This is a genomic window from Arthrobacter sp. 131MFCol6.1 (genome assembly GCF_000374925.1).
Taxonomy (GTDB): domain Bacteria; phylum Actinomycetota; class Actinomycetes; order Actinomycetales; family Micrococcaceae; genus Arthrobacter.
In genome coordinates, this window is sequence record NZ_KB895549.1 from 57,672 (window position 1) to 115,342 (window position 57,671).

Genomic DNA, 57,671 nt, shown 5'->3' on the forward strand with positions numbered 1-57,671 from the left:
GAGCGCGACTACCAGTCGGAGAAGACCGTCATTATGCGCGAGTTCTCCCGCGCCGCGGAGAAGGGCGACGAGCCCTACTACCCGATCAACACGCCCACGGACCGCGATCGGCTCCTCAAGTACCGCGACCTGGCCGCGGCCGAGCAGGATGTCCTCTTCGGCGGCCGCCTCGGTACCTACAAGTACCTGGACATGCACATGGCGATCGGCTCGGCCCTGACCATGTTCGACAACAAGATCCGCCCGCACTTCGAGGGCGGCGCCAAGATTGAAAGCGGGGGAGTGGACGCATGAGCGCCGCAACCGACACCCAGGTAGAGTCCGCCCAGCAGTGGGACACCCTCCAGCGGGTCATCCTGCCCAACGCCAGCCAGATGGACACGGTCCCCCTGTACATGGACATGGGCACCGCGACCGGCATCCAGCTTCCCACGGTTGGCAGCGGCGACGGCAAGAAGGCCAGGGCACAGTCCTTCAGCAGCTCCACCAAGGAAGCCCACGTTGAGGACTTCCTGTCCCGCAGCTCCACCAAGGTCCGTTCGGGGGAGCGGGTCTCGTTCGGCAGCTACTTCAACGCCTTCCCGGCGAGCTACTGGCGGCGCTGGACGACCGTGGACAAAATCCGGCTTCAGGTCCGCACCCAGGGCGCCGGATCGGTCATCGTCTACAAGTCCAACGCCCGCGGGTCCCTGCAGCGTGTCGACACACGGCGCGTCGAGGGCTCGGCCGAGAACACCTTCGAGCTGTCCCTTGCGCCTTTCGGTGACGGCGGCTGGTACTGGTTCGACCTCGTGGCAGGCTCCGAACCGCTTGTGATGGTCGACGCCGAATGGCAGGGCCCCGCTGTTGAGAGCACGCCCGGTTCTGTCACCCTGCAGATCACGACGCTGAACAAGACCGACTTCTGCCTCAACAACCTTCGGCTGCTGGCCGAGAACCCCGATGCCCTCAAGCATGTCCAGGAAATCCTGCTGGTTGACCAGGGCACGCAGAAGGTCGAGGACGCGGACGGTTTCGCCGAAGTCCATGAGTCGCTTGGCGGCAAGCTGCGGATCATCAACCAGTCGAACCTCGGCGGCTCCGGCGGCTTTGCCCGGGGCATGTTCGAGGCCGTCGAAAACGGCAGCGACTACGTCCTGCTCATGGACGACGACATCGTGGTGGAGCCTGAAAGCATCATCCGCCTGCTCACGTTCGCGGACCGCTGCAAGACCCCGACGATCGTCGGCGGCCACATGTTCGACCTGTACAACCGGACGGTTCTCCACACGTTCGGCGAGGTGGTCAACCCCTACCGCTTCCAGCCGTCATTGCCGAGCGAGGACATGGTCCTTGGGCATGATTTCCTGTCCTCGAACCTGCGCCAGACCTCCTGGTTGCACCGCCGCTGCGATGTGGACTACAACGGCTGGTGGATGTGCCTGATCCCGACCTCGGTCATCCGGGAAATCGGCCTCTCGCTGCCGCTCTTCATCAAGTGGGACGACTCGGAATACGGGCTGCGCGCCAAGGCGCACGGCTTCCCGACAGTCTCGCTGCCGGGTTCGGCCGTATGGCATGTGTCCTGGATCGACAAGGACGACCTCGTCGGCTGGCAGGCCTACTTCCATGCCCGCAACCGGATCGTGGCGGCATTGCTCCACAGCCCTTACGAGCACGGCGGCCGCGTGGTGCGCGAATCGCAGTATGCCGACATCAAGCACCTCGTGTCGATGCAGTACGCGACCGCGCACGGCCGCGGCTGGGCGCTCGAGGATGTTCTCAAGGGCCCGGCCGATCTGCCGGACCTGCTGCCCTCGAAGCTGCCCGAGATCCGTAAGATGATGGCGGGCTACTCGGACTCGATTTTCCGGGCCGACGCGGACGAGTTCCCGACGCCCAAGATGGACAAGCCGCCGCGCCGCGGGCACGGCGTGTCGCAGCCGTCCAGGGTCACCCTCCTTCCCTGGGCTGCCAAGACGGTCGCACGCCAGTTGTTCCGCCCGGTCACCAAGACGAGTGCGGAACGTCCGCAGACCAACATTGCGCACCAGGACAACCGCTGGTGGCGGATCGCGCAGTTCGACAGCGCCATCGTCTCCAACGCCGAGGGAACCGGCGCTTCCTGGTACAAGCGCGACCCTAAGCGTGTGAGGGAGATGCTCACCGAGAGCAGCCGCCTGCACGCTGCCCTGCTCAAGGACTGGCAGTCGCTGAGCAAGCAGTACAAGGCGGCGATGCCGGAGCTCACGTCCCTGGATTCCTGGAAGAAAATCTTCGAAGAACACACCCAGAGTGAAGTGAAATAGCGTGACAACCACGATTTCCGGGGAATTGACCCGCCCGGGTCTCGGTGGTGGATTTCGGGATCTTCGCCAGTCCAGTTTTCTGCTGAAACTGCTGGTCCGGAAGGAACTGAAAGTCCGCTACCGCGGCTCCGTTCTGGGTCTCCTCTGGTCCTATGTGAAGCCCGCCGTGCAGTTCATCGTGTTCTATGTGGCCTTGGGCGTCTTCCTGGGCCTGGAACGCAGTGCACGCAACCCGGACGGCCTCTCGAACTATGCCGTGTATCTCTTCTCCGGAATCGTGCTGATCAACTTCTTCTCCGAAGCCCTCGGGAACTCCGCGCGATCGATCGTGAACAACGGCAACCTGATCAAGAAGATCTATCTTCCCCGGGAGCTGTTTCCGGTGGCGTCGGTCTGGGTGTCGGCCGTGCATTTCTTCCCCCAGCTCGTTGTCCTGGTGATCGGATGCGTCGTTGCCGGGTGGCATCCGGACGCGTTCCAGCTCTTGGCTGCGGTAGGCGGTTTCGCCATTGTGGGCTTCCTGGCCACTGGGCTCGGGCTGTTGTTCGGGGCCGCCAACGTATATTTCCGTGATTCGGAAAACCTCGTTGACATGCTCCTGATGGTGGCGACCTGGGCATCGCCCGTCATGTACTCCTGGACGATGGTGGAATCAAAGCTGGGCCCGGGGTTCTTCGCCCTCTACCAGGCAAACCCCATCACGGTGGGCGTCGAGCTGTTCCACTATGCCTTCTGGTACCCCACAACTGACGGTTCGGCCGCGATGCCGCCGAACCTGTTCAGTCTGTGGCTGCCGGTCGGCATGGTCATTTCGCTGGTGGTCCTGGCTCTGGGACAGCTAACTTTTCGGCGGCTTGAAGGCCGCTTTGCCCAGGAGCTCTAAATGGCAAACGCGATTGAAGTTTCCAATGTCAGCAAGGAGTTCGTGCTCCGCCACACCCGTTCCATCAAAGAGGCGGTTGTCTGGCTCGTGAAGGGCCGCAAGGGTGATCTTTCCAAGAAGTTCCACGCCCTGAAGGACGTCTCCCTGATGGTGGAAACGGGGGAGACCGTGGCGCTGCTCGGCCTCAACGGCTCCGGCAAGTCCACCCTGCTCAAGCACATCTCCGGCGTGATGCTCCCGGATTCCGGCAGCGTGTATACGCGTGGCCGCGTGGCCGGGCTGATCGAGGTGGGGGCGGGTTTCCATCCTGACCTGTCCGGCCGCGACAACGTGTACCTCAATGGAGCGATCCTGGGGATGACGGAGAAGCAGATCAACGAACGCTTCGACGCGATCGTCGAATTCTCCGAGATCGGCGAATTCATCGACACGGAAGTCAAGTTCTATTCGTCCGGCATGTACCTGCGCCTGGCGTTTTCCGTGGCCGTCCACACCGACCCCGAGGTCTTCCTGATCGACGAGATCCTCGCCGTCGGAGATGAACCGTTCCAGCGCAAGTGCATAGCCAAGATTCAGGAGCTGGCCGGGCACGGCAAGACACTGGTGGTTGTCAGCCACGACCTTGACCTGGTGTCGCGCATCTGCGCCCGGGGTGTCTATCTCGAGCATGGCAACGTATTATTCGACGGACCTATTGATGAGGCCGTTGCCCGGCTGCGGGCCTAGGCGGTACCGCAGCCGGTGACGGCAGCGCAGCTGAAGGGACCATGTCCACTGGACATGGTCCCTTCAGGTTCCCGGCAAGCGCACATAGCGCAAAATAACGATGACGTTGTTTGAACACAGAAAGAGAACCGTGACCTCTTTGCCGTCGGCGGCTGTCCTGCCCCAGCCCCAGGGTTCCCCCGAGCGTACCGGCCCCGCCGGCCCTGCGGGCGCTTCCAGCGCGGGAAGGAACGGCCGGCGACTGGACATCCAGGGGCTGCGCACCCTGGCGGTGGGCATGGTGATCATATATCACGTCTGGCCCGGTATTCTCCCCGGCGGCTTTGTCGGCGTCGACGTCTTTTTCGTCATCTCCGGCTTCCTGATCGTGGGATCGCTCGTCCAGGAACTGGCGCGTACCGGACGCATCCGGCTCTCCATCTTCTACGCGAAACGGATCAGGCGCCTGCTGCCCGCTGCCACCACGGTTCTGCTGGCGACCATGCTGGGCGCCGTGGTCCTGCTCCCGCAGAACCGTTGGCAGTCCATTTCCCTGGACGTCATCATGTCCGCCCTGCAAGTGCAGAACTGGAACCAGGCCTTCAGCGTGGACAGCTACGCCGCGGCGACCGCCCTGGTGTCCCCGGTGCAGCACTTCTGGTCCCTGGCGGTGGAGGAACAGTTCTACCTGATCATTCCTGTCATCCTGCTGGCGGGAGTGGCCGTCACGGTGAAACGTCGCCTCCGGATCGAAACCGTCTCCTTATGGATCCTGGTGGTGGTGTCGGTGGCGTCCTTCGTCCACAGCGTCGTCTTCTCGTCCGCCCAGCACGACATGGCGTACTTTGCGACCACTACGCGGATCTGGGAGCTGGGCGCCGGGGGCATCGGCGCCCTGCTGATTCCCAAATTGCGCCTGGGCCCGGTGCGGGCGTGGCTTTCGGGCTGGATCGGTTTGGGCGTGATCGTCTTTTCCGCGATGGCCCTCTCCGTTGCGATGGACTTCCCGGGCAGCATCGCCCTCCTGCCCGTCGCGGGGACATTCCTGCTGCTCACAGCCGGTTCGCCGGCGGCCGGACCGGCCACTCCGGGCAGCCCGGTCGGCTACTCGGCAAGCCGGGTCCTCAGCCTGCGGCCAGTGACCTACATCGGTGATCTTTCGTACTCCTTGTACCTGTGGCATTGGCCCGTCGTCGTGTTCTACGTCTTCCACCTCGGCCGGGCCCCGGGCGTCTTCCAGGGCACCGCGATGGTGGCCATCAGCCTGGCGCTGGCGGCCGCCTCGTACCACCTCGTCGAGCAGAAGTTCCGGCACGCGCCGGCCGTCCAGGGGCCGTCGCCGCGGCCTGGACGGTCGGGATTGCTGCGCCGGAACGCCTTCGTCCTGGCGGCAGGACTGCTCGTGGCGTCGACGGTGGCGGCTGCGGTGCCGTGGGGCGTCGTCGAAGCCAAGTCGCAGCAGCTGAGCGGGGCCTTGGATTTGCGCGACTATCCTGGCGCGACGGCGTTTGATCCCGTCCGGCCCGCCGCCGTCCCCGACGGCGTGCCCGTCCGGCCCGATCCCGCCGTCGCCATGAAGGATGTGCCCCTGACCTGGACGGAGACGTGCGGGAAATTCAATCCGGCCGTCACCGGGGCCGACCAATGCGTCTTCGGCGCGCCGGACGCCACCCAAACGGTGGTCGTCGTCGGGGACTCACACGCCGCGCAGTACGTGGATCCGCTCGTGATTGCCGGCGCAGCCGGGGGCTGGAAGGTGCAGGCCATGGTCCGGAACGGTTGCCCCTTCACGGCAGCGCCGGCGATGAATGGCACCACGGTGTACCGCAGTTGCTCCGAACAGAACAAGGCCACGTTGCTGCGCATCCTGCAGGTGCGGCCGCGGTTGGTGGTGGTATCGGGAATGGCGCCGGCCGGCTACCGCGAAGCCCTCAACTGGACGTGGGGCAGCCCGGAACAACTCGTCAAAGGCTACGTCCAGCTCTTGAAGCCGCTCCGGGAAGCCGGGATCCGCGTGGCTGTGGTGCCTGACACGCCGTATCCGGATTTTTCGGCGCCGGACTGCGTTCAGGTCAACGGACGGGATGCGCCCGAGTGCCAGTTCACGGCATCCGACGCCGCCGCAGACCCCCTGCAGCTGGCCGGAGCACTCGTGCCCGGCGTCGAGGTTCTTGATATGTCCGCCTACTTTTGCCGGCAGGGAATCTGCCCGGCCGTCATCGGCAACGTGCTCGTGTACCGGGACAACCATATGACCAACACCTTTGCCAAGACGCTGGCACCGGCGCTGGCCCGGCAGCTCAGCTTCTAGCCCACGGCCGCGGGGCGGGCGCCGGGGCAGGCTGCGGAACCTGCCCCGCGGCGGCAGGGCAGGCTGCTGGGTTCAGTTCCCGCAGGCGGTGACTTTGTAGAGCTTCGCCTCGCCCTGGCTGTCGATGAGCTGCACGCCGGGGTTCGCTGCGAGATTGCGCAGGCCGGCCGGAGTGTGGTCTCCGCCGTGGACTTCGACCGGGCCGAAGTCCAGGATGTAGTAGGCATTCGCCGCCCGGACCGCCTGGCACACGCTGGCGTCCGTCGTCACATTGCCGATCGAATCGTAGATCCGCTGAACATCCGGGGAGACGTAGCTCATGACATGGAGCTGGGCGGACTTGCGCTCGCCCAGCGCGTAGGACAGCGCCGCACCGGTGTACGGGTTGTCGATCAGCAGCGCATTTTCGGGAACAGTCTGGGGCAGGCGCTTCATGAGCTGGAGTTCGTCGGTGGAGACCAGCGGCGAATCGGCGGCGAGCCTGTAGTTTCTTGAGCCCTGCTCGACCTCCAGCTCCAGGCCGCCCTGCTGTCCCAGTGCGATGGCGGCCAGCACGATGGCGGCGATGCCCACGGACCGGTAGGCTGCCGTTCCGGCGCGCCCCCAGCGCGGAGAGCCGTCCAGGGCCAGCTCGATGGCCTTCGACCGGCCGCGCATCGCCAGGATGCGGCGCCCTGCCCAGTCAACGCCGACGGCGACCAGCAGGACCGCAACCAGCGGCAGCAGGGCGGCAATCCGGTAGCTGTCGTTGTACCAGACGCCGGTGAGGAAGTCCCGGGTTTCCGACTTGGTAAAGCCGGAGACCACAACGAACAAGTAGGTGAACAATGCGAAGACGCCTGCGATCCACACCCGCTGCCAGCGGTCCTGGAAGCAGGCCCAGAGGCCGAGGAATACGAGCGGTGCCACAAGCCAGGCCAGTGCGAGGCCGTCGGGGGAGATGGTGACGGCTTCGCCAATGGCCTTCGGAATGCTCTGGTACGGGCCCCAGAACGACGCCTCGGGCGGTGGGCGCAGATTGGTCCACAGCAGGTCGAAAGCGACGGCGTACCCGGCGACCGGCAGCGCCAGCCTCAAAACGTACGAGCGGGCGCGGGCCTGCTTCCGCCGAAGGGCAGCCGCAGAGCGCCACACCAGCGTCACCACCATGGGCAGCGTCCACGTCAGCCAGGCCATGAACGTCGTGGGATGGGCGACAATCAGGCCGGTGAGCGCCAGCAGCAGGGCCAGTATCGAGGCGAGATCGCGGCGGACAAGTCCGGGCGTCAACCCGGCACACGCCGCTGCCAGGGCGACGCTCGAGGGCAGGACGCTAATGGCCAGCAGGTTGGGATACAGGACCCCGAAGTCCATCATGAGCAGCGGGAAGGCACCCAGCGACGCCGCCGCAATGCCTGCGGCGACCAGGGCGGCCGGGCGTCCCCCCACCACGGACCGCGCCAGCAGGAGGCACCCCAACGGCCAGAAGACGGCAGCGAGGACGATGCTGGTGATATTGACGGCGAGCGGGACGCTCGCGCCCGTCGCCATGGCGACGAGGGTGGCTACAGCGTTCCAGCCGGCCGGGTAGGCGCCGCCGCCGGTCATGGCACCCAGGGTCAACGACGACGCCTGGCCGGTGTCCAGGGCAAACCTGACCGAATTCAGGTGGAACACGGCGTCATACGTCTGGGAAATGGCCTGCGGGCTGCCGATGAGGTGGACGCTGTGGACGGCGAGGAGCCCTCCGGCGATGACGGCTCCGGCCAGCGCCGCGAGGTCGCCGCGGACGTCCGGCACCCTCAGCGGGTTCAGGCCGGTTGCGGCCGGGCCGGAGGGACGGAACCGCGCCGCCCACAAACCGAGCAGGGACAGAGCCACCGCCACCGCGGCCACGGGGAGCAGCCCGAACCTCACCTTCAGGAACGGGGCCAACGTGGAGGTGATGACCACAACACCGACAGTCAACGCGGGGGCAAGCGCCAGGGCGCTGAATCCCCTGAACCGCAGGGCAACGGAGATGATCAGCCCGGGCAGGATCAAGACAGCGCAGGCGATCAGGACCTGCGGTAAGACGGACATCCACATGGAGGGTTACGGCTCCAGGAGTTCGAGCAGGTACGCGCCGTACCCGCTCTTGATGAGCGGCTCGGCGCGCTGGCGGAGTTCGTCATCGTTCAGGAAGCCTTGGCGCCAGGCGATTTCCTCCGGGGCACCGATCTTCAGGCCCTGCCGGTTCTCGACCGTGCGGATGAAGTTCGACGCGTCGTTGAGGTCATCGAAGGTTCCGGTGTCCAGCCAGGCGGTGCCGCGGGGCAGGATTTCGACGCGGAGCTTGCCCCTTTCGAGGTAGGTCCGGTTGACGTCGGTGATTTCCAGCTCGCCGCGGGGCGAGGGCTTGAGATCCTTGGCGATCCCGACGACGTCGTTGTCGTAGAAGTACAGGCCGGGGACGGCGTAGTGGGACTTGGGCCGCTCCGGCTTTTCCTCCAGCGAGACGGCCTGGCCGGCGTCGTCGAACTCCACGACACCGTAGGCTTTGGGGTTCTTGACCCAGTAGCCGAAGACGGCGCCGCCGTCGATGTTTTCATGCTTGCGCAGCTGGGTTCCCATCCCCTGGCCGTAGAAGATGTTGTCACCCAGCACCAGGGCGACAGTCTCGTTGCCGATGTGCTCCTCGCCGAGGATGAAGGCTTGGGCCAGTCCGTCGGGGGACGCCTGCTGGACATAGCTCAGGCTGATGCCGAACTGCGAACCGTCGCCGAGGAGGCGCTTGAACTGCTCGGCGTCATGCGGGGTGGTGATGATCAGGATGTCCCGGATGCCGGCCAGGATCAGCGTCGACAGCGGGTAGTAGATCATCGGCTTGTCGTAAACCGGGACGAGCTGCTTGCTGATGCCGTGGGTGATGGGATGGAGACGAGAACCGGTCCCGCCGGCAAGAATAATTCCGCGCATGGTATACATCCTCTCCTACCGGTCTGCACTCGGCCAAACCCGTGGAAGGCCCGGCGGCCCGGCCTCCTGGGCGGTGTCAGGCCGTATGCCGGCGCCCGGTCCGGCCGCGGAGGCCGTCGGCGGTACCGCGGAGCGCCGAGCCGAGCCGGGCGGAGCGGCCGGGCGCCAGCAGGGTCACGATCAGCAGATGCCGCAGATCGCCCCACATACCGCCGGCCACCCAGGCGGGATACCGGACCGCGTACCGGCGGCCCGTGACGAGGCGGTTCCTGAAGATGTAGTAGTAGCGCCAGGTCGCGGCGGTGCGCACCTGCAGCGGGCGGCCGCCCGCCGCGACGGGCCGGCCGAACACCTTGGCCTCCACCATCGTCCCGAGGGAGTGGTCGAACTCTGCCGCCGCGAGGATGGTGGGCAGGCCCGCAGCGAGTGCGCGGTAGTAGTACTCGGTGTCGACCAGGTCGATGAAGAGCTCTTCCCAGAACCCGCCAAGGACGTCCAGCGTGCCGGCCGGGATCAGGAGGCCCGACTGGATCGGCTCCCGGCCCAGGGCGACGCCGTTCCGGGTCCCGGCGCGCAGCACCGGGTTTCCGTGGATCCTGGACGGGGAGATGAGGCCGGGCTCGACGCCGGCCGCCCGCGCGTCCGCGGCGGCGCGGCGCAGGGCCTGCACGTAGCCCGCGGGCAGAAGCGAGTCCTGGTCCACGGTCAGGATGTAGTCCGGGTTGCCGTGTCGGCGGGCCGTGCGGATGCCGGCGTTCAAGGCGGCGCCGATGCCAGCGTTCTGCGGGAGGCGCACCACTTCTGCGCCGGCCGCGGCCAGCGCGGCGAAGATCGGCTCGTAGCCGGGGCCGCCGCCGTCGTCAACCACCACGACGGCGTCCACCTGCTCCCGCAGCGATTCGACGTTGCCGATCAGCGCCGCCGTCGGCCGGAATGCGGTGACGACGCCGGTGACGCCGGTGGCGCCCGTGGCAGGGACGGGGGACTCGCCAGTCACGTGGGGATCGCTCACTTTCCGAAGGAGTGCCGCAGGAGGATGCCGAGCGTCCCGGAGGCACTTTGCCGGAGCGTGCCGGCGAGGATCAGGAGTGCGTGGGCACGGGACGTGAGCCGCAGCCGGGCGGCGCGGGCCGCCTTGCGCCAGCCCTTTGCCGTGCACAGCGCCGCGGCCAAGTCGAAGAAGTCGCGCTCACCGATGAACCGGGACCCGTCGACGAGTTTCGCGGACGACGCGCTGCTGGTGTGCCGGCGGTATTCGAAGCAGATATCGGGGACGATCAACAGTTCGGCCCCGCCAAGCACCATGTCCATGACGAGGGCGAGGTCCTGGATGACGGGGAAGCCATCACGGAAGTCATAGTCCCGGATCCGGTCGCGGCGGAAGGCCAGGGAGGGCCAGTAGAGCCAGTCGCCGTGCAGGAGGCTTACCGCCAGCCGCTCGCCGCCCACAAGCCGCGACCCGGTGCCGCGCGGCTTGACCAGCCGCTGTTTGACGATGTCCACCAGGGGGACGGAGGGTTTGCCGTCCTCGTCGATGATCTGGACGCCGGGCTGGATAATCCAGGCGTCGGGGAATTCGGCGTGGGCGCGCAGCACGACGTCCACGAAGTTCGGCAGCAGAAGGTCGTCGCATCCCATGACCACCAGGACGTCCTGGCTGGCCAGCGAGACGCAGGTCCTGAAGTTCTCGGTGATGCCCTCGTTCTTTTCCTTGCGGATATAGGTGATCCGGGGGTCGTCCGCGGCTTCGACGTAGCGTCTAACGTCGTCGCCCGGGTAGGCGTCGTCAACCACCGTCAGGCGCCAGTCCGGGCTGGTCTGGGCCAGGACGCTGTCGACGGCCTGTTTCATGTAGTTAACGTCGCCCCAGTAGGGGATAAAGATGTCCAGTGCCACCGGGGCCTCCTACTTCGTCGTCGGCGTCGCCGGAGCGTCGCCGTCCTGGGCGGACATGCCCTCGACCATGGTCCGGAGGATGGCCACTTCCTCCGCGAGGGTGCGCGTCTCGTCCTCCACCACGGACAGTTCCCAGGACAAGTGCAGGCAGACACCGAGCAGCAGCAGGATGCTGATGATGAACAGCAGATTGGAGGGCAGCTGGACGCCGACGCGTTCGGCCACGATCGTCAGCAGGCTCGGAAATGCGGCCAGAACCAGCGTGCCGATTCCGACGAAGAGCCAGAGTGCTGCGTATTTCTCGCGAAGCTTCTTCCGGCGGAGCATCTCGAAGACGACGCCGACGATCGCCAGGGCAAGGAAAAAGGCGGGCCAGTTGCCCATTAGACGGCTCCTTTGGCGGCCAGCGCGGGGTCGGAAATGGTGGACCGCTTTCGGGTCAGGGCGAACATGAGGGCGAAGACGGACCGGCCGAGGTAGACGGCGGACTTGACGGGGTTGTGGCTGGGAGTACCGCCTTGGCGCGGGCGCATTTCCACCGGGACCTGGGTCACCCGGCAGCCGGAGCGGATCGCCACCACCAGGGAGTCGATGGTGTCGCCCAGATACTCCGCGGGGTAGTGGTCCAGGTACTGGTTGATGGCGCGGCCGTTCGCGGCCCGGAAGCCGCTGGTCACGTCCGTGAGCCGGGTCTTGGCCAGTGCTGAGATGACCTTGGCGAGGAGCTGCATGGCCCACTTGCGCGGGCCGCTGACCGAATAGTCGCCGCGGTCGGCAAAGCGGGCGCCGATGGAGATGTCGGCGTGCTCCAGGCCTGCCAGGACCTCGTGGATATTGCGGGGATCGTGCTGTCCGTCGGCGTCCACCTGGATCACGCGCTGGTAACCGAGGCGCTGGGCGTACTTGAAGCCGGCCCTCATGGCGCCGCCGACCCCCAGGTTGAACGGCAGCGTCAGGACGGTGGCGCCGGCGTCTTTCGCGACCGCCGCGGTGGCATCCGTGGAGCCATCATTGACCACCAGGACATCGTAGGGCCGGCCGACACTAAGCACTTCCCGGACGGTGTTCCCCACGGACTCGGCTTCGTTCCACGCCGGCATTATGACCAGCACACGGGTCGAGTCAAGAATTTTCATAGTTCTCCAATATATCAACGGCCCGGAGGCGGCTGACGGAGTGGGCGGCGTCCGGTTCGGGATTGGTGATCACCCGGCGGAATGCGGCGTTGACGGCGGCGACCGGGCGCGGGCATCTGTCGATCACGCTGCTGATCCTACCTTCCGGCCCCGGCCGCGGGCGCCCGCGGGCAGGATCCGGAGGGAGGGACGCAGCAGGCCAAGGAACAGGAGGGCTTCGCTCACGGCCATGCCCAGGGCGACGCCGGGAACGTTGGCCGCCAGTCCGGCCGCCACCATGAGCAGCACGCCGACGACGGCGGAAACCGCGGTCCACAACAGCACCGACTTCTGGCGCTGGGCGGGGATCAGCACGTTCCGGATCAGGGGCGTTGATGAGGAGATGAAGAAAAAGGACACCCCGTAGAACAGGCACGTCAGGGTGTCCGCGCGGACGGCTTCGCCGAACATCACCCCGGAGACCCACGGGCCGAACAGCGTCAGGAAGATCCCGCCGGCAAGCCCCAGGACCGCGTGGGCAGCCATGGCCACGAAGTGGCGGCGGCGCGGGTCGGCGGCGTCGTGTTCCAGGGTCCAGCCCTGGAACGTGTTGCCGAGCGCCACGATCGTGAAGAGCCCCAGGCGGTAGATAGAGTCCGCCGAGGCGAAACCGGCCGTGGCTGCGGCCGACGGCACCGTCGCGGTGGCGATCGGAACCGGGGACGAGCCGTAGGCGCTTCCCGTGAAGTTGATGCCGGCCGTGCCCGCGGTGGGCACGATCTCCCGCACGACCTTCCGCGGGCTCCGGGGCAGCCAGGTCCGGGGTTCGCCGAACCGGCGGTGGAACGCGACCAATGCCACCAGCGTCGTAATGACCGAGACCAGCCCGTACGTCCAGACCTGTCCGGTGAGCAGGATGACCGGGGCGCTGAGGATGGCCGCGAAGAAACGGGGGAGCGTGTCGTAGACGGCGAGGATCCGGGGCTGGCCGGTGCCGATGCCGTACCAGGCGGGCGAGAATCCGGTCAGCGCCGTGGCCCAGGCCATGGTGATGGCGTCGAGGCGGAAACCTTCACGGGCCACGAGCGCGACGATCACGCTCATGACGGGCAGGACGATCACCGCGAGCAGGATCCGCGAACGGACGCTCCTGGAATACAGGGCCGCCCGCAGCGGGAAGGCGCCGGCGCGGGCAATCTCGACCGGGCCGGAGATGTTCCAGCTCCAGAGAATGATGGTGGACGCAAAGATGCCAATGGCCTGGCCGGAGGTGATGCTGGACCAGCCGGCGGCCCCCACGACGCGCGAAACGACCGGCAGGAGCAGGAACGGCAGGACCAGCGCCAGCAGCGGCAACAGGGTGAAGCCTGCAAGCCTGAACAGAACGGGTCTCATGCGGTGCGGTCCTCGTGCTGGGGGGCTTGACCTAACGATGATACGCGATTGCCCTGCACCGGCCCCTGGCGCGGGAGTCGCCTAGAGTGGTTCGCATGAACGACGAGAATGGCCCCGGCGTGCCGAAGATCAGGGCCAGCGTGTGCATGGCCACCTACAAGGGTGCGGCCTTTGTTCGGGAGCAGATAGCGTCCATCCTCGCCGAGTTGGGTCCCGACGACGAGCTCGTCGTGGTCGATGATGCGTCCCCCGATGAGACTGCCGCGATCGTGGAGGGCATCGATGATCCGCGGATCCGCCTGGTCCGCTCGCCTGTCAACCGGGGGTACGTGCGCAGCTTCGAGGAGGCGATCCGGCTGAGCCGGGGGGAGTACGTGTTCCTGTCCGACCAGGACGATGTCTGGATTCCGGGACGGCTGGAGCTGATGCTCGCTGCCTTGTCCGGTTCCTTGGTGGTCGCGAGCAATTTCGACATGTTGGGCGGCGGGAGCCGGCCCTGGATTCCGCGGCTGAAGTCCGCGGACTCGCGGCGGCACCTGGCAAACTTGTTCGCCATCCTGATCGGGTACCGGGCCTACTACGGCTGCGGCATGGCCTTCCGCCGGGAGGCTGCCCGCTACTTCACCCCGATTCCCGCTTACGTCCGGGAATCACACGATCTCTGGCTGGCCATCTGCGGCAATGTCGCCGGATCGATAACCCACCTTGACGAGTCGACCATTTACCGCCGGATCCACGAATCGAACCAGACGCCTGCCGGCCTGCGGTCGCTGCCGAAGATCGTCGCGGCCCGCGTGATGCTGGTCCGGCTCATGGTCGAAGCCCTCCGGAGGACCCGCCGGCGGGTCTGAGCCGGCAACGGCCTTTCGGTAAGCTGGCCTCATGCAGAAACTCCTCGTCACCGGCGGCGCCGGATTCATCGGCTCCAATTTCGTCCACTACGTACTGGAGAACACCGACCACCACGTCACGGTCCTCGACAAGCTCACCTACGCGGGCAATGTGGAGTCGCTGGCGGGCCTGCCGGCGGACCGCTTCACGCTGGTGCAGGGCGACATCTGCGACGCCGCTGTGGTGGAGCGCCTGGTTGCCGGGTCCGACGTCGTGGTGCATTATGCCGCGGAATCCCACAACGACAACTCGCTGCATGATCCGCGCCCGTTCCTGGACACCAACATCATCGGGACCTACACCCTGATCGAGGCCGCACGGAAGCACAACAAGCGCTTCCACCACATCTCCACCGACGAGGTCTATGGCGACCTTGAGCTCGATGACCCGGAGCGGTTCACCGAGAGCACGCCCTACAACCCCTCCAGCCCGTATTCCTCCACCAAGGCGGGCTCGGATCTGCTGGTCCGAGCCTGGGTGCGGTCGTTCGGCCTGCAGGCCACCATCAGCAACTGCTCCAACAACTACGGCCCGTACCAGCATGTGGAGAAGTTCATCCCGCGCCAGATCACCAACGTGATCGACGGCATCCGTCCCAAGCTGTACGGCAAAGGCGAGAACGTCCGCGACTGGATCCACGCCAACGACCACTCGTCCGCTGTCCTGGCGATCATCGCCAAGGGCCGGATCGGGGAGACCTACCTGATCGGCGCCGACGGCGAGAAGAACAACAAGGACGTCGTCGAACTGATCCTCAAGCACATGGGCCAGGCGCCGGATGCCTACGACCACGTGGTGGACCGGCCCGGCCACGACATGCGGTACGCCATCGACTCCTCCAAGCTGCGCGAGGAACTCGGCTGGGAGCCGCAGTTCTCCAACTTCGAGGCCGGCATCGAAGACACCATCGCCTGGTACCGGAACAACGAGGACTGGTGGCGGCCCCAGAAGGCCGCCACGGAAGCGAAGTACAAGGAACAAGGCCAGTAGATTATGTCGATCGAGTTCTCGAAGAAGCTCACAGCGCACGAAACCCCGATCCCCGGCGTCGTCCTCTACGACCTTCCCGTCCACGGTGACAACCGGGGCTGGTTCAAGGAGAACTGGCAGCGGGAAAAGATGGTGGCGCTTGGCCTGCCCGACTTCCGTCCCGTGCAGAACAACATCTCGTTCAACGAATCCGCCGGCACCACCCGCGGCATCCATGCCGAGCCGTGGGACAAGTTCATCTCCGTGGCGACCGGCAGGATCTTCGGCGCCTGGGTGGACCTGCGCGAAGGCCCGACCTTCGGCGCCGTGTTCACCGCCGAGATGGACCCCAGCCAGGCCATCTTCATTCCCCGCGGGGTGGGGAACGCCTTCCAGACGCTGGAGGACAACACCGCCTACACCTACCTCGTCAACGACCACTGGTCCGCCGACGCCCAGGGCCAGTACACGTTCCTGAACCTCGCCGACGAAACCGCGGCCATCAGCTGGCCGGTGCCGCTGGACCAGGCCGAGCTCTCGGACAAGGACAAGGCACACCCGCGCCTGGCGGACGTCACGCCGATGCCGCCGAAGAAGGTCCTCGTGGTCGGCGCCAACGGCCAGCTCGGCAAGGCGCTGCGCCGGCAGTACGACGGCGACCCGTCCGTTGAGTTTGCCGGCCGGGACGAGTTTGACCTCGGCAGCGAGGACGCCTTTGCCGGACGGAACTGGAAGAACTACTCCACGATCATCAACGCCGCGGCCTACACCGCGGTGGATGCCGCCGAGTCGGCCGAGGGCCGCGCGGCCGCCTGGGCGGTCAACGTCACGGCCGTGGCGCGGCTGGCCCGCACCGCCGTCGAACACGACCTCACCCTGGTGCACGTGTCCTCGGACTATGTCTTCGACGGCACGCGCGCCACGCACGACGAATCGGAGCCGGTGGCGCCGCTGGGCGTCTACGGCCAGACCAAAGCCGCGGGCGACGCCGTCGTCAGTGTGGTGCCCCGGCACTACATTGTGCGCACCAGCTGGGTGATCGGTGAGGGCAACAACTTTGTCCGCACCATGGCCTCGCTGGCCGAGCGCGGCATCGAACCGTCAGTGGTTGACGACCAGATCGGGCGGCTGAGCTTCACCGAAGACATCGCCGCCGGCATCCGGCACCTGCTGGAATCAGGCGCCGAGTACGGCGTCTACAACCTCAGCAACGACGGCGAGCAGCAGTCCTGGGCGGACATCGCCGCGGACGTCTACGAACTCTCCGGCAAACCGCGGGAGGCCGTGACCGGTGTGAGCACCGAGGAGTACTTCAAGGGCAAGGCCGTCTCGCCGCGGCCGCTGAACAGCGCCCTCACGCTGGACAAGATCAAGGCCACCGGGTTCACCGTGCCCTCCGCGGCTGAGCGGCTGAGCGACTACCTCGGTTCCTGATTTATTGGCCTTTTAACGGTCAGCCCCGGGCACCACAACGCAGACCGGCCCCCGCATGTGCGGGGGCCGGTCTGCGTTGTGCGTGGTGCGCCGCCAGCCAGGGCGGCTAATTCCAGGGCGGCTAATAGGTGAGCGTTTGGCACCCCAGCAGGGAGTTGTTCAGGCTCAGCATCGAGACCGCGACACCGTAGGCGCACACCCGGTACGGGCCGCGCTGGGTGATGGGGACCGATGACGTGAAGCCGTGGTTTCCGACCGTGTCGAGGGCCCGGTTGACGTCCGGGCGCTTCTGGTCGGCCATGAAGGCGTATCCCTTCCGGACGCCGTCAGGCGAGGTCACGTAGACGTGGTCCGGGATCGATGAGGCCGGGAAGGACGGATCCAGGGTCCAGCCCGAGGCCCTGATGGAGGCTTTGCCGCTGGCGACCTGGATTGAGGCCGCATCCAGGTAACCCATGGTGGCCGGGGTTGGGCTTGCGCTGATGGACTTGCAGCCCAGCAGCGTATTGCCGGCCGTGACCGGGGCGATGCCGATGGCGTAGGCGCACACGGTGTACTTCCCGGCACGGGTCAGCGGGACGGAGACCTGGAAACCGTGGTCACCGACCGTGTGCAGCGCGGCATTGACGTCCGGGCGCTGGCGGTTTGCGGTGAAGGCGTAGCCGGGATTGGTTCCGTTGGGCGACTGGACGTAGACGTGCACGGGCACGCTCTTCCCTGGCTGCACCGGATCGAGTGCCCATCCGCTCACCTGGAAGTTCGCCGCGTTGGGCGCCAGGGTGAGGGACACTGAATCGTAGGAGCCGAACGGTGCCGGGTTGGCCTGGACATTTGTGGTCCTGCAGGACAGCAGCACGTTGGCGTTTCGCCCGATCCCGTAGACGCACGCACGGTACGATCCCGGAACGGTGGCTTTGACCTGGTAGTCGAAGCCGTGGGCCAGCCCCAGGCCGGTCGCGTCCGCCACATCCTTCCGGGCGACGTTGGCCGTCATCCGGTATCCGGTGGTTTTCCCGGCCGGGTCGGTGACGTAGGCGTCGGCGTAGCTGGAGACCGAGGGGTTGGCGAGGTCGGCCGCCCAGCCCTTGAGCTGCAGCGTGACCTTGTCGGCCGTGCGGACCTGGCCGAAGCTGTCGAAGGACCCCGTCGGTGCCTCCACCCCGGTGGCCCGGAGTGACTTGCAGTCCAGGAGTGTGTTGCCGAAGGATCCGATGGCGTAGGCGCAGACCTTGTAGGTGCCCGAAGCCGTGATCCGGACCGTGCCGTCGAAGCCGTGCAACGGACCGTAACCGAGTGCCTGGTCAACGTCCGGCCGGGGCTTGTTGGCCTGCCAGGCGTAGCCCTTGGTGGTTCCGGACGGATCAGTGACGTAAATGTGGGTCTGGATCGAGGACGATGTCCTGGCCAGGTCTGCCGACCAGCCCCGGGCCCGCAGGGAGACCGCGGCGCCGTCGCGGGTCACGGAGACATCGTCGAAGGAGCCGGTGGGCAGCGGCGTCCCGGCGAAGCGCTGGAGTGAGGCGTAGTCGCCGTTCCAGATATTGGAGTCGCCCACGAACGGCCCGGTGCTGCTGTATTGCCACATGCTGAAAACGCTCCAGCTGGAGGGGACGGGCCCGGCGTTGTCTGTGGCGGAGAGCGGGTATGACGCGACCCACAGCGGGTAGTCGCCGAAGCCCGGCGCGTTGGCCGTGCACTGGTTCCACCACGACGTGTTGGTGTAGATGACGGGAAGGCGGCCCGTGAGGGCCCGCATGGTGTTCCCGAAGTCGCGCACCCAGGACGTCAGTTGCGAGGGGGACATGCCGTAGCAGGTGTTGCCGAAGTAGAAGCCGTTGATGGTGCGGCCGGCGTAGGGGTTGAATTCGAAGTCGAGGACCGGGGGCATGGTCCGCCCGTCGGCACTCCAGCCGCCGCCGTTCTGGACGAAGAAGCGTGCCTGGTCTGCTCCCGAGGACCAGTTCGGGATCGCGAAGTGGTAAGCGCCCCGGATCATGCCGACGCTGCGGGCGCCGTCGTACTGGGCGGCGAAGGAATCGTTGGTGAAGTAGTTGCCTTCGCTGGCTTTGACGTAGGCGAAGCGGGCGCCCATGTTCCACTGGCTCTGCCAGTTGACGCTGGTCTGGTGGCCGCTGACGTCCAGGCCTTTGACGCCGTACGACGGCGACCACGTGCCCTGCGTGGTGAGCGATTCAATGGCGGCTGACTGGGTGGTCGCCTTCAGAAGTGGCGAGGGAGCGCTGACCCGGGCGGAGCGCTGGCCCATCTCGGCACCACCGGGGCCGACCGCCGCGGCCATGGCCGCCCGGTCCTTGATGGCGTCCGGCGCCGCCGCGGCCTGTGCCGCTGCCTGCGTTGCCGTCGGTGAGGGGGCCGGTGAGGGGGCCGGTGCCGGGGCGGTCGTGGCGGCCGGGCGGGCCGTTGCGGATGGCGCCGGAACGGTGCTCGTGACCTTCGGCGTCGGGGTGGCAGCCGGCGTGGCGGACGCGGTGGCAGACGCCGAGGGCGTGGCCGGCGGCTCGACGGCGGTTGCCGGCGCCGGAACACCGGTGATGGCCAGCAGGGTGGCGGCGAGGAGGATGGCCCCGGCCCGGCGGCATCGGTGGCTGGTGGGGGGATGTGGGGTGCGCTTCATGTTCCGCTCCGGGGCAATGGCACGCTGTGGGAGCCGCGCCACACGGTCTCGCGCCCGAGGGGCTACGAGGAGAGCTGGCCGGGCTGAGAGAATGTCTGACTTAACGCGCTCACCCTAACACCGGCCGACATCCGAGACCAGTGATTCAAGTGTTGCCAAAGTGAAAGTTGTCATGTTGAAACCTGCCGGTTATCCACATGGGCGCCCGGCACCCCTTGTCGGGCCGGTGGCCCGCCCCTAGTTTTAACCCCATCGCCCCGAGACACGGGCGGCAGTCATATGGGGGTCCGCGTGGAGGCTGTACGCATTGTTGAGGACGAGGTCCGTGAACTGATCCGCCGGCGGGGCCTTGACCCCCTGCGGGAGTCCGGCGAAGTCCGGCGCCTGGTCGAGGCGGCGGTCAGCGACTACGACGAACGGGCCCTTCTGGCGCCGCTGCCCCCGCTGGGCCCGTTGGAGTCGGCCCGGAGATTTGTCTTCGACGCTGTGGCGGGCTTTGGTGCACTCCAGCCACTCCTGGACGACCCGGGCATCGAGGAAATCTGGCTCAACGCGCCGAATGAAATCTATGTGGCGCGCAATGGCGAATCGGAGCTGACCTCCGTTTCGCTGACGGACCAGCAGGTCCGGGACCTTGTGGAACGGATGTTGAAGAGCTCGGGCCGGCGCCTGGACATGTCCTCCCCGTTCGTGGATGCGGCGCTCCCGGACGGCTCCAGGCTGCACGTCGTGATCCCGGACGTCACCCGGCGTCACTGGGCCATCAATATCCGCAAGTTCGTGGTCAAAGCCAGCCGGCTCGAGCACCTGGTGGAGCTGGGCACGCTGACCCCGCAGGCGGCCAGGTTCCTCGGTGCGGCCGTCGCCAGCGGCCTCAACATCCTGGTCTCGGGCGCCACACAGGCGGGCAAAACCACCATGCTCAATTGCCTCGCCGCCAGCATCGGCACCCGCGAACGGGTCATAACGGTGGAGGAAATCTTCGAGCTGCAGTTGCCGCTCCGCGACGTCGTCGGTCTTCAGTGCCGTCAGCCGAACCTGGAGGGGCAAGGCGAGATTCCACTGCGCCGCCTGGTCAAGGAGGCCCTGCGCATGCGGCCGGACCGGCTGGTGGTCGGGGAGGTCCGGGAGGCCGAGAGCCTGGACATGCTCATCGCTTTGAATTCCGGCCTCCCCGGGATGTGCACCGTACATGCGAACTCCGCCCACGACGCCGTGACAAAAATCTGTACCCTGCCATTGCTCGCCGGCGACAACATCTCGAGTGCGTTCGTTGTTCCCACTGTCGCGTCCTGCATCGACCTGGTGGTCCATTGCAGCAGGCACGCCAGCGGGCGCCGGCAGGTCACCGAGATCCTGTCCCTGGGCCGGCGGGTGGAAAACGGGATCATCGAGTCTTCCATGGTGTTCACGATGTCGGACGGGCAGCTTCTGCCCAAGGCCAACTCCATGCCCGCCGCGGAAAAGTTTGCCCGCTCGGGGTACGACGTCGCAGCGCTGCTGGAGCAGCGGTGATGGCGCCGCTGGTGGGGATGCTGGGCGGCGCCGGTCTCCTGCTGATCTGGTGGTCCGCGTGGGAGAAGCCTGAGAGCGTGCCGCGCAAGCCCCGGACCAGCCGGCTTGAGGACCTCCTGCGGTCGGCGGGCATCGAAAAGGTCAGCGCGGCAGGGCTGCTCGCCTCGTGCCTTGGGCTCGGGGCATTCACAACGCTCGCGTTCTTCGCAGTCACCGGGTCCTGGCCGATCTCGGGATGCTTTGGCCTGTTTGGCGGCTGGCTGCCGATGGCGATGGTCCGGTGGCGTGCCAGAAAGCGCACGGCTGTCCTCCGCCAGCTCTGGCCCGACGTCGTTGATCATTTGCGCTCAGCCATCAGGGCCGGCCTGTCACTGCCGGAGGCCCTTATCCAGCTGGGCGACAAGGGCCCCGTGGAGCTTCGCCACGTGTTTGTGGACTTTGGCTCCGACTACCGGTCGGGAGGCCAATTCGATCCCTCACTCACCCGGCTCAAGGACCGTCTGGCCGATCCCGTGGCGGACCGGATTGTCGAGGCCCTCCGGCTCACCCGGGAGGTGGGCGGCTCGGACCTCGGGAGGCTGCTGGGCACCCTCGCGGAGTTCTTGCGGGAGAGTGCCAGGACCCGGAGTGAACTGGAGGCAAGGCAGTCCTGGACCGTCAACGCCGCACGCCTCGCGGTCGCTGCGCCCTGGATTGTCCTGGTGTTGCTGGCCAGCCGTCCTGAGGCCGTGATGGCGTACAACACCCCGGTCGGCGCTGCCGTCCTTTTGGGCGGCCTGGCCGTCTCCCTGCTGTCCTACGCCCTCATGCTGCGCATCGGGGCGCTGCCGGAAGAACAGCGGGTCCTCCGATGACCGGGCTGATGGCTGGCGCCACGGTGTGCGGGGCTGTGCTCGGGGCCGGACTGTGGCTGTTCCTCGTCCGGCTGCCTTTCATGCGCCCAACGACGTTCGTGGAACGTATCGAACCGCAACTGCGAACCCACAACCTGGAATCCCGGCTTCTGCGCACCGCCCCGCGGAATGTCACGCCGTTTGGGCCGCTGGAACGAATCCTCCGCCCGGCGATCCGGGACGGTGCCAGGTCCCTGGGCCGGATCAACCTTGGATCAACAGCCTTGAACCGCAGGCTTGCCCGCGCCGGCAGCACCAAAACAGCCGTAGACTTCCGGGCTGAACAGCTCCTGTGGGCGGCGGGCGGCTTCGTCCTGGCGATAGGAGTTGTGGCGCTCGCCGGCTCGGTCGGCCGCTTCAGCCCGTTCGTCGCCGTCGTGGCCGTCGTGGGAAGCGCCGTCGGCGGATTCCTGCTCCGGGACTACCTGTTGGGCGCGCACATCAAGAAACGGGAGACGCGGATGATGGCGGAGTTTCCGAGCATCGCCGAACTCATGGCCCTGGCCGTCAGCGCCGGCGAAAGTGCCACCGGTGCCCTGGACAGGGTCTGCCGCAGCGCGCGGGGTGAACTGTCGCAGGAATTCGGCCGTGTCCTCGCCGAGACCCGGTCCGGGAAGCCCCTCGTGGAAGCCCTCCACGAGTTCTCGTCCAGGACCGATCAAGGGCCGCTGCTCCGTTTCGTGGACGGGATGATCGTGGCCGTCGAACGTGGAACACCCCTCGCCGACGTCCTCCGGGCGCAGGCACAGGATGTCCGGGACACAGCCAAGAGGGAGCTCATGGAATCCGCCGGCAAGAAGGAAATCGGCATGATGGTGCCACTTGTCTTTGGCGTTCTTCCGCTTACGGTCATCTTCGCCGTCTTCCCCGGTCTGGCCGCCATCAGTCTCGGACTCTAGGCGCCGCGCACGACGACGACCAACAGCCGGGGGCGGCCCACCCGGCCGGCACGGGCAGGACCCAAGAAAAGTCATACGAGGAGGGAACAGGATACGAAGAACGCCCTGCAGCTCGCCGGCCAGCCTGGCGTGCAGCACGATCCGCCGGCGACACATCGCGAACCATCAGATCCAAAAACAGGACTCCAGGAAAACAGAAAATCCAAAAAACCAAAACCAGGAAAGAGGACACGGTGAAGAACTTCGGAACCCGGGCGGCATTGGCGGCCTGCGCGCTCAGCATGTTGACCTGGTGGTCTGCTCCGTCGCGACCGCGGGCGGGGGACCACTCTGACGCGGGAGTCGCCCATTCCCAGCGCGGCGACGTCCCCGGCTGGGTCATGATCACCCTCATGTCGGCTGTCCTCGTGGCCGCCCTGCTCGCCCTGGCCGGTCCTGCCCTCGAGGGACTCTTCAACCAGGCCATGGACAAGGTCGGACAGTAGGCAATGGCAGCCCTGGGCGGGGGGACCGGGCGCCACGGCAATAGCCGGCAGCACCGCAAGGATGTTCAGCGCGGCGCCGCCGTGGTGGACTTCGTGCTGATCGGTGCCATGCTCACCTTGCTCTTCCTCGCGATCGTCCAGCTCACCCTGGTACTTCACGTCCGGAATACGCTCATCGACGCCGCCGCCTCGGGCGCCAGATACGGCACGCTGGCCGACCGCAACGGCGGGGACGCCAGGGACCGGACTGTCCAGCTGATCACCGCGGCGCTCAACCCGGATTTCGCCCGGGACGTGGCCACGAGCGAATCGACGTTCCAGGGCATCCGCACACTGGAGGTGACCGTCCGGGCACCCCTGCCGGTCATCGGCTTCATCGGTCCGCGGGCGCTCTTGGAGGTGAAGGGCCATGCGGCTATCCAGCGTTGAATGGCCGGAGCCCGGCACCTCGGCGGAAGAGGGGAGCGCCGTGGTCGAGTTCGTCTTCCTGTCCGCGCTGCTGATGGTGCCGCTGGTGTACTTCATCATCACCGTCGCTCAGATCCAGGGCGGGTCGTTCGCGGTCGTCGGCGCCGCTGACCAGGCCGCCAAGGTCTACGTTGCCCAGCCGGACGCCGCGAGCGGACGGGCCGCCGCCGAGCAAGCCGTGCTGCTGGCGCTCGCCGACTACGGCCAACCGGGGGAAAACGCCAGCGTCGACACCCGCTGCGAGCCTGCCGACTGCCTGGCTCCCGGCTCGGCGGTGACGGTCACCGTCCACCTCTCAGTGCCCCTGCCGTATGTGCCGTTCAGCGACGCACTGCATCTGAACGCGAGCCAGCTCAGCGCGTCGGCAACCCAACTGGTGGGCAGGTTCCGGTGAGAGCCCGGCCCCGGGGCCGCCGGCAGGAGGGGCAGGTGCTGGTGCTGAGCATCGGCTTCATGCTGATTGCCCTGCTGGTCGCCACCGTCGTGATGGCGGCCTCCAGCGTCTACCTCGAACACAAGAAACTGCTCTCCGTCGCGGACGGCGCCTCGGTGGCCGCTGCGGACAGTTTCACGCTCGGCCAGCTGGGCAACGCCGGCGGTACACCGTCCGCCGTCCTCAGCGGGGCGAGGGTACGCAGCGCCGCCGTCGACTATCTGGGCCGCAATGGAGCGTTCGACCGCTTCAGCGCCCTAAGCGTGGCGCCCTCCACCGGCAGCCCGGACGGTGCCACCGCCGTCGTGGTGCTGAGCGCAGTCGTCCATCCGCCGGTGGTGAACTTCCTGGTGCCGGACGGCATCCGGATCGAGGCGACGTCGACGGCGCGCTCCCGCCTCAGCCGCTGAGCTGCGCCTCAGCCGCTGAGCTGCTGGCCCACCACCCCGGTTGCCCTATCACTAGATGCTGCCAAGCAGGCCTTCAGGCAACCCAAAGTGATAGGGCAACCGGCTGTAGGGCAAGCGGGCGGGTCAGGGGGCTAGGACACATAGCGTAGGCTTAAAAAACCATGGCAAACATTGATTTTCCCGCTGAAATCCGCGCGCTGCGGGCCACCTATGCGTCCATCGAGAACGTCTCGAACGTCGAGGCGCTCAAGGAAGACATCGCCGAGCTCAGCGAGCGGGCCGGTGAACCCAATCTGTGGGACGACCCCGCCGCCGCCCAGGTCATCACCTCGAAGCTCTCGCACAAGCAGACCGAGCTCGAACGGCTCAACAAGCTCGTGGCCAGGATCGACGACCTCGAGGTCCTCGTGGAACTCGGCCAGGACGAGGACGACGCCGACTCCATGGGCGAGGCCGCCGCGGAACTCGAATCGGTCCGCAAGGCGCTGGCCGACCTCGAAGTCGTCACCCTGCTCTCCGGCGAATTCGACGAACGCGAAGCCGTGGTGACCATCCGCGCCGGCGCCGGTGGCGTGGACGCGGCGGACTTCGCCGAAATGCTGCTGCGCATGTACCTGCGCTGGGCCGAACGCCACGGCTACCCGACCACCATCATGGACACCTCCTACGCCGAAGAAGCCGGGCTGAAGTCCGCCACGTTCGAGGTCAAGGCGCCGTATGCCTTCGGCACGCTGAGCGTCGAGGCCGGCACCCACCGCCTGGTCCGGATCAGCCCCTTCGACAACCAGGGCCGCCGCCAGACCTCCTTCGCGGCCGTGGAAGTGATCCCGCTGATCGAGCAGACGGACTCCATCGACATTCCGGACAACGAGATCCGCGTGGACGTCTTCCGCTCCTCCGGCCCCGGCGGCCAGTCGGTCAACACCACCGACTCCGCGGTGCGCCTGACCCACATCCCCACCGGCACCGTGGTGTCCATGCAGAACGAGAAATCGCAGCTGCAGAACCGCGCCGCCGCCCTGCGGGTGCTGCAGTCCCGCCTGCTGCTGCTAAAGAAGGAACAGGAGGACGCCGAGAAGAAGGCGTTCGCCGGCGACGTCAAGGCCTCCTGGGGCGACCAGATGCGCTCCTACGTCCTGAACCCGTACCAGATGGTCAAGGACCTCCGCACCGAGCACGAGGTCGGCAACACCTCGGCCGTGTTCGACGGCGAAATCGACGACTTCATCGACGCCGGGATCCGCTGGCGGACGGACAACCGTAACGCCGAGAAGTAGGCCCGGAGCCCGGCTGGGAGCCTCCACTGGGAGGTCCCTGACAATCGCGCGACACACCCCGCCGTTCCGGCCGATCCGCCGTTACCCGTGCGTATAGTCGAGGGGCCGGAGCTCTACTTCCCCCAAACGAAAGCCCTTGCGCCGGCAGCAGAACCGGGCCCCCGCGGCCTCGTCCTGCAGGGTACTAAGGGCCATGATCCGTTTCGAAAATGTCACCAAGGTCTATGACCAGAAGGCGCGGCCGGCGCTGGATTCGATCAACCTTGAGATCGACCGTGGCGAATTCGCCTTCCTCGTCGGAGCTTCCGGCTCCGGCAAATCGACCTTCCTACGCCTGGTCCTCAAAGAGGACCGCGCCTCCTCCGGCGCCGTCTACGTCGCCGGCCAGAACGTCGCCAACATCTCCAGCTGGCGGGTACCGCGCCTGCGCCGGGGAATCGGCGTCGTCTTCCAGGACTTCCGCCTGCTGCCGCAGAAGACCGTCTTCGCCAACGTCGCCTTCGCCATGCAGGTCATCGGCAAGAGCCGCAGCGTCATCCGCGACACCGTCCCCGAGGTCCTGAAGACCGTCGGTCTGGAAGGCAAGGAAAACCGTCTCCCGCACGAGCTCTCCGGCGGCGAGCAGCAGCGCGTGGCGATCGCCCGCGCCGTCGTGAACCGCCCCGGCATCCTGCTGGCCGACGAGCCGACCGGAAACCTGGACCCCACCACCTCGATGGGCATCATGGGCGTGCTGGACAAGATCAACCAGAACGGCACCACCGTGGTGATGGCCACGCACGACGACGACATCGTCAACGAAATGCGCAAACGGGTGGTGGAACTGAAGAACGGGGTCGTGATCCGCGACGAGGCCAAGGCCCTCTACACCTCCATGATTCCCGTCGTGGGCCAGTCGCGCCGCCTGCGCGACGCCAGCGGACGGGACGAACAGCCGCAAGTTATCCTGCCCCGGGCAGGGTCACGCGCCGAAGCCCGCGCCGAACTCCGCACCGCAGGGGAGGGCCAGGCGTGAGGCTTGCATTCGTCCTGGGCGAGATCGGCAGCGGCCTGCGCCGCAACCTGTCCATGGTGATCTCCGTGATCCTGGTGACTTTCGTGTCGCTGACCTTCGTCGGCGCCGCCGGCATGCTGCAGCTGCAGATCAACCAGATGAAGGGCTACTGGTACGACAAAGTCCAGGTGGCCATCTTCCTCTGCAGTGACGGTTCGACGGCGCCCGGCTGCGCCACCGGGCCCGCGACGCCGGAGCAGGAGGACAACCTGCGCACGCTGCTGCAGTCTCCCGCGGTGGCGCAGTACGTCAACGACTTCCAGTACGAGTCCAAGGACGACGCCTACAAGCACTTCAAGGAACAGTTCTCCAATTCCCCGATCGTGGACTCCGTGACCCCGGACCAGCTGCCGGCGTCCTTCCGGATCAACATGAAGGACCCGGAGAAGTACGAGATCATTTCCGAGACCTTCTCCTCCCAGGCCGGCGTGGAGACCGTGATCGACCAGCGGCAGCTGCTGGAGCGGCTGTTCTCGGCCATGAACGCGGCGTCGCTGGTGGCCGTGAGCATCGCCGGCGTCATGATCATTTGCGCCATCCTGCTGATCGCGACCACCATCCGGCTCTCCGCGTTCAGCCGCCGCCGGGAAACAGGCATCATGCGCCTGGTGGGCGCGTCCAAGATGGTCATCCAGCTGCCGTTCATCCTCGAAGGCGTCATCGCCGCGGTGATCGGTGCGGCCCTGGCCTCCGGCACCCTGTGGGCCGTGGCCCACTTCTTCCTCGAGGGCGTGATGTCCAAGCAGTATCCGGACACCGCGTTCATCTCGCCCGGGCAGACGCTGATCCTGGTGCCTGCCCTGATTGGCCTGGGCGTCGTCCTGGCCGGAATTTCCTCCCTGCTGACCCTCCGCCGGTACTTGCGGGTCTAGCTTTGCGCAACGAAAAGGGAATGCTTATGACACCGATGGCCCGCCGCCCCTTCCGGCAGTCCCTCCGGCACCGCCTGGTGGGAAGCCGCAGCCGGATGATCAGCGCCACCCTGGCGCTGGTCCTGGCCGGGACCATGGGGGCCTCGGGTCCGGCGGCATTCGCCGACGACCTCGAGGACCAGCAGGCCGCGCTGCGCGAGGAGGCCGCACGGGTCCAGCACTCCCTCGAATTCGTGGACGGCCGGATCGCCCAGGCCGCGGCAGACCTGGTCCTGTACCAGGGCCAGCTCCCCGGCGCCCAGCAGGCCCTCACGGACGCCCAGGGCCGCGTGGCCGGCGCGGTCCAGGAAGTGCAGGCCCTCGCGGCCCGCGTGGACCTGGCACAGCAGAACAAGGCAAAAATCACGCAGCAGCTGGAAGCGGACAAGCAGAAGATCGCGGACACCCGGAAACTGATCGGACAGATCGCCACGCAGGCCTACAAGTCCGGCGGCGTCCCGTCCAACCTGTCCCTGTTCTTCGGATCGAACCAGGGCAGCAGCCTCACGGACACCATCGACCTCGCGGACCAGGCCCTGCGCAGCCAGAACTCAGCAATGGACAAGCTCACCCAGCAGAGCGCCACCAATGTCAACGCGCAGGCCCGGCTGGCCGCCGTCGAGGCTGAAATCACCGACCTCAAGGCCAAGGCCGACGCCGCGCTGGCCCGGGAAAAGGCCGCCCGGGACGAGGCCGCAGCCAAGAAGGCCGCCGTGGACAAGCTGATCGCCGACACCACCCGGCTCGACGCCCAACTCCAGGCCGCCAAGCCCGGCATCCAGAACCAGCTCGCCCAGGTCAAGGCCCAGCAGGACGCCGTCGCCGCCGAAATCGCCGAACGCGACCGAAAGCTGCGGGAGGCCTGGGAAGCCGAGCAGCGGCGCATTGCCGAGGCCGCGGCGGCCGCCGCCCGGGCCCAGGGCCAGGCCGTCCAGCCGTATGTCCCGCCGGCCCAGGGCTCACCGTCGGCCTTCGGGCTGCAGCACCCGTTCCCCGGCAATATTCCGATCACCTCCGGGTTCGGCTGGCGTGCGACGCCGCCGGGCACCATCGACTTCTACGGCCAGGGCGGCTACATGCACACCGGCATCGACTTCGGCGCCGCCTGCGGCACCCCGGTCTACGCCGCGGCCGCCGGGACCGTCTTCTCGGCCGGCTGGGCCAACGACGGCGGCGGCAACAACGTGAAAATCTCCCACGGGGTGGTCCAAGGCAACTCGCTGACCACGATTTACTACCACAACACTTCCGTGGCGGTCTCGGTCGGCCAGCACGTCAACCGGGGGCAGCTGATCGCCTATTCAGGCACCACCGGCAACTCCACCGGCTGCCACTCGCACTTCGAGACCTGGCTCAACGGACGGGCTGTGGACCCGATGAACCTGCTGTAGTCCGCACGGGGCATCCGGCGGGCCATCCGCTGAGGCGGGCGCCCTGCCGTAAACTGGAAAGACTCCGCACCACTTGGCCGGAGTGAACCACCAACAAACCGAGGAGTCCTACCGTGCCCAAAGAAAGTGGCCGTAAGGTAGTGGCCACCAACCGCAAGGCCCGGCACGACTACCACGTCCTTGACACCTATGAAGCCGGCATCGCGCTGATGGGCACGGAAGTGAAGTCCCTGCGCGAGGGCCATGCCTCGATGGTGGACGGCTTCTGCACGTTCTACAACGACGAGCTGTGGATGGAGGGCATCCACATCCCTGAGTATCACCAGGGGAGCTGGACGAACCACGCCGCGCGCCGCCGCCGCAAGCTGCTGCTGCACCGCGAAGAGCTCACGAAGATCTCGCACAAGATCCGCGAGTCGGGTTTCACGATCGTGCCGCTGCAGCTGTACTTCGTGGACGGCCGCGCGAAGGTCGAAATCGGCGTCGCCCGCGGCAAGAAGGAATACGACAAGCGCCAGACGCTGCGCGAACAGCAGGACAAGCGCGAGGCCCAGCGCGTCATGCGCGAACGCAACCGCCGCTAGCGCGCCGCAGGCTGTCACCGCCCCCGGGAATGTTTCCCGGAGACGGTGCGTTATCATTAGTAGTCCGGGAAGGATTCGAAAGTGTCCGGTCCGGGTTTGATAAAAAAATACGGGGATGATCGGTTTCGACGATGTTAGTCGCGACAGGTGAAGCGGGCCGAGGATGCAGAATTATCTCGTAAACGCTGTCTGCAAACCAATAAGTGCCGAATCAAAACGCACTGACTTCGCTCTCGCTGCCTAAGCAGTAAGACAGTCCGTCAGCCCGAGGTTGCTATTGCCCCGGATCCTGGCGTCATTTAGATAGCCACTGCTGTTTACCTCCGTCATCGGGGTAAACGGGACTCTTAGATGACTGGGCCCGGATCAGCCAGCTGTTTGCAGCATGGCTGGGGCCGAGAAAATCCAACGCAAACTGCGCCCGGAGAAGCCCTGACAACACGACATCGGACGGGGGTTCAATTCCCCCCATCTCCACATGTGCAATCTATTTTGTGTCTCATGACGTTTGGTCAGGATGTCACGGACGGAAGAGATTGCGAGTATCACTCGGAGACAATGCGACATCGTCTCCGCCCCCGTATCTTGATGGAGGCCTCTCAGACCGAGAGGCCTCCATTCTTGGTTAAGAGGCTTCATTGCATATCGGTATAGTCGACCGTCAGACGGGCGCAACTGTCGAGCTACCTCGAGGTGGGTCAGTCGAGTGGCCAGAAGTAGTCCGACTCTTCGATACCTCGGACGTCCCCGATGGCAGTCCGTTCCTCGTTCCAGAGGACGGCGACATGGGCAGCGTCCGCTTCGTCAACGAGTATCTCCTAGAGGCAACCCGGCAGCACGCATATCGGTCTAACGGACTCTTGAAGCACCATGTGCCTGTCTTGCGGCGCCTGCTGATGTTTCTTCGCGAACACCAGGGGCTCGTCGATCTGACTGCAGCGACCCGCACAGATCTTGTTGCTTACAGGGACCATAGACGCCCAAGTCTTGCGCCGACGTCGTGGAATGGAGAACTGTCGATACTCGCGGGTTTCTATAGCTACGCGAAAGCCAGCGGCTGGATTGACTCAGATCCGGTGCCACGGTGGGGCTCTCGCCAACGAAATACGCTCCGAGACCGTGTGAATGAGCATCGTCGAGAACGATTTCTCACCGAGGCGCAGAGCAGATTCTTCCTCGAAGTTGGCTTACGCGGAGATGCGCCAGCACCTTTGGAGCTCCGTCCCCGTCATGCAGAGAGAAATTATGCCATGGGCCTGTTGCTCGTCTCCACGGGACTCCGCAGACAAGAAGCAACGCTTCTCCTCGATTGCGAAGTGCCAACCTCTCCAACCATGCACCCAAGTGGTGTGCAGTCCTTCTTGCGGTTTGGCAAGGGAGGCCGTCCCCGAGCCGTCTGGGTAACGGAGGCGCTCGTAGACATCGTTGACCTCTACAGGGCTACAGATAGGAATAGGATCGTTCGACAAAGCCAGCAAACGCTCCGCCGGAGACGTCGGAACGGGGACTTGCTGGTCGTCGACGCTATCATTCCTACACGGCGAGGACACGACATTCGTGTCGGTAGCTTGGTCATGGGCATTGAGCGCTTCAGCGATGAGGATAGGGCTCGGGCGGTCATAGTCAGGCCTGACGGGATTATCGAACCGCTTACCTTGTTCGTCGTCGAGGGAGGCAGGCCCCCAGCACTTCGCACCGTCAACAACTTCTTCAACGAGGCCATGGAACGTGTCGCCAGCATTGATCACCCTGATCGGCCACCTGCCCATCTCGATGTGACGCCGCACGTTATGCGGCACACATTCGCTGTCAGAATGTTGGCCGCGCTGATGCGCCAAGGTCGGCAGACCGGCGGCGACCCATACCAGCTCCTTGCGTCGCCCATAGTCGTGGTTCAGCAGCTCCTTGGGCATTCTGACGTGGAAACTACGCTGCGTTACCTGTACGCAGCGGAACGCTATACGGAGCAGCTCCCCGCAGCGCTTCGTCAATCTGTGGCTGCCTCCCTCGCATGGACTGTTGAATGACGAGGAGAATCCGTGCGGACCTCGACCTAAGCAGCGCCCGCTCCGTTGTCAGTTCCAGATATGGGCGAAGCTGGCTCACGAACATAGATCCGACCCGCTACGCAGTGCCCGTTCTCGTGTCAGAACTGGCCGACAAATGGGTGGAGGTTTCCTCAGAAATTCCTGGTAGTTCAGGGATGACACAGCAGGCGATCCTGCGGTTCAGCGAGCACGTCCAGGGACAGATGGATGTGGCTTCCCAACCTGACTTTCAACTCCATGATCTTAGAGTCAGACACCTTGATGCGTGGGAAATGTCGCTTTTGGAACACCAGCGACTCCATCCCACAGACAGCCCGTACCGCAAGGCTGTGCAATTCTTCGCCCTCTTGCGCAGGATTGACGACGATGACAGCGGGCGGCTGCACGCCAAAGTTGTAGATCGTCTCGCTCGGCCCACCCGCCTCTCTCATATTCGGAAAGCGGGCCGTTCCGACTTTTCTGACGGAGAGCTCCGCCGGCTCCGCAGTGCCGCGCACCGGTTGGTATTTCGCGCCAACGTCGATACTCAGGAAGGAGCTTCCGTACCTACAAGAGATGTCTTAGTGGCGCTGTTTATCCTGCTAGCTCTCGCAACCGGTGAGCCTCCCGAAGTTCTCCGTCAGCTGACCTATGACGACATCGTGGCAAGCGCGGCCCCCGGTCACGGTGTCCCGCGAAGCGCATCCCTCGAGCGGCTGGTTCGGTCGGACATCGTGGACTCAGTATGTATCACTTACACGAAATCGCGTTCCGGACTGAAATATGACGAGGTTTACAATCGAAAGCTTCATCGCGCCCTGCATCATGCAGTCAGGGGAGTTGTCATGATTACTGCCGCTGCCAGGCAGCAGACGAATGAAAGGTCGCTGTGGTTAGTGGAGTCCAAGGGTGAAGTTAATCAGGTCAACTGGGCAAATGTCAGCTTTCGCCAATGGTGCGACAGTTACGTGCATGGAGAGCGAATCGAAGGAAAGGCACAGTTCTCGCGGCTTCGGAAGTCGGTGGTGCGCCGAGAGTTGGTCGTGTCGCCCACGCGCTATTTGCGCGACGGGCGCAGGCACACTTCACGAACGCTGCTCGCACACTATACGAACAGCTCGACGCTGCGAGCCCACGCCGGAACTCTGCTGGTTGGTACAATCGAAGGCCTTTTTGCTGGCGCCATCGGGCCCACCGTCATCACGCCGGAAGCTGAGGAGATCCTTCGCGATTCGGTCGGCGCTTCACATCGTCTCACTCCCACTGATCCGCGCGTCGACCTATCCTCCGCCCACAAGGGTGGCCTGGCGGATTGCATGGACCCTCTCGACTCACCGCATGCGCCAGAAGGATCGGTCTGCCCGGTGGCGCTGGCCGGCCAATGCTTTACCTGTCCGAACGCCGTGATTACGCAGGAGCACCTGCCGGCACTGGTCGAGATGAGTCGGATCTCAGCCCCTGAATCATCTACGGACGCCGCGCTCTGGCGGGAAGTCTGGGAACCAACGTATAGATCAACAACCTCAATTCTCAAACTTTTCCCGGCGAACAAGGTCCGCGAAGCATCGGACCGGGGGCAGGCCGTGCTTGTGGATCTCGGCATTAGAAATGGACCAAGGGGACTTGATGAGTAGGGCCGCAGAGCTCAGGCTATGGACTCCGCTCGGGGGGCCGTTCCATTTCCAAGATCATATTCACGATCTGCTTCCGCAGGGGTCGCGGTTCGGAGACGATTTTTGGGACTATACCCCAATTGCCTTTCCGAGTGATACGACTCGGCGGCTGCACTTCGGACGGGTGCCTGACGGCTATCAAGAAACTGTTCGTACGTTTCTTGCACTCCGGGGAAGGCCGACCCATCCTGGCGTCGTCGAAAGAGGGGTCGTCCTGCCAGGACGCCCGGCACCCGTCTCTGCTTTGTCCGGACTGTTTACACAGCTCCGGACGCTTGCACTATGGGGGAACGCCTCTGGCCTTCACTCGTTTCGTGGCTGGACTCAGGCAGACGCCGATCGCTTCGTCACCAATGCGCAAGAAGGCAAACACCGTCCCGAGGGGAGAGCTCTGGTACCCGACACGTTGCGAGGCTACACGGTCCTAATCAAGCGCCTGGAGGAGTTCAGTTCTGTTTTGCCCGACGGCCTCCAGTTCGTCCCATGGCCAATGCGGACCGGTGCCCGCGTCGCTGGACATGTTCGAGGCATCGAAAACGTTACGCCCCCACTTCCTTGGGAATCCTGGGCTCCGCTGATTGCGGGGTCCTGGAAGGTGATCGAATCCTGCAGCGACGTCATTCTGCGGGCACATTTGGCACTGCACGACGCGCCACTCCACAACGCGCTAAGCCGCGGGTATACCGGGAGGCCTGCCGTCGCAGCATTGGATGACTACTTCGACAAGGGTGGCTATGTTCCCCTTCACACAGGGTTTGGGAAGAGCGGAGGCGCACCCCGGGGGACCCCTAATATCTCCATGTTGGCGAGGATTACCGGCGTAAGCACCAACTCTTTCAAGCCCTCCCATCACGCCTACAACCCGGGGGCGGCAGGACTCGTAGAGCAGATGGTGCGCTCGGGTGCCGTCCGATTCGGCGGATTGATCGTACCGCACGACGGCTCAGCAGGAGGGTGGATTGACGAAGTCGGCATCGGAGAGGCCGAATACCTTCCCAGCGTTCTCCGCGGCGCCTGCTACACAATAATCTCAGGACTATCAGGGATGCGTGATAGCGAGATTCAGGCGCTGGAGTCCGACTGTATTGCCCAACAGGATGGACTCTCAGTCCTGCGGTCGGTTCAGATCAAGGGAAATTCAACGGTGGGCGGAGTGAAGCGGGGCTGGTGGGTTCCGCCAGCTGTCGAACAGACCATTCGGGTGCTCGAACGGCTTGCAACGCATCCCCGTTTATTTTCGCGGGGAGGAAGGGACGGCAGTCGTGGAGAAAAGGGAGCTTATGACCCCACAAAGGACCTCCGACGGCTGATTGAGTTTGTAAACGCAGAGCCAAACCAGCGCCCCGGCAAAGGTATGGGGCTTGGTTTGCAACCCATCGCTTTGGACCCAAAAAGTTCCGTGCACGCGACATCACTTCGAAGATCGTTCTCGGTCTTCGCCGCAACCAAACCCGGCCTGGAGCTTGGTCTTGGCATTCAGCTGGGACACATGGCCCTTAGACAGACAACGGGCTACATCAGCGACAGTAAAGAATCGGCCGTTTCGATTCTGTCCCAGGACCGTGCCGCTGTTGTGAGAGATGAAGTGCATCGGTTAGTCGTGTCGGCGGGCGGAGTCGCTGGGGAGGGTGGCGCCCAAATCAGCGCCATTCGCGCGAATGTCGTGAAAGACCCGACGCGAGCCGCCGCCCTTGCAGCGTCAGCTGCCGAGAACTATCACCTCGGAATCGTAAATGACTGCTGGTACCGGAAACACGCTGCTGCTTGCGGGGATGACGGGCCACAGCTGGCGAGCCACTTTTGTGCAAACATCAGATGCTCTAACGCTGTAGTGCACGATGCGCACGTCCCTGCCCTTAGAAACCAAATTGACCGAATCGATCGCAGTCTCGAAGTAACGGGCATTCATCCCGAATTCGAAGCTTCCCACCGCCAGGAACGAGCGGAACTCGTGACCGTCCTAGAAATAATCAACGAAGAGAGCAATCACTGATGTCCAGGCCCTTCACACCCGTAAGCGAGGCTGCGCTTCAGCAGATCAGCGACGCAATCGATTCGATGTTGTATGACCCAACTTTGTCCCGGACCAAGCGGCAGATTGAGAAGATCGCTGGGCTGTCGCATGCAACCGTTGCCCGGGCCTTCGTCCAAGACAGTTCCGGAAGGGGCCCGCAGGGGATCAGGCTAACCGAGCGGTTCAACGAGCTGGCTTCCGCAACAAGTGGAAGGTCTTTGGAAAGAGTCGAACAGCTTGGCCTGGAAGCCAAACTGAATGAAAAGAATGAGGAGATCAAGCGACTCAAGGCAATGCACGCACGCCACGCCCAGGCGCTGTACGCCTACTATCTCCGGTCTATCCAGGACAAAACGGATGGAATAAGGCTTGTTCCTATCGGAGTCAACCGGCCTAGGGGACTTCGGCCATAGCCGTTTCGGCCTTCGACCATTGACGGGTGCCTCCGCCTTAGGCGGCGCTCGGGTCGTTCGAATGTCGGGGCGAGGGAGCGGGCAGGCAGAGCATTTCAAAGCACTAGCAAGCAGCATGCGTAGGGGCATATTCAAAGACACACGCCTGGCCCTTTTCTGAACGGAGGCCAATCCGACTGTCACTCCTAGCATGCGGGAAACCTTTGGTGGCGGACTCTGGAACGGGTCGGCGCCGATGGCGCGAGCCTATGACGGGCTAAATGCCTCTCACGTAGAGAGGCTCGATGCGGAGTGGAGCTTTACCGGGCCAAACAAGCACCGCGTTTCCGACTCGTGAATGCTCCTTGTCGAGCACGTCCACTCGCGATACGCGTCCATCGGGGTGGGTCAGTTCCTGAATCCTTCGCTGATGCCAATGACCGCAGAAGACGTTGGGAGGGGCAAGAGCATCGACGACATCGCGGAGTAGTGCGCGGGTCCGGTCTGCCCTGCAGACGACGTCAGGCGGAAGCTGGAGCTCGCTCTTCAAGGAGACGCCCGCCGGGGCGTCGTGCGTGATAAGGATGTCAACGGGGCCGCTGGCGATCAACCTTTGAGCTTCCTCAGGTGTGGGCTCTTCGTTTCTCCACCAGTCCTTTCCCTCGGACCTATGATCTTGGTCCACACTGAAGGCCCCGCCTAGGGCACCCACAACGAGGCTGCTGATCTGGGTCCGGCCGCCCCTGGGCAAGATCCTGATGTTGGAACGGAAGGTCGCCAACCCGTCCTCCTCCACGGAAAGCCGATCGAGCGTATCCCAGTTGTCGTGGTTTCCGCCCGACAGGATCAGCGTCATCTCGAACTCTTGCAGATACTTGTTCAGCCGGGACTCGTATCGGCCACGTAGAGCCCCTGGCCAGTCCAACGCGAAATCTCCCACGTGGAGCAGCGTGCTGACTCCTTCGCGCGCTGCTGATCGGATGGTGGCGATGGCCCACCCCAAGTTGCCGTGCCAGTCGCCGGCGACGACGAACGGTCCGCGGTCGTAGGGGGAGTTCTCGACGGCGCATCTATCGATCGCTCCATCCGGATTCAGCTTGACCTCCTCGAGGCTCTCCTGTCGTAGAGGCGAGAGATTGAAACTACCTCAGTTGTGCCACGGAGCGTCGGAATCCCGTCGAGACGGACGTCCAGCCACATAAGGCCCCGTCGCCCCACATGCATGTCCACAATTTTTAGGAGCCTGATGGTCTCGCCGTCGCGGCGAAGCTCTGCCGTCGGTAAATGGGCATATCGCGGCACAGGCTGCCGATCGTCGTGGAGCCTCACGATCTCGCGGGGCGATACCAAGTGCATGGCGTACAGGGTCCCCGAGGCGGTCCGCACCGCAAAGCTTCCAGACGTCGCGTCCGTTATTGATTGTGGGCTTGAATCCATTGCGGTTGCGCCGCTGGTCGTTAGGGGCGCTCCGGTGGGACCGGAAGCTGGATCTCGAGGAATTGCGGTATCCCACCGCCTTCGAGTTGCATGCGGAGATCGAACGTGACTTCGAAGTCCTCGGGTACGTAACTAAGGAAGTGCTTCAAAACAGGCACGGATACGTCCTCGTTCAGATCGAGAATGACTGAGACTCCCATTGGAAGGCCTTTCGCTTGCGGCGGTGATTTGTCTCTCATGTATCACTAGTGGAGCAGACAATTATGCTCCATTCTAGTGGCATGGGGTGTGCCCATCAGACCTTCCCAGACTCCCGTAGAGCAGCTGCAGCGGTGGGAGAAGCGCCGTCAGCAGGTCGGCTCGCGCATCCGCGAACTCCGACTCTTACGTGAGCTCACGCAGGAGTCCTTAGCCCTGGAGGCGCAGCTCAGCCGCAACATGGTTATTGGCATCGAGTGGGGCCGTAAGAGTGTTGCTTACGAACGGTTATGGGATATTGCTGACGTTCTCGGCGTGGACATTCTGGATTTGTTCTCGCCTCCAACGGCTGCTGTGATCAAAGGCGGACTCAAGGGGCAGTTTGCGGGTTCTTCCCGAAAGCCCAGGCAACGGCGGCTGCCACATCGGAATGCCGTACGAAGCCGTTTGTCGGCTCCTTCCGAACCCTGAGGCAACGGCTCTCTTGGTCCCCACGCGCACTAATGAACGTGACGCTCAGTGACGCTGAATGCCTATGTTCGGGCGTTCGCATGGAACGGTCCCCGGAGCCAATAGACTGGCCGATTGGAGCGGGACGCTCCTGGATTCCAACCACTGAATCGCGAGGGGAGCGCCATGGGGCCCGCACAACGTCCAGTCCGGCGACGGCACAAGGGTCCACGGTCGCTGCAATCAGATCCTCCGATCACGAACGCGCTGGATTGCGAAGCGAATGATCGTGTCATCACCGATAAGGATGCCCCCGTGGGTCCGGATGAGGCTTGGTCGCAACTCCGGCAAGGCGCTAGAAATGTGGCGGGGGTTTCATGGCAGATCGAGGTTACAACTTATTTGCTCGTGATGGGCCGCATCGGTCTATTGAAGTTCAGGCACTTCACTCCAGAGGGAATTGAGGACGTTGATTGCAGGGATGCGGACGGCTTGGTCACCTATGTGCAGATGAAAGAACTTGCTGCTGGGAACGGCCGGATGGCTGCGTCACGACTTGCCGACGCTGTCTTTCACGCACACCAATACGCCGCTGGCCGTCCGGTAGCCGTGGTGACGGACGGAGAACTCGGGTCAGGGCTGACTTTCGCTGGGTGGGGTGTCGACATGCAGACGCATGCCAGCCCCGGAGTTAAGGAAGTCGCGAAGCACCTTGTGTCGGCCGGCATCTCTGAAGAGGTTGCGGCGGGGCTGCTGGGTAAGACGTTCCTCGTCCGGCTTCCGTGGGATTTGCGTCCGCTGACGGAAAAACTCTTGGTAGATAGCCTTGGCGTCCCTCCAGCTGTATCCGGCTTCGCGGTCAGTCGAATGTACGATCTGGTTGCTGCGGCGTCCGCCGATCAACGAGCCACGACGGCTCAATCGGCGAAGACGATAACCGCGGGAGACGTAGATTCGGTCCTCGTGGAAGTTCAATCGACGGTTGGCCTCGACTGCTTGGATGAAGCTGTGTCAGCCGGTGTCTGCGTACCTGCCAGCTACGTCACGACCTCGAAGCTGACAAAAGACCAGTTCTTTCTGGGGGCAGAAGGTGCCCCTGGCCTGATTGGAGCGGGGCTCGACGTTGTCCGGTCCATGGAAATGCAGGCCATCCTGGATGGCTTCACCTCACACCGGTACGCCTTCTTGCTCGGGCCGTCCGGTGCTGGAAAGTCCGTCCTGTTGTGGCGCGCTGCGCGAGATGTGCTCCTTGGCGCGAGCGTTCTGCGCGTTTTGCGGGTGTCGACACCGGATGAAGTCGAACTATTGGTTCGGCATGTGACCCTTCAGCGACCATCACAAACGGCACCTATCGTGGTCGCCGTTGACAACTTGGGCAGGCCCCACGTCTCAGCATGGCCCGACGCCGTACACCGCCTCCGTGAGATTCCTTGGGTCTACCTTCTGGGAGCGGCGCGGAGTGAAGACTTCTCGCCCAGGCTTGTGTCAGGGGGCGCAACCATGATTGAGCTGACGCTCGATGCCGCCACGGCCGATGACGTTGCGAGGGCAGTCCGGGACTCTGGAATCGAGCTAAGCATGGATCCGGACGAAGCTCGGGACCGAGCTCAGGGTCTCTTGATGGAGTATTTGGCTCTGCTGACCGCCGGCAAGCGTTTCCGCGACGTGATTGCGGAACAGGTTGAAGGTCTCCGAGACCCAAACCGTAGGGTAGAACGTACCTTGGCGCGTTGGGTAACCGCGGCCCACGCATTGGGGCTTGGTCTCGAAGCGGAAGCGCTCCCGCGACTTCTTGAAGAACATGACGACATCGTGGGAGATGCTCTGGGCCGTCTGCGCGGCGAACATGTGATTCTCCAGTCCCATACAGAATGGCGAGGACTCCACGAATTGCGCTCGGCAACCATAAGCGAGCTTCTGCACGAATCGCCACCGCCGACTTTGACGCAGACTCTCTCACAAGTAGCTGAAGCTGTGTCATTGCCTCTAGCCGGGTGGTTTCTCCGCAGAGTCGCGCAGGAAGCTCCGCAGGCTGTTAGTTCTGTGGCCCGCCGCATAGGCGGACGTTTAGCAAGCGTCGAAGATGCACTAGTCGTCGCATCTATCTTGGAAGGGGCCGAACGCGCTGATTCAGTGATCTACGGAGCTCAAAGCCTCCCAGTCCTGCGAGAGCAAGCGAACGCAAAGCTATCCGTGCATGACATAGCCCTGTTCACCTATGGCATTGGCAACCATGGGCTCTTCGCCGATCCGATTGGTATATCTGAGTTCGACAAAACCATGCAGCGAATGTCCCAGATAGCTGTTTCGATTGGTCCCAGGCCCGCCAAGGTCGCCGAAGCTGTTGGCAAAACGATCACCGGGCATGAACTGTTGCGGTTGGCTTCGGGCGAGAAACCGGAGCTAGTGGCCAGGCTGCTGGAAGCATGTCTGGACGTGGTTCACATTACCGAGGCCGAAGCACTGGCAATATACGCTGGCCTTTCAACCCCGAACAACCCCGACGAAGCTGACATCCACGCACGGATTATCGACAGCCTGGCTGTGTTAGCTGGACTTAACCGTGCGCAGGTATCTTCGTGCTTTGGTGATGTGGATTCGCGAGCCAACATGCTTACTTGCACGGAGCCCTGGGCGCTGAACGTATCGGTGGGCCAGTCAGGTGATGGAACCATGGTGACTGCAACAGTCTTGTGTCCAGATTCCGCACCCGATCGGTCCGCGTCCTTGGCTTGGGATTCGGGGCGGAGGGATCCCGATGACCTTGTCCATGGTCAAGCAATGCGTATTGCGCAGAGACTTGCCGACGGCTGCCCGGAAGCGGACGTTGTCGAGATCCGGACTCTGTCGCCGTCGGGTCTTCCTTACGTTATCGCCGACCATGAACCGGGCTACAAACGTCTGAAACGGGAGGTCTTCAAGCGGCGTGAGTCCGTACGCCGGGCTGTCAGCTATCAGGCCGCTGTTCGGCGCCTCGACGCGTCTTCTTCCTGGACGGACCTCGTGCGCGAGCAAGTGCGTATTTCCAACGAACTGACCAGGCTACTAGAGGAAAGTCACAATCGGCTCGCTGTGACGGACAATGCTGCCCGCCGGCTGGAATGGACGTCGTCAGTGGCGGAGGTTGGACGCACCATCAAGGCCCTCAAAGCCCGCCCCGTCGCCGTTGCCGTGGACCCGGGACTTTCACATGCTCAGACCGATCAAGACGAACGCAGCCACGACCCGGTATCCCGGGCCTTTGAACTAATCGCCGGAGTCCTGGAAGATCTCCCAGGGCAGCGGATCCCAACCGGTATCGCACTGACCATCCAGAAGGCGCATGCTGCCGTAGAAGAGGCGCAGCGCGAAGGGCTCCCCACTCTTGGCTCGCTCGGCAGCCCGCTGCCACCAACACTTACAGTTGCTCTGCTCAGGCTCTTGAACCTTCAACGTGCGGTCGCCGTTTCTCCGGCAGCTGCTCGACTCATCAGGGCTAGTCCAGAGAGTGTTGATCAAGCGGTCAGCTTGGCCGTGGAGGAGACTCGCGTTCGCGAGTCCGATCTACTGAAAGAGGTTTTGTCGGGGCCCTATGACTATCGGCCAATCCGTGTACTTTCCTCTGATCCAGCTGCAAACAGTGTGGACGGCTGTGACATAGTCGTGATGGCTGACTTGAGCGTGCTCGACGACCTTGCGGTCGATCTCCAAAACGCAAAGCGCGAGCTCCGGGATGGACTGACTGCACGGGTTTACGTGGTGGCAACTTATGAGGACAAGGCGCTTCCCTTAGCTTTCCAGCTCACGACACACCTTGCAGCTGATCTGCTTCCGGTGCCTCTCGAGACGCGTATCTCTCTTTTTGACGCTGCAGGTTTGATTCCGCAATCGGCAGCCCTGGCGGAAGACGTCGCCGGCCTACTCCAGGAACTGGCAGGCCGATCGTATGCCGCCGCCTTGCGACAGATGCGGAATGGGGCATGGCCGGCAACGCCTCCCAAAGACGACATTGATCCGGCAGAGTATCTGACCCCTGACATCCCAGTAGACCATCCAATCGTTGACCATTTAGTGGATCTGTGCACGCAGGTTATGGCAGAAGAAGAAGGCCGCCTTCCCGCTGGGCAATTGGCAAGTGTCCTGTACCAGACGCTCTCGGGCGAGCAGCCAGACGCTGACCAGGCGCGGCTTCTTCACGCTGTCTCCATGGCCAGCATCCTCAGTCTGCTATGAGTAAGGCGTCGCGTGTCCTGGGACAGTATCCGCTGCGGTTCGCGGTCATTTATTTCAGCCGGGCCTTTCACATGCAACCTTCAATGAGAGGCCGAGGCCCACACCCATGAGGAAGCCTCTGCGCGAATCCAAGGACTCAAGCGTGGAGGTTCCCGGTTGTCCAAGCTGGGAGGACTGGAGAACCACTCTGAGTGTACGGGCCCGCGTGACGTCCCAGCCGGTGGCCTGTTGGGAGGCGTGTCTTTCGGTCACCGCCGGGGACGGCCCCGGGTCCTCCCGGTCTGCCACCCGGGAACGGTGTCGTCCAGGAGCTTAGACTTCACGGGATCCAGTTCACCGCGGCGGTGTTTGTACCGCTGGGTGTGGATCCACACACCGAGCGTGTGCTCGCGCACTGAGTCATAGTCGTGGTGGCGTGGCCAGGAATTGCCTTCCTCGCGGTAGGCCGCAAGCTGGGTCCGGCGGCGGTGCCAGCGGGCCTCGTCCTCGGATTCCCTGCGGTTTTGCTGCCACCCCGGCACCGTGGCAGGTCCGTTGTTGTAGGCCCGGTCCAAGGTGCCGGCGGCTGCTTCGCGCCGCCGCGCGGTCAGCCACCTCGCCATGGACCTTTCCTCCTTGTCGGCGGAACGCCAGGCCTGGGTCCTGCCTTCGGCCAGGACCCAGGCAATGACCTGTTCCATGCGGGCGAGATCTTTGGGGGAAGGGTACGGGATGGGTGCACCCCCGGCCGCGGCCTGATGTGCCGCTTCGAGGGCCGGGTCCTGGCGGCGGGCGATGGCCAAGTCGTATCCGACCGCGGCCGGCTCGGCGCGCACGAGGGCAGCGATGCGTTTCCGGCTCAGCCCGTGCCGGTACATCAGCACCCATTCGGCGTCAGGAGCGCGCCGCAACCGCCCGTCCATATTGGACCCCATCCTGCCACGGCCTATCCACAAGTCGGGTCGGCACCGCGGGTCCACAGACACTGGGGGACCAAACGGAGCCTCCCAGCCCGCTCGACTCGACGTCTTAGCGCGCAGTGAGATGCCTTTTGCAGAGCAAAAGACAGAAGGGCCAGCGACGAAGCGCCGAACCAACATTTTCGTGCTCGGCCGCGGGCCGCTATCCGACTTCCCTTGGCGGCCGCTGCCGGATTGTTGTCACTCAGCCGATCATGTCCACGTGTCGGTCGTATTGGATAGCAACTTCTCATAGCTGCTACTACTTCCTATAGATGGTAGCTTCTATAGAGTAGCTCCTGTACGCTGCGGGAGTACGGAACAAACCGCCTTTCTAAGGATCCCGCGTGAAGTTCAACCATATTGAGATCGAGGCAACCGTCGAGGAACTGGAGGCCTCTCCTGTGCTAGTTAAGCTTCTGACTGGACTGGCCCGCCGCAGCTCGGAGAGCCATGAATACGACGACGAGTTTGAATCGGCGGATGACGAGAGCCGAGAGCATACCAACGTGGACGGCGCTGACGTACCGGGAGTCGCTTCTGCGGGTCAGTCTGTAGTTAAAGCACAGCTGGCGAGTAATCCGGCTGCTGAGCACTTTCGCCGTTTTCTTGCCGAGGCGTCAGGCTGGCCGGACGTGGCAGTACATGGAATCAAGCCGAAGGGCAGTCAGGCGGGAGCGCCGCTCGACTACACCCGCTATCTGCGAATTCGGCGTACCGGGTCTCAATTAGGTGGATTTGCCTATGTTTATGCAGTTGATGGACACGTCAATTTCCGGCTGGCGTTTGATTCCAACGAGGAGCTGCACAGCATCGCCCCCGGCGCCTGGCGGCCGACGACAGGCCATCGCGCGTATCGCGTCTCTATCCGCATCATAGATCAGAGCACCCTCGACCAAGCACTCCAGCTCGCACGTACTGCCTACGAGCGTACATAGCAACAAGAATTCACTGGCCGCAGTGGCGAAAACTTCAACATTCGTAGCTCATACAAGACCCGTCATGGGTAGAGAGGTTGCCTGCTATGGGAAAAAGTAACCGTCTTTGCGCGAAACTCGAAGCGGCACGAGATCTTCCGCGGCAGGGCAAGAGACTGCAGGGGGTCGCCGAGACGCTCAGCATGATTATGTCGAGCGTGACCAGGTCGCTTGGACCGAGGACAGCCAAGCCAGTTCAGGAACGTTCATGAGCAGCAAGAAGGTTCGACCGAAAGCTGCCGCTATCAAGGCGAAAGTTCCCGAATGGATGATGGGAGGGAACCCAGCGGCGATCGCTGAAATCTGCGAGTGGCTGGTTGAACCCACGGCAGAACCAAATGTCTGGTCTATCGGGAGCATCGAGGGACGGCACGGTACCAACGGTGATTTGTTTAGGATGTTCAAGCTGGCGGATACCTCCAACTCCGAGTCTGTGGATGCATATTCAAGACTTCGGCGGCTGAAGAGGCATGACGGCGTCATTGAGCCTGAGATTTGGAAGGCGGCACGCGCTGGACATGCTGGACTCGCAAGAAATTACCCCGAAGAAGCAAGTGCTCTTCTGATGAGCATGACGATGCTGGTCTCGGCCGCTCCAACTGCCGACGCGGCAGCCGTCATGCTTCGGCAGACCTTCAACGAATTCCTTCTGCCGGCAGTGGATAATCCATCGGCTTACCTCGTAGAGATCAAAGATGTCGTGGGCTACAGGTTCTCAGTCATCCGGTCACTGCTGACCACAGGGGAACATACCCTCCACGAGGCCTTCAAGATCGAGGGCGGGTTCGCCCCCTCATCCAAGGGCCTGTTCTCAGACTCCACGCTGGGCTTCGGAGCGTATCTCGCCTGCATGTGCGCCAGTCTTAGTCCCGCTGTGTGGGCATACCCCATTCCTCGAGCCGGCGGCGTCATTCTGCTGTTCTTTGGAAGCGCCGTCTCAGGGCAGGAGCCTCTGTCTAGGGACAAGATCCAACTCCTAGGCCCCCCGCACAACACATTCGAGGATGAGGCCGCGCCCGCGGACATCAGTGCTAAGGCGTATATCCGCGCAGCTCAGTGGTGGATAAACCAGCTCAGTACGCTTTTTTCGATCGTCACAGAACCTGCCAATTTCGAGGATTCTCAAGGAACGTTCGATCCGGCCGCGGCAACAGAACGCTTGCTCAGCGTCGAACAGATGTTCCGTGACTGCCAGTCCATTTTGACGATCACCAGGGATGGTCACGCGCGGCGTGCTCTCACTTTTAGCTTCCTCAAACGCCTTGAGGGGATGATTCCTGGATGCAAATGGAAAGACCTTGTTGGAAGGTCAAGCATTGAGAAGATTCTGGAGAGGTTGCGAACGGATCTGCCAGAGGATGCCCAAGCGGTATTCCTGGGCCGGGCCGAGCGGAGTCTGAGAGTCGTCGCTGCACTCGAGGACGGGTTTTTTGAGTCAACACCTGAACACGGCGGGACCATTCGGCTCCCTGACCAGCAAGGAAAGCTTGTTTCGGTGCAGCGAAAGACCGCCGTTACCGACTGGCTGGCAATCGTACGAAACAGTTTGCACGGATTCGATAAGACCCCGACTCAACGAGATCGGGCCTTGCTCGCGGCCCATGATGGCCACATCCCAGGGGAGTTTTCCGATCTGGCATGGCTGCATCTATTGGATATACTCGCTCACCCGGAAAAGCTCGCACGGTTCGATTTCCTGCGCAGGCGGAAGCAAGGTGTCTAAAGCGCCAAATTCGGGCCCTAGACGCCGCCGCAAAATGAGCCTGCAACGGATGAGCTCCACCTTCCTGAGCTCGGTAGTTGCTTTCGAACGGGCGGAGCTTTACCAGTGTGTGTTGTCGGGCGTCTGAGGGCGCGCAAGGACTCGCCCATGCCGTACATGTTGACGCCCGTCCCCCGGGTCCTAGAGCCCAGTCTGACAGGAAACAGAGGCCCTGTTAATGGCGCTTGGGAGTCCCGACGTCGGGCCGAACATTTGCCTCCCTCCCGCCGGCACAGCAATTTCGCCAGTGTGTCGATATAGCCAGATCGATTGGCCACTGGTGGCGCTGAGCCTATGGTCGGGCGCTGCTTTGTATGAGGATCTCAAGTCCAAAGTTCCTGCCAGTTTGAGGCATGGATCCCGATCGTCCGCATCTGGGGGTCAGACACCGTAGGGTCAGCAGGGTATCCGACCCGTGGAACATGTCGTTTCCGAAGTGAGCCCACCATACACTCAATGCGTGTATGAGGCCGTGAGGCGAAGAACCGATAGGGGAAGTTAAGACGTGACAGCGTGGATTGTTCGGGCAGGAGCCGCCGGCGAAGCCGAGGACTGGAACTTGGCAAAAGGTCGGGCCGGGGTGAGTTTCACGGGCGTCGGCAGCCTTACCGGCTGTCGATCGCGAGAAGATGTCCGAGCTGTTGTGGACGATGCCTACCCGCAGGGCAAGCCCGGCACGCGAGCCAACTTCGCCGGTCAGCTTTGGGCGCTCCGGCGCGACATAAAGCCGGGCGACCTGATCGTCATGCCGCTCAAGAGCAACGGACAGATCGCCTTAGGCACGTGTACGGCTGGCTACGCCTACGACGGCGCCGAACCGGACAGATCACGGCGCCACCACATCGGGGTCAGCTGGGCTCCTGAACGGATCTCTAGGTCGGTCTTTAAGGATGACCTGTTGAACACGATCAACGGTGCCATGACGGTGTTCAAGGCCACGCGACACAATGCCGAATCCCGGCTGTGGGCTGTCCTTGAGGCTGGAAGCGACCCAGGGGCCCTTGGTGTCCCTGCCCGGCAGGTGCCGTCCCCGGCAGAGCGGGCTGAGGAACGGGAGTTGGACGAGTCGGGGCTGCTCGACCCGGCTCCCGCGCCGACCGTTGAAGCCATACGCGACCGAATCCGCACGCACATCATCGAGAACTTCTCCGGGCACAAACTCACCGGTCTGGTAGCGGAGATCCTGAGCGCCTTGGGATATGTCTGCACCGTCTCACCGGCAGGGCCGGACGGGGGAGTGGACATCCTTGCCGGCAGCGGTCCGCTCGGACTCGACTCCCCGACGCTAGTGGTGGAGGTTAAATCGGAACCCACCCAGGTCAAGGCGCAGGTAGCCCGCGGGCTCCAGGGTGCTGTATCCACCAATCAGGCGGACCAAGGGCTCTTGGTGGCTTGGGGAGGCATCAACTCAGCAGTGAAGCGGGAATTCTCACAGCAACGGACCCGGATGGCTTTCTGGGATGCGGAGGACGTCCTTGACAAGCTGTTCACGGTGTATCCGCAGCTACCGGACGCCACAAGGGCCGCATTGCCGCTGAAGCTAGCGTGGGTGCTGGACGAAGACCCAGCAGCGGTCTAGGGCCTGAGCCGAGATACCTGTGAGGGCACTGTAAAGTCAGGTCCTTTCGGATCTCGTTCATTGGCTCATCGCGCTGTTGGAGTCGTCGGAGAGTCATGCAGGTGTTTCTCCGTCCGCACAGGATCGGTCGCCAGTATGGTGTTCCCATGGGGCAGAAAGCTTTCGCAGATGACCGCGTTGAAGGGCAATTGAGCTCTCTTCGATCCGAAGAATACTTTCAGAGGGCTCGGGAGGCCATCTCGGCCATTGGAGCGGGGGAACCAACCGCGGCTCTGGCCCACATCCGCAAGGTGATTGAACTGGCTTTGGTCGCCCAAAGCCGAACCGATGATCCAGGCAACGGCCACGTTTTACAGTTCGCGGAATATGCCGCCCGGCAGGCAGATGTGCTGTCTGTGCGCAAGCTCAGGGAGTACTCCGCCCGCCGCCTTGTCCTTCTTGGTGATCCAATACCCTCCGAGCTCCGTTTCCACAAGAAGATCGAGCGTTGTGAAGCCCGGGCCGTCAGGAACGCCGAAAGCAAGTCCCCCGGTATCAGAAAAGAAGATCCGGACCGGGAAATCGGCTCGTATTCTGTGCCGGCTACTCCGCTGTCCGATGCCTTCGACAGGCGTGCCCGGTCCGCGGACGAATGGGAAGCAATCCGTACAAGTGTCGACACTAACCTCGCTGAAGAACGCGTCGACGGTAGCCTCACTTACTCAGATTTCGTCGGGCACTATGCCAGCGCGGATCTCACGTACACAGCAGGAATGCCGATAATGCTGGACGACGACCACAATGCCCTGGGATTTGGCCACCTTCCGTTGGAAAGCTTTCACAAAGCCGCCCAAAAGCCGTACCGGGACGGCGCTCGGGAACCGGAACGTGGTTGGAACAAGAACAAGGCAAGACATACCTGGGCGGTAGGCGTCCGACGGGACTACCGGGGCGGCATCGTCGTGCGTGAGGTTCCGCGCGATGAGCCCTTGGCCGTAGCTATCACGGCGATCACCACCCCGAACCGAAACATCGACCCAGCCGGAGCCTTCCGAGACCTCCACACCTGGCTTACGGACACCGGTAGGACCCAAAATCGTGAGGAATGGTCAGCATCCGAAAGTGAGGACGGTCTCCGGGGGACCCTGGCTATACGTCGGCTCGAGACGCACTGTGGGGCCCCCGACCTAGAGTTCCCTCAGGAGAAGGAAAGGCGATGGGTCACCAAGCTGCAGTTTGATGCTACCGAGGGCGGTGGGATTGGGGTCCGCCTGGAAAATGTTGTCCCTATCCAAGATATATGGTCGGAAACTCTAGTTAAAGCGTGGCTACTCGGCCCGGAGCGGGAAACCGTACTGGCTGAATCACGACAAGCGGCGTCCAAAGGTGAGCCCTGGCACCCGGGTCGACATCACGTGCTGATTTCGGCCGGAGGCCAAAGACTCGTGATGGCGGACATTGAACCGGAGCGGCGTCCTGATGATCCCCCTGGCACGGGCGGGTGGAAGGTTGGCTGGACAGAGATCCCTCTACGAGACACCGTTTCTGTTGGTGGTTGCGCCGATCGACGTGTTACCACTCTCACGAGTCTGGTCGAAGAGAGGCTGACTGGCGCCCCCGCTTCATTTGTCGGCTTGCCAGTAGAAGACATTGACGCCTAGGGACGCCGTCCGAGCAGCTTCCTCAAGTCATCTGACAGGCCTGCGAAGCCGCCCAATCATAGTCACCCGGACAGATTCGTGGAACGGATCTAGGGTGATTTTGGCGACGCCACAGTGCCATAATGCTGGCTGTTGGCGTCCTGCAGATGAAGTGCCTCGAGACGAGTGACGGGCGTCCCTGCAATGAGCATCACTCCGACCCTGCGCCGGCGGCGTGGGCTGACCGAACAGGCTGCCGGTCGCCGCCGTGGACCAGACCTGCCCATATAAGCCGTGCCGATAGAATCCGTCTATGAGCGAGCCTACAAAGCGCACTGCTGCGTCTGAAAGTCCTGAAACCGAGCGACTGACGGAGGATCTCTTTGATGGGTCAGCGAGATCGGCTGAGCGCATGGACCGCGTGCTTTCTCTGCTCCGGAATGAGTGGCTTGCCCACCCCGACGAGAGGTTTTGGCAGATGACGGCCAACCTCGCTGAGCGCCTTGGTATAAGCTCCTACGCTCGGATACTCGAAGACGACTCGTTCATCGACATGCTTGAGCAGCACGCGAGATCCTCCGGGCGGCGCTCCGACAAGTATCAGGGCTAGACAGCGGTTCCCAAAGTGGTTGGATGTCCAATTTCGGGCTGCACAGGCGTTCCGGCACAACGTGCCCGCGCGTAGCCAGAAAACGACTACCGGCCGATGCCGCGGCACTTACGATGTAGCAATGAACGAGGAACATCCGAGGTCGCTACGCTTTTTCACCGTCGAACAGGCTGCGCAAGAACCGAACGTCAGCGAGGCCGCGATACGATCCCTTCTTCGAAGCGGTGAGCTTAGAGGCTTCCAGGTTGGTTCCCGTGGACAGTGGCGCACCGGAATCGATGACTTGCAGGCCTACATCGACGAGGCTTACCGGAAGGTCGAGGAGAAGATCGCCGGCGGCGACTTCGCCGCAGTAGAGGCCGAGGAAGCGTGAGAGCCGACGAATGGGCTCAGGAGCTGGCCGAAACTCTTGCACACGGGTGGGGTGGTCTTGCGACCATGACCGTGGCGGCGTGCGCTAATGCCGCTGCGAGCGAAGTGGTCATCGCGACTGCCAGAAAAACTGTAGAGGCCGCCGGCTGGGACCTCTATGTGATCGACGCACGCTGGACAGTAGGCGACCCGTCCCTTTTACAGGACGCCGGCTACGTGATTCTGCGTGACATTCGTGTGCCCCTTCGAGAGGAAGTCGTTGTGCTGATTGGTGCGTTCCAGCACCTGGTCCAGAGGAGTCTCCCGGTAGGGATGCTGGCTGTAGGGTCACCGGCAGGGATCCGGGCTCTTCGTCGACATCCCGGCATGGGGTTCCTTAGCAGAGCAGAATCCGTCATCCAGGACTGATGGGCTGTGTTTGACAGCGGCGCGGGCACCGGGCTTGCGGTCGTCATGGACCGCCAGGCTGCGCTAATTCCCTGTCTGAGCCTGAGTTCGTCGGGGACAAGACCTTAACGCCAATCAGCAGCATTTTTTGTCGACATGATCGGCCCGCAACTCACCGAGAACGGCGTCGTAAAGGTCCGCGCGCTGTACCAGTGTCCCTACAGCGACGCGGCCGTGCTGGACCGGACAGCTTGTTCCTGGAGGCGGATGTGATTCTTCTGGCTGAGGCGCTCAATCGCGTGCGGGTGCCGGCGGGGGTGGGGCGACTTGCTCACCAGTTCGATCGGAGGGAAGACCTCGGCCTACCGACCGCGGATCCGCTCACGCTTTTCCTCAATAAGTGCACGCTCATAGTCAGTCTTTAGGTCTCCTATAGCCGCATTGCTGACAGGTATTAGCCGGGGGTTGCGGACGGCGAGGCCGTTGAACCATTCAATCTCGGCTTGGATAGCAACGGATTCGGGACCAGACCAAGAAACCGATCCGAAGATTTGTCGAGCGATCCGCTGGGGCGTGACGCCAGCATCAAGCAGGACTGGGGCCAGAATCTCTGCACCTGCGTCTCGTTCGCCAGACAGGGCGTCCATGGCGTTATGTACACTGATTGCTCCGTCCCTGAGCAGAGCGGCACTCAGCTCCGCGTCGTAACCGATCAACTCCGGCAAGAGATGGATGTGGTCTGGTTCAGACACAGACTTAAGTGCCAACGACTCTCGTTCACCACGCGGTAGTTTTCTGAGCACGTGCTTCACCCTGTCGAGGGCACCGTGGACTTGCTCCTCTTCGCCTGCAAACTGGTGCGCGAACCAGTCAGCGCACAGGGCAGGGTCGGTTTGACTCAAGTCTTCAAGTATTTTTTTCAATCTCCACATTGAGCGGTCGCTTACGGAGGCCGCATCGGTTTCCAGGAACGCCGCTCGCCATGTGTCGCGCCACTCTGGCGGGAGCGGGGGTCCATGCTTAGCCCCCATTGAGAATGCAAGAGAAGCCTGTGCTCGTACACGCTTGACGTCATGCACAAGTAGGGCGGCAAGCAACGGGTCCGCCTCGTCTCGAGCGAAAAGTCGGTCCAGGCAAACTGCGTCGTCAGCCGTCAACGCCTCCACGACTTGGCGGGACGTTTCGGTAAAGGAAATTCCACCGACTACTGCCTCGATGACAGCAGATCTTACGCCTTCGGTACTTAGGGCAGTGCCGATCAATGACTTGGGCACCCGCATGTCGCGGCGAAGAGCCTCAAGCAGAAACTGATGTGCGAGAACTGCTGAGCTGCCTGCTACTGCCTCACGAAGCCACTCGATTGGATCCTCACATGCCTCCGCGACCCTGGCCGGAACGGGGTATCCATGACCAGATATTTCAACGGCGGCGGCAAGCTGTGCGACTTGTATGAAACGGACCGTTCCATAACGGGGCCCGAGGTGAAGCAAACGATGAGCGAAAGCAGTAGCTTCATTGTTCCGCTGTAGCTCCCAGTCCTCGCACGAATCTACACCTCGCCGCCCTGCGAAGTCTTCGAAGTCCTCATCAACGACGATGGCCGGCCATTGGTTCCGGGGCCGTACGCCCCACTGGCGGGCCAACTCCAGGTCCTCAACTATGAGGTGCGCTACTCCGGCGTGTGTCTCTACCCAGGGCCGGAGACTGTCAAGGATGGTCCAAGCACCTTCGACTGCTGCCGCTCGCTGGTCAGCGTCCACCTCAGACCCGCCAGGTCCTATGCCTCCGGCAGCCCGGATCCATGTGCCGAAGAGATCTACAAGATGCCGCAATGCTTTCACAGGAGCTGCACCAGACGTTGCAAGCCGCACTGCGGCGAGCGACGGAGCGACATGTGCAACCCACAGTGCCGTCAATTCCAACAGGCGCCCGGCGGATTCCACGCCGCTCGCCATTGTGAAATTACTGAAGTGACCCGGATCCGACCACGCACCTTCTACAGTTGGTGATAACACCTCCTTGGTTGATTCGGCCCACACAACCCACTTCAAGTCTCCGTCCGTACCGGAGTTGGCCCACGTCATTACATGCTTCAGCAGCACCTCTCGTACCTGGAATATGGAACCTCGGTCCGGATCCAGATGCTGCGCCAGCTCAGCAATCACGCGGATCGGGTGGTCACTGTGGGTATTGCGAGGTCGGTTGTCGGTTGTCGCCATGTCTAAGAGGCCGTGCACGGCTGCCTCATTGCAATAGGACCTGGCGCAGGTACGAAGTATGTTCGCGGCACAGTCCGAAAGCGGATCGTACTGTATGCCCCACAATGACACCTGAGGCTCGCGTGGATGGCTCAAGAGAGTTCGAGCGGAATCGGCGGCGAAGTCGGCAGCCGCGGCGCACACGAGTGCATACTCCCGAACAAGCGAGAGCGTGTTGGCGTCCCATTCCTGGGCAGGTTCAAGGCCGGTCGCCCATGCATGCGCTGCGGTCACCGCTTCTTCAGTGTTCGTAGCGCTGGCCGCTCGGAGCATAGACGAGATAAGTTCATGCTTCCGGTTTGGAAACGATTCGACAAGGAGTGCCCAGGAGCCAGAGCGGCTCGCACTGAAGAACCACCCGCTGACGAGCGCCGAGGACAGAGCGGCCTGCAGGTGCCACTTGCCATTGCGCGACTCAACCAAGCCATTAGTGGCAACTTGATGCAGCGAGTTCATTACAACCGGAAGGGGACGATTTTGAATGCGGGATATTGCCTCAAGGTCTACGTGGTCAGCTCCGTCAAGGGCCGCGATACAGGCGAGAAGGTCGATGGTGAGGACTGAGCCTGCTTCCTGCCTCAGGTGTCGAAGGACGTGGTCCAGCAACGCTTCACCGGAAAAGATGTTGGCTCCACTGGCGGTCACTACCGCAGAGCACAGCGTCAGTGCCCAGCCAGGTCGGCCCTCTGCCTGAGAGAGGATAAGATGACGCGTGCGAACCGCAGTTACGCCGGCACCGCGGACAATTTCGTCCATAACGACCCTGGGGAGCAGGTCTAACAAGACGGCTGCTGGCTCGCTCAACCGAGAGGATGTTGATGCTGTCTCTTCCGGCCAGCAACTTGCCACAATCCTGAACGAAAGACCCTCCTGAGCTCGCAGTCGCGTCAGCTCGGTGAGCAGGTCAAGCCGCAAGTGTGCGTCGTCGAGGATAACTGTGGAAGGGCTCAACGCCATCAGATCATCGAGGAGGTGGTCGCGGGCGAGGGGTTCAACCTGAAGCGCGTCCGTCAGCTCGGCCAATATTCTGCTCTTCCCAGCCCCCGATACCCCGGAAAGAACGACATCTCTCCTCTGGTCTAGGTGTTCCCGGAGTGCTGCAAGGTCGGATTCTCTTCCAAGCAGGATCTGCTGTTCAGAGGTAGCGAACTGGGACGCTGGAACTAGGGCATCTAGTCGGCCGCGAATCCCAATCAACGTTTCTCGCCAATGCGCGTCGCTTTTGAGGGCATCCACTAGCCACCGATGGCCGTAATACTCCGGCAGCGGCAATCCGTGGAGCCGACAGTACTCGTCTATTTTTTTCCGGGTTGTTCCGGTGAGGTTGTTCGTGGTCGTGATGACAAGTGCGTCAACACGAAACTCACCTGACGACTGTTCCTTCAACCAACTTTTGTGACTGCTCTTTAGGTTCGAGAGAGGATCGCCGGTTGTGGCGAGAAGACGTCCTCGACTTTCCGGGTCTTCAGGTCTTACCCGATAGATGTCGGCGTCACGCCCTAAGTCACGGCCAGCTTCAACGGGCGAGAGCCACGGGTATCTGGTCTGCAACAGCGCGCTGGCGGCACGCTCAAAAACGTCGGGGTCTACACCACGGGCGAGTGCCTGCTCGATACGATCGATCAGCGGCACGTGGCCCCCCTTTTATCATTTTTCAATAAGTGGTGGATGTAACGATAGGGTGCCGAAGCGCCTTCCAAATGAGTGTCGTACGAGGACGACACTACTAGGGAAGTTAGGTGCAAAGGCTGCGAAGAGTGTGGCGAGTCAAGCGACACTTATGTCGGCTCCGCTAGGCCGCTGCATGGGACAACTTCGTTTTGTTGGGATGTCATCGGAGACCGTCAGCCGGAATCACCTACGGCCAAGGCACTCGTTCAGGCTTCTGGCGCCGCAGCCGCTCATGTGGGAGCAGGTTGGCAAGAGCCAGACCGAAAGCTAAGGATCCACGAGATCCGCCACGTCCACACCATGCACCTGCTCGACGCCAACGTGCCGGTCCACGTCGTGCAAGCCAGGCTAGGGCACGAGGAACCGCAAACAACTCTCCGGGTCTATGCGCGACCTGCGAAGGCATCCGACGCCGCGGCGGCTGACGCGCTGGGATAGGCCGGCGCTAAGCGAGTGGCTGCGACGTGCGTAGTCGAGACACCCTATGATGAGAGTTTGATCGAGGGCGCCGGCCGCCCACTTGGGGAAGCTGCGAACTGTGATCGAACTGATAGCCACCGCCCTGGTGGCGTGTGGTACCTTGACATCAGGTGTTCAGATATGACTGAACACTGCATCAGAATGCTGCCGGACTGTGACACAGTCCTAGGCCTCGTCCGACGATCGGGGATATGCGATGCAGAAGAGTTCATTGGATCGTTGCTTCCCAGGTACCAAGCAAGGTACCAGCGGTACTTCGAGCGGCTGCGCGATCACCACTCGATCAAAAGCCCCGAAAACCTCCGACGGCTCGGGCGAGAGCAGGACGTAGAAATTTACGAACTCAAGGTCGACAAGTATCGGCTCTATCTCGTTAGGCATTATGAAACCTGGTACTTAACTCATGGAAGAGAAAAGCCAAAGGACAACCGGGTGCCAACGGAGATTCAAAAGGCTGTAGACATATTTTGGGAATGGAAGTGAGGGACGCCATGAGGACTTCAAGCGTCTTCCGTGTGGGGGATGAAGATTATCAAGCTGTGTACGCCGAAGAATCAGCCATGGTGGATGCCGGTGAGCTGATCGCTGAGGCCATGGAAAAGGCAGGGCTAAGCCGCGCCGACCTAGCGAGAAAACTGGGTGTGCCACGAAGTGAAATCACGGCGCGGCTTTCCGGTGAGCGCAACATTACCGTTCGCAACCTTGCCAAGACTCTGCACGCGCTGGGCGCGAAACTCGTGCTCAATGTTGAGCGTGAATCAAAGCCAGAACCGGCAGATCCTTCGAAGTTAATTGGAATGGCCTATAGAAGCTGTCGAGACCTGCGTGTTCAGCATGAGGCACGGCCAGGCAACGACCGGTTGCTCGAGCTGATGTTAGGCAAGCGATGAAGAGCCCCTTTAATCACGCGTTCATCCTTTCTGACCCGAGGGTCCTCGGGATGGAAGTGCACGCCGCTCAGGTCAGTGATGCTCACTTATCTTGGAGTTGCTCGTATTCCGCAGAGGAACTCGATGACGATGACGACTTCCGGGTTGTGATTGCCACTCTTCACGGTGCCAACGATGAAGCCACCTTTACCGTGACGATGGGTTCCATTTTTGTTGATAGTGGATTGGTGGAAGTTGAGAACGATTACGCTGAATATTTGGCGAAGTCGGAGGCCCTCGAAACGCTATACGATCTATGCCGATTGCAGGCCCGGGCCGCGCTCGGGATGCTCGAACTAGAAAGGTTGTTCGAGATGCCGACTAAAGCTCCGCAACCTAAGATCGCGGAGATGGGGGACGAGGATCATGCGGAACATGAGCATGAGGACCTCGATGAGGGACGCGCAGCTTCAACGCAACCTAAGTTACCTCCGGCAGAAGCGCCGGGAACCGATCACCCCACCGGATGACCCGGATGACCTCGGCGCAGCGGCCGTACTGGTCGAGATCCCACTCCGGTTCTCTGGCACGGCAGACGTTCTCTTTGCGTATCCAAGCCCAGTTCGTGTGGCCATCGTGATCCACCCACGACACACTGACGTGCGGGCGGCTCCAGCGGCTGGACTCGCCATAAACGTCCACCGTCCCGCCGTCGACTAGCGGCACGGCTGCCAGGACCTTCGGATAGTGCCCGCACCCCTAGAACTGGACGTCCTCGGGGCGATCGAACCCGATCGGCTTGAGGTACTCGAAGGTCGTACCGTCCTGGATGAAGCTGTCCATGGCCACCAGCCTAGGCGTTAACCACGAAGGCGCCGCCCGCCGAAGTGGACTGGCGCTAAAGTGGAGCGGTGAGCAACAAGAGAGACCCGATACCGGCGGAAATCAAACGCTCAGTTCGACAGCGATGCGGGTTCGGCTGCGTCATGTGCGGCGCCCCTGTTTTCGAGTATGAGCACATGGCTGGATATGGGGTCACCGGCCACGACCCGGATGAGATGACACTCCTCTGCGACAAGCACCATCGTGAGAAAACAGCCGGCCGATTACCAGTTTCGATTGTGCGTCGGGCGAATGCGACACCGTTTAACATCGCGAGGAGCCTCGGGTCACCACACGACATCTACTTTGAAGGACGTTCGTTCACTGTGAGCCTGGGCTCGAATGAGTTCCAGTGCACAGAACCCACGAAAGAGGCTACGGCCATCGAAGTGGACGGCGAGGCGATCCTTGGGATTCGTTTTATTGAGGGTTGTATCAGCCTGGACATCACCATTCGTGATGAAAACGACCACATTCTCTTTCTCGTGCGTGGTGGCGAACTGCGGCATTCGGTGAAAACGTGGGATGTGACCTTCGAAGGAAGGCGCCTCACCGTGCGTCGAGGGCCTCGCGACGTCGTCCTCGCTCTCACACTGGCGCCGCCAGATCAGATCATTCTCGAAACAGCAGAGATATGGTGCCGGGGCATATTCATCAGAGTCGGCAAAGCCAGCAGATCGGGCGATGGCGTTGAGGTTGTGAACAATGGAGCCAGCTTCTCGGATCACGTCTTCGCCGACTTCAAGACTCTTTTCGCCGTCGGTGATTACCTAGGGCTTGGGGGCGCTGCACTTACAATACCTATTGGCCAACGATGGGTGGGAGGGGTTCCGGCGCGTCCAGGAACGTTCTCCAAAAATGGCGGGGGTCAGAAATTCACCTACTCTGACCCTCTTTTCATGAGTTCACTCTGCACGCCGACATTGCAAGGAAGCTTCCTGTCCGATGTTCACTGGGGAGCTTAACCGGTCTCTCGTGACCTTGGCACGCTGCCCTATAAGCTCTCCTCCACCAGCTTCAATCAAATGGTGACTATGCCTGAAGTCGAGTTGTGGGAACTGCTGCGCCATAATATGGACTGGCTG

50 protein-coding genes and 1 other RNA gene (1 of these 51 only partly in view) are annotated in these 57,671 nt (G+C 63.1%); 38 read left to right on the plus strand and 13 right to left on the minus strand.

Going from position 1 to position 57,671, the window contains the following annotated elements; all coding sequences use genetic code 11:
• The 5 genes from glf to C566_RS0115275 all read left to right on the plus strand — a co-directional run.
• On the plus strand, nucleotides 1–294 hold the end of the coding sequence (glf, locus tag C566_RS0115255; protein WP_018775219.1) for a UDP-galactopyranose mutase. The gene continues 894 nt to the left of window position 1, outside the view; the window shows 294 of its 1,188 coding nt (coding positions 895–1,188); the start codon falls outside the window, past its left edge; its stop codon occupies nucleotides 292–294.
• Entirely contained in the window at nucleotides 291–2,288 is a 1,998-nt protein-coding gene (locus C566_RS0115260) for a glycosyltransferase (RefSeq protein WP_018775220.1), read from the plus strand. Before glf ends, C566_RS0115260 begins: the two co-directional genes overlap by 4 nt.
• Before the next feature lies 1 nt (nucleotide 2,289).
• Nucleotides 2,290–3,171 carry an ABC transporter permease gene (locus C566_RS0115265; protein ID WP_018775221.1) on the plus strand — a complete coding sequence of 294 codons (882 nt, stop codon included), beginning with the start codon at nucleotides 2,290–2,292 and terminating at the stop codon, nucleotides 3,169–3,171.
• Nucleotides 3,172–3,897 (plus strand): ABC transporter ATP-binding protein, encoded by a 726-nt coding sequence (locus tag C566_RS0115270; RefSeq protein WP_018775222.1) that lies wholly within the window; start codon nucleotides 3,172–3,174, stop codon nucleotides 3,895–3,897.
• A gap of 130 nt (nucleotides 3,898–4,027) precedes the next feature.
• On the plus strand, nucleotides 4,028–6,187 hold the full coding sequence (locus tag C566_RS0115275; RefSeq protein WP_018775223.1) for an acyltransferase family protein: 2,160 nt from the start codon (nucleotides 4,028–4,030) through the stop codon (nucleotides 6,185–6,187).
• Nucleotides 6,188–6,259: 72 nt separating this feature from the next.
• Here the strand turns inward: C566_RS0115275 and C566_RS0115280 are convergent, their stop codons facing one another.
• The 7 genes from C566_RS0115280 to C566_RS0115315 form a co-directional block, all read right to left on the minus strand.
• Nucleotides 6,260–8,248 carry a DUF6541 family protein gene (locus C566_RS0115280; RefSeq protein WP_155846901.1) on the minus strand — a complete coding sequence of 663 codons (1,989 nt, stop codon included), beginning with the start codon at nucleotides 8,246–8,248 and terminating at the stop codon, nucleotides 6,260–6,262.
• A gap of 12 nt (nucleotides 8,249–8,260) precedes the next feature.
• A complete protein-coding gene (gene rfbA, locus C566_RS0115285; protein ID WP_026266741.1) occupies nucleotides 8,261–9,124 on the minus strand; it encodes a glucose-1-phosphate thymidylyltransferase RfbA in 864 nt (287 codons plus the stop codon).
• 76 nt (nucleotides 9,125–9,200) lie between these two features.
• Nucleotides 9,201–10,136 carry a glycosyltransferase gene (locus C566_RS21615; RefSeq protein WP_018775226.1) on the minus strand — a complete coding sequence of 312 codons (936 nt, stop codon included), beginning with the start codon at nucleotides 10,134–10,136 and terminating at the stop codon, nucleotides 9,201–9,203.
• The gene (locus C566_RS0115295; RefSeq protein ID WP_018775227.1) at nucleotides 10,133–11,020 is read right to left on the minus strand and encodes a glycosyltransferase; all 888 of its coding nucleotides are present in this window, start codon (nucleotides 11,018–11,020) and stop codon (nucleotides 10,133–10,135) included. Before C566_RS0115295 ends, C566_RS21615 begins: the two co-directional genes overlap by 4 nt.
• A 9-nt stretch (nucleotides 11,021–11,029) precedes the next feature.
• Nucleotides 11,030–11,404 (minus strand): DUF2304 domain-containing protein, encoded by a 375-nt coding sequence (locus C566_RS0115300; protein WP_018775228.1) that lies wholly within the window; start codon nucleotides 11,402–11,404, stop codon nucleotides 11,030–11,032.
• Nucleotides 11,404–12,156 carry a glycosyltransferase family 2 protein gene (locus C566_RS0115305; protein WP_043423040.1) on the minus strand — a complete coding sequence of 251 codons (753 nt, stop codon included), beginning with the start codon at nucleotides 12,154–12,156 and terminating at the stop codon, nucleotides 11,404–11,406. The genes C566_RS0115300 and C566_RS0115305 overlap by 1 nt, the downstream gene beginning before the upstream one ends.
• A 123-nt stretch (nucleotides 12,157–12,279) precedes the next feature.
• Nucleotides 12,280–13,530: a hypothetical protein gene (locus tag C566_RS0115315; protein ID WP_018775231.1), complete on the minus strand. Its 1,251-nt coding sequence runs from the start codon at nucleotides 13,528–13,530 to the stop codon at nucleotides 12,280–12,282.
• 95 nt (nucleotides 13,531–13,625) lie between these two features.
• Between C566_RS0115315 and C566_RS0115320 the strand changes: the two genes are divergently transcribed.
• The 3 genes from C566_RS0115320 to C566_RS0115330 are packed head-to-tail and all read left to right on the plus strand — an operon-like array spanning nucleotide 13,626 to nucleotide 16,824.
• Complete coding sequence (locus C566_RS0115320) at nucleotides 13,626–14,381, plus strand: glycosyltransferase family 2 protein (RefSeq protein WP_018775232.1); 756 nt, start codon at nucleotides 13,626–13,628, stop codon at nucleotides 14,379–14,381.
• Nucleotides 14,382–14,412: 31 nt separating this feature from the next.
• Nucleotides 14,413–15,411: a dTDP-glucose 4,6-dehydratase gene (gene rfbB, locus C566_RS0115325; protein WP_018775233.1), complete on the plus strand. Its 999-nt coding sequence runs from the start codon at nucleotides 14,413–14,415 to the stop codon at nucleotides 15,409–15,411.
• Between the two features lie 3 nt (nucleotides 15,412–15,414).
• Nucleotides 15,415–16,824 carry a sugar nucleotide-binding protein gene (locus C566_RS0115330; protein ID WP_018775234.1) on the plus strand — a complete coding sequence of 470 codons (1,410 nt, stop codon included), beginning with the start codon at nucleotides 15,415–15,417 and terminating at the stop codon, nucleotides 16,822–16,824.
• Between the two features lie 121 nt (nucleotides 16,825–16,945).
• Here C566_RS0115330 and C566_RS0115335 read toward each other — a convergent pair whose 3' ends face one another.
• Nucleotides 16,946–19,459: a lysozyme gene (locus tag C566_RS0115335; RefSeq protein WP_018775235.1), complete on the minus strand. Its 2,514-nt coding sequence runs from the start codon at nucleotides 19,457–19,459 to the stop codon at nucleotides 16,946–16,948.
• Nucleotides 19,460–19,750: 291 nt separating this feature from the next.
• Here C566_RS0115335 and C566_RS0115340 point away from each other — a divergent pair, with 291 nt between their 5' ends.
• From C566_RS0115340 to ssrA, 13 genes are all read left to right on the plus strand, one after another.
• Nucleotides 19,751–20,974, plus strand: coding sequence for a CpaF family protein (locus tag C566_RS0115340; protein WP_026266742.1), 1,224 nt, complete (start codon nucleotides 19,751–19,753; stop codon nucleotides 20,972–20,974).
• A complete protein-coding gene (locus C566_RS0115345; RefSeq protein ID WP_018775237.1) occupies nucleotides 20,974–21,828 on the plus strand; it encodes a type II secretion system F family protein in 855 nt (284 codons plus the stop codon). The genes C566_RS0115340 and C566_RS0115345 overlap by 1 nt, the downstream gene beginning before the upstream one ends.
• A complete protein-coding gene (locus C566_RS0115350; RefSeq protein WP_018775238.1) occupies nucleotides 21,825–22,766 on the plus strand; it encodes a type II secretion system F family protein in 942 nt (313 codons plus the stop codon). The genes C566_RS0115345 and C566_RS0115350 overlap by 4 nt, the downstream gene beginning before the upstream one ends.
• 233 nt (nucleotides 22,767–22,999) lie before the next feature.
• Entirely contained in the window at nucleotides 23,000–23,251 is a 252-nt protein-coding gene (locus C566_RS0115355) for a hypothetical protein (RefSeq protein ID WP_018775239.1), read from the plus strand.
• 3 nt (nucleotides 23,252–23,254) lie between these two features.
• A complete protein-coding gene (locus C566_RS0115360) occupies nucleotides 23,255–23,680 on the plus strand; it encodes a TadE family protein (protein WP_018775240.1) in 426 nt (141 codons plus the stop codon).
• Nucleotides 23,661–24,113 (plus strand): hypothetical protein, encoded by a 453-nt coding sequence (locus C566_RS0115365; protein WP_018775241.1) that lies wholly within the window; start codon nucleotides 23,661–23,663, stop codon nucleotides 24,111–24,113. Before C566_RS0115360 ends, C566_RS0115365 begins: the two co-directional genes overlap by 20 nt.
• A 35-nt stretch (nucleotides 24,114–24,148) precedes the next feature.
• The gene (locus tag C566_RS0115370) at nucleotides 24,149–24,562 is read left to right on the plus strand and encodes a pilus assembly protein TadG-related protein (RefSeq protein ID WP_018775242.1); all 414 of its coding nucleotides are present in this window, start codon (nucleotides 24,149–24,151) and stop codon (nucleotides 24,560–24,562) included.
• A gap of 161 nt (nucleotides 24,563–24,723) precedes the next feature.
• Nucleotides 24,724–25,839 carry a peptide chain release factor 2 gene (gene prfB / locus C566_RS0115375; RefSeq protein WP_018775243.1) on the plus strand — a complete coding sequence of 372 codons (1,116 nt, stop codon included), beginning with the start codon at nucleotides 24,724–24,726 and terminating at the stop codon, nucleotides 25,837–25,839.
• 193 nt (nucleotides 25,840–26,032) lie between these two features.
• Nucleotides 26,033–26,854 carry a cell division ATP-binding protein FtsE gene (ftsE, locus tag C566_RS21620; protein WP_018775245.1) on the plus strand — a complete coding sequence of 274 codons (822 nt, stop codon included), beginning with the start codon at nucleotides 26,033–26,035 and terminating at the stop codon, nucleotides 26,852–26,854.
• A complete protein-coding gene (gene ftsX / locus C566_RS0115390) occupies nucleotides 26,851–27,765 on the plus strand; it encodes a permease-like cell division protein FtsX (protein ID WP_018775246.1) in 915 nt (304 codons plus the stop codon). The genes ftsE and ftsX overlap by 4 nt, the downstream gene beginning before the upstream one ends.
• Nucleotides 27,766–27,791: 26 nt before the next feature.
• Nucleotides 27,792–29,195 (plus strand): peptidoglycan DD-metalloendopeptidase family protein, encoded by a 1,404-nt coding sequence (locus tag C566_RS0115395; protein ID WP_018775247.1) that lies wholly within the window; start codon nucleotides 27,792–27,794, stop codon nucleotides 29,193–29,195.
• Between the two features lie 113 nt (nucleotides 29,196–29,308).
• A complete protein-coding gene (gene smpB, locus C566_RS0115400; RefSeq protein ID WP_026266743.1) occupies nucleotides 29,309–29,779 on the plus strand; it encodes an SsrA-binding protein SmpB in 471 nt (156 codons plus the stop codon).
• A 111-nt stretch (nucleotides 29,780–29,890) separates the two neighbouring features.
• Nucleotides 29,891–30,259: a transfer-messenger RNA gene (gene ssrA, locus C566_RS22450) on the plus strand.
• A gap of 707 nt (nucleotides 30,260–30,966) precedes the next feature.
• On the opposite strand, the gene C566_RS23235 is transcribed toward ssrA, so the two are convergent.
• Nucleotides 30,967–31,692 carry a hypothetical protein gene (locus C566_RS23235; protein ID WP_231386386.1) on the minus strand — a complete coding sequence of 242 codons (726 nt, stop codon included), beginning with the start codon at nucleotides 31,690–31,692 and terminating at the stop codon, nucleotides 30,967–30,969.
• A 230-nt stretch (nucleotides 31,693–31,922) separates the two neighbouring features.
• On the opposite strand from C566_RS23235, the gene C566_RS22745 reads away from it, so the two are divergent.
• From C566_RS22745 to C566_RS22165, 3 genes are all read left to right on the plus strand, one after another.
• Nucleotides 31,923–33,440 carry a hypothetical protein gene (locus C566_RS22745; RefSeq protein WP_155846902.1) on the plus strand — a complete coding sequence of 506 codons (1,518 nt, stop codon included), beginning with the start codon at nucleotides 31,923–31,925 and terminating at the stop codon, nucleotides 33,438–33,440.
• 1,084 nt (nucleotides 33,441–34,524) lie between these two features.
• Nucleotides 34,525–35,472 (plus strand): hypothetical protein, encoded by a 948-nt coding sequence (locus C566_RS22750; protein WP_196802387.1) that lies wholly within the window; start codon nucleotides 34,525–34,527, stop codon nucleotides 35,470–35,472.
• Entirely contained in the window at nucleotides 35,472–35,906 is a 435-nt protein-coding gene (locus C566_RS22165) for a hypothetical protein (RefSeq protein WP_018775251.1), read from the plus strand. Before C566_RS22750 ends, C566_RS22165 begins: the two co-directional genes overlap by 1 nt.
• Before the next feature lie 256 nt (nucleotides 35,907–36,162).
• Here C566_RS22165 and C566_RS0115420 read toward each other — a convergent pair whose 3' ends face one another.
• Both C566_RS0115420 and C566_RS22755 read right to left on the minus strand, forming a co-directional pair.
• Nucleotides 36,163–36,981, minus strand: coding sequence for a metallophosphoesterase family protein (locus tag C566_RS0115420; RefSeq protein ID WP_081627352.1), 819 nt, complete (start codon nucleotides 36,979–36,981; stop codon nucleotides 36,163–36,165).
• A 361-nt stretch (nucleotides 36,982–37,342) separates the two neighbouring features.
• Nucleotides 37,343–37,522, minus strand: coding sequence for a hypothetical protein (locus C566_RS22755; RefSeq protein ID WP_155846904.1), 180 nt, complete (start codon nucleotides 37,520–37,522; stop codon nucleotides 37,343–37,345).
• A gap of 88 nt (nucleotides 37,523–37,610) precedes the next feature.
• On the opposite strand from C566_RS22755, the gene C566_RS23470 reads away from it, so the two are divergent.
• Nucleotides 37,611–37,991, plus strand: a complete 381-nt coding sequence (locus C566_RS23470) for a helix-turn-helix domain-containing protein (protein ID WP_081627353.1) — start codon at nucleotides 37,611–37,613, stop codon at nucleotides 37,989–37,991.
• Between the two features lie 294 nt (nucleotides 37,992–38,285).
• Nucleotides 38,286–42,182 carry a hypothetical protein gene (locus C566_RS22760; RefSeq protein ID WP_155846905.1) on the plus strand — a complete coding sequence of 1,299 codons (3,897 nt, stop codon included), beginning with the start codon at nucleotides 38,286–38,288 and terminating at the stop codon, nucleotides 42,180–42,182.
• A gap of 248 nt (nucleotides 42,183–42,430) precedes the next feature.
• On the opposite strand, the gene C566_RS0115450 is transcribed toward C566_RS22760, so the two are convergent.
• The gene (locus C566_RS0115450) at nucleotides 42,431–43,084 is read right to left on the minus strand and encodes a helicase associated domain-containing protein (RefSeq protein WP_018775258.1); all 654 of its coding nucleotides are present in this window, start codon (nucleotides 43,082–43,084) and stop codon (nucleotides 42,431–42,433) included.
• 383 nt (nucleotides 43,085–43,467) lie between these two features.
• On the opposite strand from C566_RS0115450, the gene C566_RS22765 reads away from it, so the two are divergent.
• The 7 genes from C566_RS22765 to C566_RS0115490 all read left to right on the plus strand — a co-directional run bounded on the left by C566_RS22765 (nucleotide 43,468) and on the right by C566_RS0115490 (nucleotide 50,447).
• The gene (locus C566_RS22765) at nucleotides 43,468–44,058 is read left to right on the plus strand and encodes a hypothetical protein (protein ID WP_155846906.1); all 591 of its coding nucleotides are present in this window, start codon (nucleotides 43,468–43,470) and stop codon (nucleotides 44,056–44,058) included.
• Between the two features lie 247 nt (nucleotides 44,059–44,305).
• The gene (locus C566_RS0115465; RefSeq protein WP_155846907.1) at nucleotides 44,306–45,820 is read left to right on the plus strand and encodes a hypothetical protein; all 1,515 of its coding nucleotides are present in this window, start codon (nucleotides 44,306–44,308) and stop codon (nucleotides 45,818–45,820) included.
• 682 nt (nucleotides 45,821–46,502) lie between these two features.
• Complete coding sequence (locus C566_RS0115470) at nucleotides 46,503–47,438, plus strand: restriction endonuclease (RefSeq protein ID WP_018775262.1); 936 nt, start codon at nucleotides 46,503–46,505, stop codon at nucleotides 47,436–47,438.
• Between the two features lie 146 nt (nucleotides 47,439–47,584).
• The gene (locus C566_RS0115475; protein WP_155846908.1) at nucleotides 47,585–49,078 is read left to right on the plus strand and encodes a hypothetical protein; all 1,494 of its coding nucleotides are present in this window, start codon (nucleotides 47,585–47,587) and stop codon (nucleotides 49,076–49,078) included.
• Between the two features lie 292 nt (nucleotides 49,079–49,370).
• Entirely contained in the window at nucleotides 49,371–49,667 is a 297-nt protein-coding gene (locus C566_RS0115480) for a DUF1040 family protein (protein WP_155846909.1), read from the plus strand.
• Nucleotides 49,668–49,788: 121 nt separating this feature from the next.
• Complete coding sequence (locus C566_RS22470) at nucleotides 49,789–50,040, plus strand: helix-turn-helix domain-containing protein (protein WP_081627355.1); 252 nt, start codon at nucleotides 49,789–49,791, stop codon at nucleotides 50,038–50,040.
• A complete protein-coding gene (locus tag C566_RS0115490) occupies nucleotides 50,037–50,447 on the plus strand; it encodes a hypothetical protein (RefSeq protein ID WP_018775266.1) in 411 nt (136 codons plus the stop codon). The genes C566_RS22470 and C566_RS0115490 overlap by 4 nt, the downstream gene beginning before the upstream one ends.
• A 341-nt stretch (nucleotides 50,448–50,788) precedes the next feature.
• On the opposite strand, the gene C566_RS22770 is transcribed toward C566_RS0115490, so the two are convergent.
• Nucleotides 50,789–54,316, minus strand: coding sequence for an ATP-binding protein (locus C566_RS22770; RefSeq protein ID WP_155846910.1), 3,528 nt, complete (start codon nucleotides 54,314–54,316; stop codon nucleotides 50,789–50,791).
• Between the two features lie 273 nt (nucleotides 54,317–54,589).
• Between C566_RS22770 and C566_RS23475 the strand changes: the two genes are divergently transcribed.
• The 5 genes from C566_RS23475 to C566_RS22780 all read left to right on the plus strand — a co-directional run bounded on the left by C566_RS23475 (nucleotide 54,590) and on the right by C566_RS22780 (nucleotide 57,551).
• Nucleotides 54,590–54,793 carry a tyrosine-type recombinase/integrase gene (locus tag C566_RS23475; protein WP_196802389.1) on the plus strand — a complete coding sequence of 68 codons (204 nt, stop codon included), beginning with the start codon at nucleotides 54,590–54,592 and terminating at the stop codon, nucleotides 54,791–54,793.
• Nucleotides 54,794–54,955: 162 nt separating this feature from the next.
• Entirely contained in the window at nucleotides 54,956–55,318 is a 363-nt protein-coding gene (locus C566_RS22775; RefSeq protein WP_155846911.1) for a hypothetical protein, read from the plus strand.
• A 32-nt stretch (nucleotides 55,319–55,350) separates the two neighbouring features.
• On the plus strand, nucleotides 55,351–55,725 hold the full coding sequence (locus C566_RS22480) for a helix-turn-helix domain-containing protein (RefSeq protein ID WP_196802390.1): 375 nt from the start codon (nucleotides 55,351–55,353) through the stop codon (nucleotides 55,723–55,725).
• Nucleotides 55,722–56,234, plus strand: coding sequence for a hypothetical protein (locus C566_RS0115515; protein ID WP_018775271.1), 513 nt, complete (start codon nucleotides 55,722–55,724; stop codon nucleotides 56,232–56,234). The genes C566_RS22480 and C566_RS0115515 overlap by 4 nt, the downstream gene beginning before the upstream one ends.
• Before the next feature lie 381 nt (nucleotides 56,235–56,615).
• Nucleotides 56,616–57,551 carry a hypothetical protein gene (locus C566_RS22780; RefSeq protein WP_155846912.1) on the plus strand — a complete coding sequence of 312 codons (936 nt, stop codon included), beginning with the start codon at nucleotides 56,616–56,618 and terminating at the stop codon, nucleotides 57,549–57,551.
• Nucleotides 57,552–57,671: the final 120 nt, after the last annotated feature.

Coding starts and splice junctions, on each gene's coding strand:
- C566_RS0115320 (WP_018775232.1), top strand. CDS start 13,626: ATGAACGACGAGAATGGCCCCGGCGTGCCGAAGATCAGGGCCAGCGTG.
- C566_RS22165 (WP_018775251.1), top strand. CDS start 35,472: ATGTCCAGGCCCTTCACACCCGTAAGCGAGGCTGCGCTTCAGCAGATC.
- C566_RS22755 (WP_155846904.1), bottom strand. CDS start 37,522: ATGGGAGTCTCAGTCATTCTCGATCTGAACGAGGACGTATCCGTGCCT.
- C566_RS0115330 (WP_018775234.1), top strand. CDS start 15,415: ATGTCGATCGAGTTCTCGAAGAAGCTCACAGCGCACGAAACCCCGATC.
- C566_RS0115515 (WP_018775271.1), top strand. CDS start 55,722: ATGAAGAGCCCCTTTAATCACGCGTTCATCCTTTCTGACCCGAGGGTC.
- rfbA (WP_026266741.1), bottom strand. CDS start 9,124: ATGCGCGGAATTATTCTTGCCGGCGGGACCGGTTCTCGTCTCCATCCC.
- C566_RS0115315 (WP_018775231.1), bottom strand. CDS start 13,530: ATGAGACCCGTTCTGTTCAGGCTTGCAGGCTTCACCCTGTTGCCGCTG.
- C566_RS0115360 (WP_018775240.1), top strand. CDS start 23,255: ATGGCAGCCCTGGGCGGGGGGACCGGGCGCCACGGCAATAGCCGGCAG.
- C566_RS0115395 (WP_018775247.1), top strand. CDS start 27,792: ATGACACCGATGGCCCGCCGCCCCTTCCGGCAGTCCCTCCGGCACCGC.
- C566_RS0115475 (WP_155846908.1), top strand. CDS start 47,585: ATGGGGCAGAAAGCTTTCGCAGATGACCGCGTTGAAGGGCAATTGAGC.
- C566_RS0115465 (WP_155846907.1), top strand. CDS start 44,306: ATGAGCAGCAAGAAGGTTCGACCGAAAGCTGCCGCTATCAAGGCGAAA.
- C566_RS0115280 (WP_155846901.1), bottom strand. CDS start 8,248: ATGTCCGTCTTACCGCAGGTCCTGATCGCCTGCGCTGTCTTGATCCTG.
- C566_RS22775 (WP_155846911.1), top strand. CDS start 54,956: ATGACTGAACACTGCATCAGAATGCTGCCGGACTGTGACACAGTCCTA.
- ftsE (WP_018775245.1), top strand. CDS start 26,033: ATGATCCGTTTCGAAAATGTCACCAAGGTCTATGACCAGAAGGCGCGG.
- C566_RS0115345 (WP_018775237.1), top strand. CDS start 20,974: ATGGCGCCGCTGGTGGGGATGCTGGGCGGCGCCGGTCTCCTGCTGATC.
- C566_RS23235 (WP_231386386.1), bottom strand. CDS start 31,692: ATGCCCAAGGAGCTGCTGAACCACGACTATGGGCGACGCAAGGAGCTG.
- prfB (WP_018775243.1), top strand. CDS start 24,724: ATGGCAAACATTGATTTTCCCGCTGAAATCCGCGCGCTGCGGGCCACC.
- rfbB (WP_018775233.1), top strand. CDS start 14,413: ATGCAGAAACTCCTCGTCACCGGCGGCGCCGGATTCATCGGCTCCAAT.
- C566_RS22470 (WP_081627355.1), top strand. CDS start 49,789: ATGAACGAGGAACATCCGAGGTCGCTACGCTTTTTCACCGTCGAACAG.
- C566_RS0115480 (WP_155846909.1), top strand. CDS start 49,371: ATGAGCGAGCCTACAAAGCGCACTGCTGCGTCTGAAAGTCCTGAAACC.
- C566_RS0115350 (WP_018775238.1), top strand. CDS start 21,825: ATGACCGGGCTGATGGCTGGCGCCACGGTGTGCGGGGCTGTGCTCGGG.
- C566_RS0115305 (WP_043423040.1), bottom strand. CDS start 12,156: ATGAAAATTCTTGACTCGACCCGTGTGCTGGTCATAATGCCGGCGTGG.
- C566_RS22750 (WP_196802387.1), top strand. CDS start 34,525: ATGCGTGATAGCGAGATTCAGGCGCTGGAGTCCGACTGTATTGCCCAA.
- C566_RS0115300 (WP_018775228.1), bottom strand. CDS start 11,404: ATGGGCAACTGGCCCGCCTTTTTCCTTGCCCTGGCGATCGTCGGCGTC.
- C566_RS0115270 (WP_018775222.1), top strand. CDS start 3,172: ATGGCAAACGCGATTGAAGTTTCCAATGTCAGCAAGGAGTTCGTGCTC.
- C566_RS0115450 (WP_018775258.1), bottom strand. CDS start 43,084: ATGGACGGGCGGTTGCGGCGCGCTCCTGACGCCGAATGGGTGCTGATG.
- C566_RS0115365 (WP_018775241.1), top strand. CDS start 23,661: ATGCGGCTATCCAGCGTTGAATGGCCGGAGCCCGGCACCTCGGCGGAA.
- C566_RS0115260 (WP_018775220.1), top strand. CDS start 291: ATGAGCGCCGCAACCGACACCCAGGTAGAGTCCGCCCAGCAGTGGGAC.
- C566_RS0115335 (WP_018775235.1), bottom strand. CDS start 19,459: ATGAAGCGCACCCCACATCCCCCCACCAGCCACCGATGCCGCCGGGCC.